Origin of the sequence: Bacillus sp. NEAU-CP5 (assembly GCF_026420705.1) — a bacterium.
Lineage (GTDB): Bacteria > Bacillota > Bacilli > Bacillales > Bacillaceae > Bacillus > Bacillus velezensis.
This window is the reverse complement of record NZ_JAPMOV010000004.1, coordinates 1-57,671: the sequence shown is the minus strand read 5'-3', so window position 1 is coordinate 57,671 and position 57,671 is coordinate 1. Positions and strand designations below refer to the sequence as shown.

59 protein-coding genes, 1 rRNA gene and 3 pseudogenes (1 of these 63 running past the window's edge) are annotated in these 57,671 nt (G+C 42.8%); 18 read left to right on the top strand and 45 right to left on the bottom strand.

All coding sequences use genetic code 11. The features are described from left to right. Nucleotides 1-1,220 carry the 5' portion of a PLP-dependent aminotransferase family protein gene (locus OTK50_RS13050; RefSeq protein ID WP_224223946.1) on the bottom strand. 223 nt of this gene lie to the left of the window's left edge, so the window shows 1,220 of its 1,443 coding nt (coding positions 1-1,220); it begins with the start codon at nucleotides 1,218-1,220; its stop codon lies beyond the left edge, outside the window. Nucleotides 1,221-1,348: 128 nt separating this feature from the next. On the opposite strand from OTK50_RS13050, the gene OTK50_RS13045 reads away from it, so the two are divergent. The 3 genes and pseudogenes from OTK50_RS13045 to OTK50_RS13035 all read left to right on the top strand — a co-directional run bounded on the left by OTK50_RS13045 (nucleotide 1,349) and on the right by OTK50_RS13035 (nucleotide 4,175). Then, a complete protein-coding gene (locus OTK50_RS13045) occupies nucleotides 1,349-2,260 on the top strand; it encodes a DMT family transporter (RefSeq protein WP_224223947.1) in 912 nt (303 codons plus the stop codon). A gap of 149 nt (nucleotides 2,261-2,409) precedes the next feature. Then, nucleotides 2,410-2,589: pseudogene (locus tag OTK50_RS13040) on the top strand (DUF255 domain-containing protein); the annotation flags it as partial. A 77-nt stretch (nucleotides 2,590-2,666) separates the two neighbouring features. Beyond that, nucleotides 2,667-4,175, top strand: a complete 1,509-nt coding sequence (locus tag OTK50_RS13035; protein ID WP_099320015.1) for a recombinase family protein — start codon at nucleotides 2,667-2,669, stop codon at nucleotides 4,173-4,175. A gap of 106 nt (nucleotides 4,176-4,281) precedes the next feature. Here the strand turns inward: OTK50_RS13035 and OTK50_RS13030 are convergent, their stop codons facing one another. The 21 genes and pseudogenes from OTK50_RS13030 to OTK50_RS12935 form a co-directional block, all read right to left on the bottom strand. Beyond that, a complete protein-coding gene (locus OTK50_RS13030) occupies nucleotides 4,282-5,475 on the bottom strand; it encodes a Rap family tetratricopeptide repeat protein (RefSeq protein WP_099320016.1) in 1,194 nt (397 codons plus the stop codon). A 436-nt stretch (nucleotides 5,476-5,911) separates the two neighbouring features. Continuing rightward, on the bottom strand, nucleotides 5,912-6,739 hold the full coding sequence (locus OTK50_RS13025) for a hypothetical protein (RefSeq protein ID WP_099320017.1): 828 nt from the start codon (nucleotides 6,737-6,739) through the stop codon (nucleotides 5,912-5,914). A gap of 246 nt (nucleotides 6,740-6,985) precedes the next feature. Further along, complete coding sequence (locus OTK50_RS13020; protein ID WP_099320018.1) at nucleotides 6,986-7,372, bottom strand: cystatin-like fold lipoprotein; 387 nt, start codon at nucleotides 7,370-7,372, stop codon at nucleotides 6,986-6,988. A gap of 62 nt (nucleotides 7,373-7,434) precedes the next feature. After that, a complete protein-coding gene (locus tag OTK50_RS13015) occupies nucleotides 7,435-7,941 on the bottom strand; it encodes a hypothetical protein (RefSeq protein WP_099320019.1) in 507 nt (168 codons plus the stop codon). Between the two features lie 11 nt (nucleotides 7,942-7,952). Continuing rightward, the gene (locus tag OTK50_RS13010) at nucleotides 7,953-8,963 is read right to left on the bottom strand and encodes a bifunctional lytic transglycosylase/C40 family peptidase (RefSeq protein ID WP_099320020.1); all 1,011 of its coding nucleotides are present in this window, start codon (nucleotides 8,961-8,963) and stop codon (nucleotides 7,953-7,955) included. Beyond that, on the bottom strand, nucleotides 8,960-11,329 hold the full coding sequence (locus tag OTK50_RS13005; RefSeq protein ID WP_099320021.1) for a CD3337/EF1877 family mobilome membrane protein: 2,370 nt from the start codon (nucleotides 11,327-11,329) through the stop codon (nucleotides 8,960-8,962). The genes OTK50_RS13010 and OTK50_RS13005 overlap by 4 nt, the downstream gene beginning before the upstream one ends. A gap of 10 nt (nucleotides 11,330-11,339) precedes the next feature. After that, a complete protein-coding gene (locus OTK50_RS13000; protein WP_017418466.1) occupies nucleotides 11,340-11,666 on the bottom strand; it encodes a YddF family protein in 327 nt (108 codons plus the stop codon). Nucleotides 11,667-11,679: 13 nt separating this feature from the next. Continuing rightward, nucleotides 11,680-14,175 carry an ATP-binding protein gene (locus OTK50_RS12995; RefSeq protein ID WP_124737108.1) on the bottom strand — a complete coding sequence of 832 codons (2,496 nt, stop codon included), beginning with the start codon at nucleotides 14,173-14,175 and terminating at the stop codon, nucleotides 11,680-11,682. Next, on the bottom strand, nucleotides 14,063-14,587 hold the full coding sequence (locus tag OTK50_RS12990) for a conjugal transfer protein (RefSeq protein ID WP_039062660.1): 525 nt from the start codon (nucleotides 14,585-14,587) through the stop codon (nucleotides 14,063-14,065). Before OTK50_RS12990 ends, OTK50_RS12995 begins: the two co-directional genes overlap by 113 nt. Before the next feature lie 11 nt (nucleotides 14,588-14,598). Next, nucleotides 14,599-14,847: a hypothetical protein gene (locus OTK50_RS12985; RefSeq protein WP_025649948.1), complete on the bottom strand. Its 249-nt coding sequence runs from the start codon at nucleotides 14,845-14,847 to the stop codon at nucleotides 14,599-14,601. Nucleotides 14,848-14,862: 15 nt separating this feature from the next. Beyond that, nucleotides 14,863-15,927, bottom strand: a complete 1,065-nt coding sequence (locus tag OTK50_RS12980) for a conjugal transfer protein (protein ID WP_099320022.1) — start codon at nucleotides 15,925-15,927, stop codon at nucleotides 14,863-14,865. Nucleotides 15,928-16,085: 158 nt separating this feature from the next. After that, a complete protein-coding gene (locus OTK50_RS12975; RefSeq protein ID WP_099320108.1) occupies nucleotides 16,086-16,382 on the bottom strand; it encodes a hypothetical protein in 297 nt (98 codons plus the stop codon). Between the two features lie 67 nt (nucleotides 16,383-16,449). Beyond that, entirely contained in the window at nucleotides 16,450-16,737 is a 288-nt protein-coding gene (locus tag OTK50_RS12970; RefSeq protein WP_039062656.1) for a hypothetical protein, read from the bottom strand. Between the two features lie 21 nt (nucleotides 16,738-16,758). Further along, nucleotides 16,759-17,013, bottom strand: a complete 255-nt coding sequence (locus OTK50_RS12965; protein WP_025649953.1) for a DUF3850 domain-containing protein — start codon at nucleotides 17,011-17,013, stop codon at nucleotides 16,759-16,761. Between the two features lie 275 nt (nucleotides 17,014-17,288). Then, nucleotides 17,289-18,347, bottom strand: a complete 1,059-nt coding sequence (locus OTK50_RS12960; protein ID WP_099320023.1) for a replication initiation factor domain-containing protein — start codon at nucleotides 18,345-18,347, stop codon at nucleotides 17,289-17,291. Next, a complete protein-coding gene (locus tag OTK50_RS12955; protein WP_099320109.1) occupies nucleotides 18,340-19,761 on the bottom strand; it encodes a DNA translocase FtsK in 1,422 nt (473 codons plus the stop codon). Before OTK50_RS12955 ends, OTK50_RS12960 begins: the two co-directional genes overlap by 8 nt. Nucleotides 19,762-19,946: 185 nt before the next feature. Next, the gene (locus OTK50_RS12950; protein ID WP_099320024.1) at nucleotides 19,947-20,321 is read right to left on the bottom strand and encodes a YdcP family protein; all 375 of its coding nucleotides are present in this window, start codon (nucleotides 20,319-20,321) and stop codon (nucleotides 19,947-19,949) included. A gap of 64 nt (nucleotides 20,322-20,385) precedes the next feature. Beyond that, nucleotides 20,386-20,477 (bottom strand): annotated as a pseudogene (locus OTK50_RS19955) (hypothetical protein); the annotation flags it as partial. A 205-nt stretch (nucleotides 20,478-20,682) separates the two neighbouring features. After that, nucleotides 20,683-20,943, bottom strand: coding sequence for a hypothetical protein (locus OTK50_RS12945; protein WP_099320025.1), 261 nt, complete (start codon nucleotides 20,941-20,943; stop codon nucleotides 20,683-20,685). A gap of 50 nt (nucleotides 20,944-20,993) precedes the next feature. Then, on the bottom strand, nucleotides 20,994-21,254 hold the full coding sequence (locus OTK50_RS12940; protein WP_099320026.1) for a hypothetical protein: 261 nt from the start codon (nucleotides 21,252-21,254) through the stop codon (nucleotides 20,994-20,996). Continuing rightward, nucleotides 21,251-21,421 carry an ICEBs1 excisionase gene (locus OTK50_RS12935; RefSeq protein WP_394810743.1) on the bottom strand — a complete coding sequence of 57 codons (171 nt, stop codon included), beginning with the start codon at nucleotides 21,419-21,421 and terminating at the stop codon, nucleotides 21,251-21,253. Before OTK50_RS12935 ends, OTK50_RS12940 begins: the two co-directional genes overlap by 4 nt. Before the next feature lie 295 nt (nucleotides 21,422-21,716). On the opposite strand from OTK50_RS12935, the gene OTK50_RS12930 reads away from it, so the two are divergent. The 4 genes and pseudogenes from OTK50_RS12930 to OTK50_RS12915 all read left to right on the top strand — a co-directional run bounded on the left by OTK50_RS12930 (nucleotide 21,717) and on the right by OTK50_RS12915 (nucleotide 24,720). Then, nucleotides 21,717-22,097, top strand: a complete 381-nt coding sequence (locus tag OTK50_RS12930; RefSeq protein ID WP_099320028.1) for a helix-turn-helix domain-containing protein — start codon at nucleotides 21,717-21,719, stop codon at nucleotides 22,095-22,097. Further along, complete coding sequence (locus OTK50_RS12925; protein ID WP_099320029.1) at nucleotides 22,094-22,603, top strand: ImmA/IrrE family metallo-endopeptidase; 510 nt, start codon at nucleotides 22,094-22,096, stop codon at nucleotides 22,601-22,603. The genes OTK50_RS12930 and OTK50_RS12925 overlap by 4 nt, the downstream gene beginning before the upstream one ends. Before the next feature lie 36 nt (nucleotides 22,604-22,639). Then, nucleotides 22,640-22,795: pseudogene (locus OTK50_RS12920) on the top strand (DUF255 domain-containing protein); the annotation flags it as partial. Nucleotides 22,796-22,869: 74 nt separating this feature from the next. Next, nucleotides 22,870-24,720: a thioredoxin domain-containing protein gene (locus OTK50_RS12915; protein ID WP_266121897.1), complete on the top strand. Its 1,851-nt coding sequence runs from the start codon at nucleotides 22,870-22,872 to the stop codon at nucleotides 24,718-24,720. Here OTK50_RS12915 and OTK50_RS12910 read toward each other — a convergent pair. Beyond that, on the bottom strand, nucleotides 24,717-25,613 hold the full coding sequence (locus tag OTK50_RS12910) for a CPBP family intramembrane glutamic endopeptidase (protein ID WP_266121896.1): 897 nt from the start codon (nucleotides 25,611-25,613) through the stop codon (nucleotides 24,717-24,719). The genes OTK50_RS12915 and OTK50_RS12910 overlap by 4 nt on opposite strands. 214 nt (nucleotides 25,614-25,827) lie before the next feature. On the opposite strand from OTK50_RS12910, the gene OTK50_RS12905 reads away from it, so the two are divergent. Then, a complete protein-coding gene (locus OTK50_RS12905; protein WP_007615061.1) occupies nucleotides 25,828-27,159 on the top strand; it encodes an MFS transporter in 1,332 nt (443 codons plus the stop codon). Between the two features lie 31 nt (nucleotides 27,160-27,190). Here OTK50_RS12905 and OTK50_RS12900 read toward each other — a convergent pair whose 3' ends face one another. From OTK50_RS12900 to OTK50_RS12845, 12 genes are all read right to left on the bottom strand, one after another. Continuing rightward, on the bottom strand, nucleotides 27,191-27,571 hold the full coding sequence (locus OTK50_RS12900) for a VOC family protein (protein ID WP_032875338.1): 381 nt from the start codon (nucleotides 27,569-27,571) through the stop codon (nucleotides 27,191-27,193). 56 nt (nucleotides 27,572-27,627) lie between these two features. Next, a complete protein-coding gene (locus tag OTK50_RS12895) occupies nucleotides 27,628-28,566 on the bottom strand; it encodes a LacI family DNA-binding transcriptional regulator (protein ID WP_224223950.1) in 939 nt (312 codons plus the stop codon). 62 nt (nucleotides 28,567-28,628) lie between these two features. Further along, nucleotides 28,629-29,387 (bottom strand): exodeoxyribonuclease III, encoded by a 759-nt coding sequence (gene xth / locus OTK50_RS12890; protein ID WP_224223951.1) that lies wholly within the window; start codon nucleotides 29,385-29,387, stop codon nucleotides 28,629-28,631. Further along, nucleotides 29,384-29,941 carry a methylated-DNA--[protein]-cysteine S-methyltransferase gene (locus OTK50_RS12885; protein ID WP_224223952.1) on the bottom strand — a complete coding sequence of 186 codons (558 nt, stop codon included), beginning with the start codon at nucleotides 29,939-29,941 and terminating at the stop codon, nucleotides 29,384-29,386. Before OTK50_RS12885 ends, xth begins: the two co-directional genes overlap by 4 nt. Continuing rightward, nucleotides 29,938-30,519 (bottom strand): bifunctional transcriptional activator/DNA repair enzyme AdaA, encoded by a 582-nt coding sequence (locus tag OTK50_RS12880; protein WP_224223953.1) that lies wholly within the window; start codon nucleotides 30,517-30,519, stop codon nucleotides 29,938-29,940. The genes OTK50_RS12885 and OTK50_RS12880 overlap by 4 nt, the downstream gene beginning before the upstream one ends. Before the next feature lie 187 nt (nucleotides 30,520-30,706). Next, nucleotides 30,707-30,946: a 30S ribosomal protein S18 gene (gene rpsR / locus OTK50_RS12875; RefSeq protein ID WP_029325793.1), complete on the bottom strand. Its 240-nt coding sequence runs from the start codon at nucleotides 30,944-30,946 to the stop codon at nucleotides 30,707-30,709. A 43-nt stretch (nucleotides 30,947-30,989) separates the two neighbouring features. After that, nucleotides 30,990-31,508: a single-stranded DNA-binding protein SsbA gene (ssbA, locus tag OTK50_RS12870; RefSeq protein ID WP_007615071.1), complete on the bottom strand. Its 519-nt coding sequence runs from the start codon at nucleotides 31,506-31,508 to the stop codon at nucleotides 30,990-30,992. A gap of 39 nt (nucleotides 31,509-31,547) precedes the next feature. Then, nucleotides 31,548-31,835, bottom strand: coding sequence for a 30S ribosomal protein S6 (gene rpsF, locus OTK50_RS12865; protein WP_004392977.1), 288 nt, complete (start codon nucleotides 31,833-31,835; stop codon nucleotides 31,548-31,550). A 111-nt stretch (nucleotides 31,836-31,946) separates the two neighbouring features. Next, the gene (gene ychF, locus OTK50_RS12860; RefSeq protein ID WP_004392975.1) at nucleotides 31,947-33,047 is read right to left on the bottom strand and encodes a redox-regulated ATPase YchF; all 1,101 of its coding nucleotides are present in this window, start codon (nucleotides 33,045-33,047) and stop codon (nucleotides 31,947-31,949) included. A 126-nt stretch (nucleotides 33,048-33,173) separates the two neighbouring features. Beyond that, nucleotides 33,174-35,177 carry a molybdopterin-dependent oxidoreductase gene (locus OTK50_RS12855; RefSeq protein WP_224223954.1) on the bottom strand — a complete coding sequence of 668 codons (2,004 nt, stop codon included), beginning with the start codon at nucleotides 35,175-35,177 and terminating at the stop codon, nucleotides 33,174-33,176. A gap of 46 nt (nucleotides 35,178-35,223) precedes the next feature. Beyond that, nucleotides 35,224-35,430 carry a DUF951 domain-containing protein gene (locus OTK50_RS12850; RefSeq protein ID WP_012118942.1) on the bottom strand — a complete coding sequence of 69 codons (207 nt, stop codon included), beginning with the start codon at nucleotides 35,428-35,430 and terminating at the stop codon, nucleotides 35,224-35,226. Nucleotides 35,431-35,515: 85 nt separating this feature from the next. Continuing rightward, on the bottom strand, nucleotides 35,516-36,541 hold the full coding sequence (locus OTK50_RS12845) for a hypothetical protein (protein ID WP_088005468.1): 1,026 nt from the start codon (nucleotides 36,539-36,541) through the stop codon (nucleotides 35,516-35,518). 101 nt (nucleotides 36,542-36,642) lie between these two features. Between OTK50_RS12845 and OTK50_RS12840 the strand changes: the two genes are divergently transcribed. Together OTK50_RS12840 and yyaC are read left to right on the top strand one after the other, a co-directional pair. Beyond that, nucleotides 36,643-37,188 (top strand): GNAT family N-acetyltransferase, encoded by a 546-nt coding sequence (locus tag OTK50_RS12840; RefSeq protein WP_227749581.1) that lies wholly within the window; start codon nucleotides 36,643-36,645, stop codon nucleotides 37,186-37,188. A 174-nt stretch (nucleotides 37,189-37,362) separates the two neighbouring features. Further along, nucleotides 37,363-37,977: a spore protease YyaC gene (gene yyaC / locus OTK50_RS12835; protein ID WP_004392969.1), complete on the top strand. Its 615-nt coding sequence runs from the start codon at nucleotides 37,363-37,365 to the stop codon at nucleotides 37,975-37,977. A 29-nt stretch (nucleotides 37,978-38,006) separates the two neighbouring features. On the opposite strand, the gene OTK50_RS12830 is transcribed toward yyaC, so the two are convergent. From OTK50_RS12830 to rpmH, 10 genes are all read right to left on the bottom strand, one after another. Next, the gene (locus OTK50_RS12830; protein WP_012118944.1) at nucleotides 38,007-38,858 is read right to left on the bottom strand and encodes a ParB/RepB/Spo0J family partition protein; all 852 of its coding nucleotides are present in this window, start codon (nucleotides 38,856-38,858) and stop codon (nucleotides 38,007-38,009) included. After that, a complete protein-coding gene (gene soj, locus OTK50_RS12825; protein ID WP_007409899.1) occupies nucleotides 38,851-39,612 on the bottom strand; it encodes a sporulation initiation inhibitor protein Soj in 762 nt (253 codons plus the stop codon). Before soj ends, OTK50_RS12830 begins: the two co-directional genes overlap by 8 nt. A gap of 298 nt (nucleotides 39,613-39,910) precedes the next feature. Beyond that, nucleotides 39,911-40,762: a nucleoid occlusion protein gene (gene noc / locus OTK50_RS12820; RefSeq protein ID WP_007409900.1), complete on the bottom strand. Its 852-nt coding sequence runs from the start codon at nucleotides 40,760-40,762 to the stop codon at nucleotides 39,911-39,913. Between the two features lie 121 nt (nucleotides 40,763-40,883). Beyond that, complete coding sequence (gene rsmG, locus OTK50_RS12815; protein ID WP_007409901.1) at nucleotides 40,884-41,603, bottom strand: 16S rRNA (guanine(527)-N(7))-methyltransferase RsmG; 720 nt, start codon at nucleotides 41,601-41,603, stop codon at nucleotides 40,884-40,886. A gap of 13 nt (nucleotides 41,604-41,616) precedes the next feature. Next, nucleotides 41,617-43,503, bottom strand: coding sequence for a tRNA uridine-5-carboxymethylaminomethyl(34) synthesis enzyme MnmG (gene mnmG, locus OTK50_RS12810; protein ID WP_007615086.1), 1,887 nt, complete (start codon nucleotides 43,501-43,503; stop codon nucleotides 41,617-41,619). Nucleotides 43,504-43,519: 16 nt separating this feature from the next. Beyond that, the gene (gene mnmE, locus OTK50_RS12805) at nucleotides 43,520-44,899 is read right to left on the bottom strand and encodes a tRNA uridine-5-carboxymethylaminomethyl(34) synthesis GTPase MnmE (protein ID WP_007409903.1); all 1,380 of its coding nucleotides are present in this window, start codon (nucleotides 44,897-44,899) and stop codon (nucleotides 43,520-43,522) included. A gap of 289 nt (nucleotides 44,900-45,188) precedes the next feature. After that, the gene (gene jag, locus OTK50_RS12800; protein WP_020958121.1) at nucleotides 45,189-45,830 is read right to left on the bottom strand and encodes an RNA-binding cell elongation regulator Jag/EloR; all 642 of its coding nucleotides are present in this window, start codon (nucleotides 45,828-45,830) and stop codon (nucleotides 45,189-45,191) included. Beyond that, nucleotides 45,827-46,576 (bottom strand): YidC family membrane integrase SpoIIIJ, encoded by a 750-nt coding sequence (gene spoIIIJ, locus OTK50_RS12795; RefSeq protein ID WP_007409906.1) that lies wholly within the window; start codon nucleotides 46,574-46,576, stop codon nucleotides 45,827-45,829. The genes jag and spoIIIJ overlap by 4 nt, the downstream gene beginning before the upstream one ends. 160 nt (nucleotides 46,577-46,736) lie before the next feature. Beyond that, nucleotides 46,737-47,087, bottom strand: coding sequence for a ribonuclease P protein component (gene rnpA, locus OTK50_RS12790; RefSeq protein WP_004392944.1), 351 nt, complete (start codon nucleotides 47,085-47,087; stop codon nucleotides 46,737-46,739). A 154-nt stretch (nucleotides 47,088-47,241) separates the two neighbouring features. Then, a complete protein-coding gene (rpmH, locus tag OTK50_RS12785; protein WP_003178075.1) occupies nucleotides 47,242-47,376 on the bottom strand; it encodes a 50S ribosomal protein L34 in 135 nt (44 codons plus the stop codon). A gap of 620 nt (nucleotides 47,377-47,996) precedes the next feature. On the opposite strand from rpmH, the gene dnaA reads away from it, so the two are divergent. The 8 genes from dnaA to OTK50_RS12745 all read left to right on the top strand — a co-directional run. Further along, nucleotides 47,997-49,337, top strand: a complete 1,341-nt coding sequence (dnaA, locus tag OTK50_RS12780; protein ID WP_007409908.1) for a chromosomal replication initiator protein DnaA — start codon at nucleotides 47,997-47,999, stop codon at nucleotides 49,335-49,337. A gap of 184 nt (nucleotides 49,338-49,521) precedes the next feature. Beyond that, on the top strand, nucleotides 49,522-50,658 hold the full coding sequence (dnaN, locus tag OTK50_RS12775) for a DNA polymerase III subunit beta (protein WP_044802262.1): 1,137 nt from the start codon (nucleotides 49,522-49,524) through the stop codon (nucleotides 50,656-50,658). 134 nt (nucleotides 50,659-50,792) lie between these two features. Next, entirely contained in the window at nucleotides 50,793-51,008 is a 216-nt protein-coding gene (gene rlbA / locus OTK50_RS12770; protein ID WP_004392910.1) for a ribosome maturation protein RlbA, read from the top strand. Nucleotides 51,009-51,023: 15 nt separating this feature from the next. Continuing rightward, nucleotides 51,024-52,136, top strand: coding sequence for a DNA replication/repair protein RecF (gene recF / locus OTK50_RS12765; RefSeq protein WP_007409910.1), 1,113 nt, complete (start codon nucleotides 51,024-51,026; stop codon nucleotides 52,134-52,136). Nucleotides 52,137-52,153: 17 nt separating this feature from the next. Next, nucleotides 52,154-52,399 (top strand): extracellular matrix regulator RemB, encoded by a 246-nt coding sequence (remB, locus tag OTK50_RS12760; protein ID WP_004392908.1) that lies wholly within the window; start codon nucleotides 52,154-52,156, stop codon nucleotides 52,397-52,399. A gap of 56 nt (nucleotides 52,400-52,455) precedes the next feature. Beyond that, nucleotides 52,456-54,372: a DNA topoisomerase (ATP-hydrolyzing) subunit B gene (gene gyrB / locus OTK50_RS12755; RefSeq protein WP_224224367.1), complete on the top strand. Its 1,917-nt coding sequence runs from the start codon at nucleotides 52,456-52,458 to the stop codon at nucleotides 54,370-54,372. A gap of 215 nt (nucleotides 54,373-54,587) precedes the next feature. Further along, the gene (gyrA, locus tag OTK50_RS12750) at nucleotides 54,588-57,047 is read left to right on the top strand and encodes a DNA gyrase subunit A (RefSeq protein WP_224223958.1); all 2,460 of its coding nucleotides are present in this window, start codon (nucleotides 54,588-54,590) and stop codon (nucleotides 57,045-57,047) included. A 299-nt stretch (nucleotides 57,048-57,346) separates the two neighbouring features. Then, nucleotides 57,347-57,671: ribosomal RNA gene (locus OTK50_RS12745) — 16S ribosomal RNA — on the top strand; the annotation flags it as partial.

Sequence of the window (57,671 nt, the reverse complement as noted above, 5' to 3'; positions counted from 1 at the left end):
GGCATATTCCATGCAGCGACATTCTTCAAATTGGTTTCTAAAAGACTCATGACCAATTGTCTTCTCACCTTTAATTGACTTCTCACCTGTTCTAGATGCTGCTGGTATTCACCGGATGTAAACCACTCTGCCGCTACTCTCTGGGATAACGAACTGGAGCCGTAATCTGTTTGCATTTTTATGTCGGATAAACGTTCAATCACTGGTTCCGGACCGACGATCCATCCAATCCTCAAACCCGGACTTAATGTTTTCGATAAACTGCCTATGTAAAGCACATGCCCATTTTTATCTATTGTTTTAATAGGATCTGGAGGAATCTCATCTATCCATAACTCACGATAAATGTCATCTTCAATAATGGGAAGCTGTGCATTCTCACTTGCCGCAAGGATTTCTTCTCGTCGCCGTTCTGACATTAAAATACCTGTCGGGTTATGAAAACAGGGATTTGTATATAAGATAGCCCTCCCCCGCTCCCCCCTTACCATGTGGATATGTTCCGGCAAAAGTCCATCATTATCCATAGGAACTCCAGTCAGCTTCATCCCGGCTGACTGAAATACATGCAGCGAATAAAGATAAGACGGCTGATCGAGAAATACGGTTGATCCCCTTTGCAAAAGCCCCATTGATATCAGCTGTAAGGCTTGCAGTGCGCCCGAAACAATAAGAATGGAAGAAGGAGAAGCTTGAATGCCGATTGTTCTTAAATAGCCGCTTAATGCCTCTCTCAAAGGCAAATATCCTTTTGGTTCCTCATATCCGAATGCCTCTATGTTTTGAGAGACCTTTCCCATTATCTCTTTCATAACAGCTAAAGGAAAAATCTCCTTTGAAAGTTCTCCTTTACTGAGCTGTATAAGATCGGAGTTTGATTCTGATTTATTGATCTCTTGAACGATTTTTTGGCTTGGCTGCTGGATTCCAGAGGTTACATACTGATCCCAATCAGGGGCGGAATTCTTAGCCAAAAGTGTCCATGTATTGTTCGTAACAACTGTCCCTTTGCCCATTCTGCCTTCGATTAATCCATCCGCCATCAATTCCTCTAAAGCTGTAATGACTGTGCTCCTGTTCACCTCAAAGTGTTTGGCAAGCGTGCGCTGGCTTGGAATCTTACTTCCAATCGGCCATTCTCCATTTCCTATTTTCTCTTTTATAAATTGAATGATTTGTATGTACTTAGGAAGCTTTCTCATCTTTTCTGGAGCGCTCATAAAAAGTATCCTCCTTAAAGTGGTTGGGTCAAAATCTATTTAACTGGTTGAAGTCATATCATCAAATCTTTATTAATATAGAAACACATTAAATAACTGGTTGGTTTTTGTAAAGAGGAGTGAGAAAGATGCGAAAGAAAACAGTTCGAATCGGCATATCTTACAGTCTGATGATTGGGTTGTGGGCATCAGCTTTCCCGGGAATTCGCGCGGGTTTGGAGAGTTACACACCGGAACACCTCGCTTTGTTTCGCTTGTTGATTGGGTCAATGGCACTGGTGGTTTTTGCTGTTTTGACTCATATGCGTTTACCTGACATGAAGGATATCCCTGCTATTTTATCTTTAGGATTTTTAGGTTTTGCACTATATCACATTTTGCTGAATATCGGAGAAAAAACAGTCAGCGCAGGGGTAGCAAGCTTACTCGTGACCATGACACCTATTTTTTCTGCAATGTTATCTCGTCTGTTTTTTGGTGAACATTTTGGGCTTTATAAATGGATTGGCTCTATCATAAGTTTATTGGGTGTGTCGATCATTTCATTTGGGGCAGGAAACTATACAAATTCAGTGAACGGCATCTTGTTAATCCTGCTGGCAGCTTTTTCGGAGAGTATTTATTTTGTCTTTCAAACTCGCTATATAAAAAAGTATGGTTTTATTCCATTTGTGACATTCACCATTTGGGGTGCAACATTGCCTATGCTGATGTTTCTTCCGGGATTATGGGGAGAAGTTGTTCACGCATCTATGAATTCCACATTGTCTATCGTTTACTTAGGTTTATTACCAACGGTTGTGCCTTACTTTGCACTTGCATACGTCACTTCACTCGTCGGTGCTTCAGAAGCAGCCATTTCACTTTACCTAACACCCGCTATAACCTTGGTCATTTCTTGGGTGTGGTTAGGTGAGGTACCTGCGTTTATTGCACTGACAGGCGGGATGGTTACAGTCGCCGGGGTGTGTTTCACTTATCTAACAGCAAATAAAATGATAAAGATTTTAAATCCTTATTTCTTATCTAAAAAGCAATAAGATAGATGAAGTTTAACCCTGAAAATAGAGTCATAAGCAGTTCTCCTTTTTAATGACTTGGGTGTGGTTCACAAAGTTGAGTGTCTGAATTTTTTTAGAAGATTGTGGTATGTTAAACGTACAAATATGAATAGAAAGCAGGTGAGCCCATGCCAAACAATAGTAAACCCAACAGCTTAATCACGGAGAAGTCCCCCTATCTGCTCCAACACGCCCACAACCCCGTAAACTGGCACCCTTGGGGAGAAGAGGCCTTCGAAAAAGCGAAACGCTTAAACAAGCCGGTTCTTGTCAGCATCGGCTATTCGACTTGTCACTGGTGCCATGTCCACTAAACTAACCACTCAAAATATGTTATATTATGAATAAATTGCTTATACCTTTTTCTATATGGAGTGATTAAACGGTGGAACTGCAAAACAGAATTCAACGTGTGGCTATCTACCTCAGGAAATCTCGTAACAAGGAAGGCGAAGAAACCGAAGAAACATTGAGGAAACACAGAAAACGACTAATTGACATAGCAAATAAAAACAAATGGGACTACGAGCTATTCCAAGAGGTTGGAAACTCTATGAATGAAAACCGACCCGAATACCAAAAGTTATTATCAAAACTTTCTGAAGGTATTTTTGATGCAGTCCTTTCTGTCAATCTAGCTCGTGTTACAAGGGACGATGCTGAGACACCAAAATTCATGAGCCTTCTCAGGCAAGAAGATATCCTTTTCATAACGGACAGTGAACGAATATACGACTTAGAAGTCCAAGAAGATTGGCAGGCCTTGAAGTTTACTGGCTTCGTTAACAACTGGGAATATGAAAATATCAAAGCACAGCTAAGAAAAGGAAAAAAAGATAGCGCAAAAATGGGAAGGTGGTCTAACGGTGTTCCAAATTATGGACTAGTTTACAACCGTTTTGATCGCTCTCTTGAAATTGACCAACAAAAAGCCGATGCTGTAAAACTTGCTTTTCAACTTGTCATAGATGGGTTAGGAGTTGATAGAGTCGCTAAAGAATTGAACAGACTAGGCTATAAAACAAATAGAGGCCGCTACTTCTCTGGAAATGCAATAAACAGAATGATACGTGCGGAGATATATAAAAGCGTGTTAATATCAAATCGTTTAAAGGGACGAAATTTACATGAAGGAAAATTACGCCCAAAAGATCAGTGGATAATAGCTGAAAATGCAGCTCCCCCAATTATTGATGAAGAGACTTGGAAAATGGCTAATGAGGCTTTAGATCAAAGGAAACTTCTTTCTCCTAGAGGTAAACAAAAAAAACATCCTCTATCTAACTTAATCAAATGCGGTTTATGCGGCAGAACACAAACCGTTTCTCGAAGAAGAGACAGAAATGACGCACTTGCCATTCAGCCATGCAATAAAACAGACCCTTTAGGGAAAAGCAAATGTAATAATAGAGGAATCAAACATGATACTATGATAAGCCTCGTAATTGAAGCTATAAATGAAAAGTATCAAGAAATCTCATCAGAATTAATAAAATTCGAAGAAGACACAGAAGCTAATGATATTAAGTCAATTAAAATAAACAAATTACAAGAACAAATCAACAAATCTAAAAAGGCTCTCAATATCTTACAAATTCAATTAGAAGAGGAACTCATCAATATCTCATCCTTTAAGGAAAGACGAAAAATACGTCAGGTGGAATTAAACAACTTGGAAAAAGAATTGACTGAATTATTAGAGGAAACGAAAGAAGACGCATTAAAGTCAAAAAAGTCCTTTGCTAACAAATTAGATTTCTTTCTGGAAAATTGGCATACAATAGATGGAGCAGACTTAAATCATGAACTTATGTCATTCATAAATAAAATTATCTGGTATGCCCCAAGAGATAGTGAATTGCCCCCACAATTAAAATTTGAGTGGAGAGTGTAACCTGAAAAAAGTGAGCAGCCCCCTAAGGGAAAGCTCACTTTCATTTGATTATGTCTCAACTCTATCGGCTACTTGGTACACTTTAGCATTTGAAATTTCTCCAACTTTATTTACTCCCGCTATACTCAATCCCAACACTACCACTAGTGACAAGGCTATCAACTTGCGTTTCACTAATCATCTCTCCTTTTTGGATTTCATTTTTGGCTAAAATCACTTGCCTGTAGTACTTCGATGACCTTTCCGCATCTCCCTTTTTTCTGAATACTTCCGCAACTTCAAACCCAAATTCCTCAATGTCACCATACATCTTATGTGTACTAAAGAAACAAAATGAATTATCAATTAGATTATAACACCCATCAGTCAGGTAAATTGCTTTCAACAGATCAAATTTCGCTTTATATTCTGAATTATCCCTCTCTTTAGCAACCGAATATCCCTTTTCATAAAAATACCCAGCGGACTTTAAATCGCCCCTTCTCGCTTGAACATGAGCCAAATTAAAAAGGGTCTTCTCAATACATGCATGATTTTCTTTTTCAAAATAATTGTAGGCATCAATTAAACACTCATAAGCTCTCTGAAAATCTCCTATCTGATTATATACAATCCCCATATTCAACAGGGAAGTATATACGTGAAGCTGTCTGTTTATCTTCCTCGATATTTCTAATGTCTCTTTAAATATTTCTAGCGCCCCATTATAATCTAAAGAATCAATCAAGTTTCCGGCAGTTATATATTTACACCTTAATATTCGATCTTCATAATTTTTATACTTTCCATAAATACGCATGGCTCTCTTAACATAATTCAATGAAAAATATGTTTGTTTCATATAGTAATAAATCTCAGCCATTTTATAATAGAACTCCGCATGTTCGATCTCATCATCAACATAATTTAGTGACTGTTCAGCTCTTCTATAAGAGCTTATAGCAGAAACCAATTCCTTTCTTTTGAAATCGTACATTCCCATAAAGAAAAAGAAGTAATAATCCAACATCCCTTTAATCTGGCCTTGATGTTCTTGGAGTGCTTCATAAGCATTTTTTAACTCTTGTTCGTTTTTAGATTGAAGGTAGCTAATCATCATTTCGTGTCGGAAGTCTAATAGCTGGTGGTATAATATCACATCTGGATTCTTCTCCATCCGCCCCATTAATTCCTCAACTTCATTTTTTAACCTAATAGCCTCCATATCAAGATTATTCTTTATCGCTGTATACCAGTCATTTAGTTTCTTCGTAACAATTTCATATGGAATTTTACCTTTGTTCAAGAAAACTTGTTGCAAGCAAATTCCCCCACTCCCGTAAAGATTTTTGAAAATTTACATTAATTGTATTATGTCAGATTGAACATTTCTTGACAAAGTTAAAATGTAAAAAGGTACGAATTGTCTATTGAAGAAATTATTCTTTTCGTCTTTATTGCGGTTATTGTAAGTCTTTTGTTTCTTGACAGATTTTAAGCACAAAAAAAAGAGCAGACATAAAGTCCACTCATATTCAAAGAGTTATGCGGTTTTAGTTTTATTTCTAAACAGTCTTGTTATCAAGGTAACTAAGGAAGAGGACACTAGGCTTACTAAGATAAGATTCAGAATCGTTACCGCTTGTATCCCATCTTTGTTTAATTGTAAGCTAAACAAAAGAAGAATTATCAGTGATGAAAAGATATAGGTTTTGGACAGAAAAAATTTTTTCAAATTTATGTCACCACCTTTCATTTTATTTTATGCTATGGTGCTTCCAAACACTACCCTTTTTATTCCCCGTTAAATAAACTTTTATATATTGATCTTGAACAACCAAGCCATAGCCAGCGATTTCAAGTCCAAAATGAAAATTTCCCCTTCCATAAACCTCAGCGTAATTAGAACCTTTTTTGTATGTGCCTGCTTTCCAATTAGATACTTGCCAAATAGATAAGACACCTCTGGTATACCAAGCATCATTTAGCTTTGGTTTAACGTCTGATCCATTATACTGGAAGTACCCTTTAGCATTGACGGTAAACAATTTCATATTAAGAAAGTTTTTTGCTGTATAACTGTGTTTGTATGTTTTTGTATTTTTATATTTAGCCGCGGCAGTTTCAAAGTCAATTGGATCTTCCGGAGTGTCTTCTTCTGTTGTGGATTCAATAAAGTATACGGGGGTGTCAGTGAGAGTAATTGTTAGATCATTATTGATATTATATTCCGAGAATTTTCCCTGATCAATATTTGAATCAATGTATTCTTCAATATCAAGATCACTTTTTGGATTTTCAACATTAGGAAGGATGGTCTTACTATTAGAGTCTATATAGTAGTCATTTAAAGCTTGTTGACTGAATTTATTTAGATTATTAAACTCATCAATTGTTGCATTTAACTGATCTTCTGTTTGTGGTTTTTTCAACTTAACAAAAGCTAAAAGTTTTTCTTGATATTCACTAATCGACTTTATTTCATTATTTTCAGCAGCCTTAACGGGATTTGAGACAAACAGAAAAGAGGAGGTTATTAGCAACACACTCAATAAAGTTAAAATTGTCTTTCTGAATCTTTTCATAGTAACAGCTCCTTTAATAAAGTAGCATGCCTCTATGTTAGTTGACTCGATGAATGGCATGTAAAGCATAAAACCATTATTTCAAAACAAAAAAAATAGAACTTCCGTCACCAAAGAAAGCTTCTCCCCCTCCTCCTTCCATACCACTAATTGAAAATCATTACATTAATTGAAATGATTTCTATGTAAATTTTACCACTTTGATGTGACGTTTTCAAGGCACAAAAAAAAGAGCAGATATATAGTCTACTCCTTAGTTTTTGTTTCCTTACCTTTAACTTCTTCATAATCCGGTGTTTTCTTATACAATCCTAAACGGTCTCGTCCCTCAGTCCCGGGCATGTCTGACATTGCTTCATAAGAATCTCCAAGCTTTTCATAATACGAATAAGTAGTAAGCTTTCGTGATTTATCTTTCGGCTGATAAAATGCAAGCTGAATATACTTTCCATTATCATATACTCGAATTACGGCGTTATCTCTCTTATACTCATCTGAATCAGCTCTCATTTCTTGTCTGGCTTTCTTCTCCTGCTTAATCACTTTATTAATTGCATTATCATATTTACTACCGCCGCACGCACTCAGTAGAAGTACGGCGAATATATTAAGGAAAATAAAAAGGTTCTTCAAAATACTCACACCCTCCTTTTTCAATATTCATTATACTCAAAATATGAGTGTTTTTCCACTTTTTATCCATTTCCTTTCACCTGTACATCATCAACCAGCCACTTGTTTTTTTCCTTCTTCATTTTCGTTTGGACAATCAGCACTTGCTGACTGGTTACTGAATTTGCAGTAGTTGATACCTCTACAATGTTCAAAAACAATTCAGTCGAATCATCAATCGGCTTTGAATAGCTTTCCAGTGAGCGTAACTTGCTTTGTACACTGATAGAATGCTTTTTGTCAGATCGGGAAGGGAAGGCATAATCAAAGCCTTTTTCCGTGGTGTATTTTTTTACCGCATCGTATCGCTTATCAAAATCACTGTAATTCAAAAACGCTTCAAAAAATTCCTTGTTCTTTTTTGCGCTGCCCTCATACTGAATCTGACTCAATTCTTTGTTTTTCTCTATTAACACATCATTTTTCTTATTGAGTTGGTCGATCTTAGAATGCTGTGCCCCATGAAACCAATACGCTGTCACCAAACCTACAAAGAAACAAACACAAATCCATGAAATATGTGTTTTCATGCTTCCACTCCTTAAAATTTTATTCTCCCAAATGAAACTAGATGACTGCGCCAGTAGCCGGATTTTAGATCAGAATACTGAATACCGCTGTCATTTGAATTAAACATCCGACCTTCACCAACATAAATGCCGACATGAGTAATTGCCTTTCCTTCATATGTGCCGCCAAAGAACACAAGGTCACCCGGCACGGCCTGTTTTTCACTGATCTTTTTCGTTGCTCCATGCTGTTCCTGCGCTGTTCTCGGAAGAGTAATGCCAGCCTTCGCATAAGACCATTGAACAAGTCCTGAACAGTCGAATCCACTTTTCGGGTTTGAGCCGCCCCACACATACGGCTGTCCTTCATATTTCAGAGCTTCTTTCATAATGTTTTCATAGCCATCTATTGCGCCGTCAACAGGCTTCACATCCTTACTAGAGCCTTTGAGATAGCGCATCACATGATCAACATAGTTCGGATCACCGTAGCTTCTCCAACCCATCTTAATGGCTTGAAGTCGGCTGAAGTCTAATGCTAGTTTTTTCGTGTATTTGCCGCCATGCTCTTTTACATATCCGATAAAACCAGAGCCAAAGTTATAAGATTGTAAAGCCAGCCGGACGTCCCCTCCAGCTTCCTTAAACACTTTTTTAAAATGTTTGATACCGACTTCAATAGAATATTCCGGGTCTGTAATGGTATTTGGTGGCAATCCTATACTTTCAGAACTTTGCATAATATCTAAAGAACGCCCACCACTTTCTTGCATGGTGAGCGCCATAATCACATTTACTTGATCATATACGCCCTCTTGACGAGCGTATCTTTCAAACGCAAATCGGAAACGTTCAACCTCCGGGGCAATGCCGATCGTTTCAAATTCCCCATCTCCGCCCCCGATTTCATCGTTTCCAATGTCATGCTCTCCCGAAATCAACATGACGACAGCCACCGCCAAAAGAAAGAAGAGGATGACAGGGGTTGAACATATGAATATCCAAAGGTATGTTTTCGGCTTCGGCTTACTTAAAACTGTCATGTCCTTTCATCCTCTCTTAATCTATCTATGCCTTTTGCTGATGAGCGACCGACAATATCTTGCAGGGGAAGAGTTTCCACTTTATTCACGATTTTTGGACTGTTACGCTTCAGTACCATAGGCTTTCCGGTGACTTTATTAGGAACTTCACGATTTACGAATCGGCTTTCACTGCTAGAAGAAACAGATTGTTTTTTCTCCACAGAAAAACCATCTGTTCGAACTTTTGAAGGTGTCTCAGATGGTCTTATAATTGGTTGATTCGGCTGTTTATTTTCCTGCTTAACAGTTGAATACGGAGTATGTTGTGTTTCTTTCTGAGCCTCTTGATAAGCCGGAGGAATGTTCTCCCGTTGCACTGCTGCTACCTGATGCTCATAACCCTTTGCCCGGTGCTCTCTTTCACTAAATTGTTGTTGGTCTGTTCGTTCTTCTTCCGTCATCGTTTCTTGATGTAAAGGTGCTCTTTTTATTTTATCTTCTTCCTGCTGATGAAGATTTCCGTTCGTCTCATGAGAAGCAGCATCGTAATTCTCAACAAATTGCCTTTGGTCAGACCGGTCTTTTTCGTCCATCTTTTCTTGAAGCATTGGTGCACGTTTATAAGCGCCTTCCTGTTCTTCTTTCAAAACATCATCCATCATAGGGGCTGTAACACCTTCTCGCCGCCAGTCTCTTACAGAAGAGTTAAGCTGTTGTTTTTTCTGTAATTCACTCGGCGTTAATCTAGGCTGTTCTTTCCTCATGTTTTGCGGCTTTCTTTCAAGTGCCTTTCTCTCTTGATCAGAAGGCGGAGCTACAGATGCTTTTTCATTTTGTTGCGGCGTCCTCGAAATAGCTCCCTTGTTGAATCCAGTCACCATCCCCGGACTGCTTCCGCTTGCACTCGCTCCCTCAGAAGATGGCGATTCTTGATCTTCGAATCCGCCTTTTCCTTTTCTGTTGCCAAATACCTTTCCAATTTGTCCAATTGCCCCAGATAGTCTGCCTGCACCTTTTTTTGCGGCTTCCCAAGAAGGCTGTACATATTCCTTTCTCATGTTGTCTACCATGTTATTATCAACAGATACAACTTTTCCAGCGGTCACAAATTGAACAATCGAATCTCTCTTCTTAATTGCAATCCACATTACAGCCGCCAATACAACCGTATTTAACAGATACATCCCAAAACCGCTAGGAGGGATGAGTGTATCAACCATAAAACAGAGGACATATACAAACAGTATTAAAATGCTCAACATTGCTTTTAGAAGATAAATGCTTAGCAAACGTCCTAAAGCAACAAAACCTGACATAGCAAGTTGCGGGACATAAGCAATAATAAAAGCGAACGGAATAAAAAATACAATCGCTAAAGCGATAATCTGTAATAAGAAACTAAGAAACGCTAAAGCAAGAAAAGGGATTCCAATTGCTATTGCCGAAACAACAGCTATAAACGATTCCCCCAACTGATTAAACACATTCCCCGAAGTCATTGTGTCATTACTATACTTATCTATTTCAGTATCCTTTATATATTTTTTCTTTTCTTTTTGTCCTTCATCAGACAATTTATAAGACAACAACTTATCAACACGACTTAATTCTTCTTTGCTGTCTCCTTTCTCATTAATTTTAGCCGCACTTGTTTGATCATAGTTTACAATCAGGTACGGTTTTTTTAAGGCAATGTCAAAATACACATTACGCATTACAGCAACCGTACCTTCCATTTCCTTACCTTTTTCTATTTTTGATGCGTCAGCATAAACACCCTCATTTTCTACTATTCCAATCAGCCCGTTTCCTGCTTTCAACAGCTTCCCTTGCAACTCAACAGAAAGAGCATTCAATCCCTTCATGTAATAACCGGAGTTTGCTACCCATAAGCCCCCAATGACCATTACAACGATAAAAAGAATGCTACGTCTCATAGCATCCTTTGCGCTTCCTCTTACAAAGAAAAGGTACACAATATAACCGCCCACAAAGATAAAAAGTGCTTCCCCAAAATTCTTTTTCAGCGACTTATATACCGTTTTTGATACATTCGTGATGCTGTCTGCAAATTTATCTATCGGCTTAAGGTTATACATGATATCCATACCAGCATCGACCACACGAACGATATTCCCTGCAAAAGAAAACGTCACATTTGTCATCCCTACAAATGGACCTTTGAGCATTTCATCAGATGCTTCATTATTCGCTTGATAGCGAGAAATTGGAAATCGTTTCGACTCTAGTTCAACGCCTCCTGACTTTTCGATTTTGGGCTGTGTGGTTGTATCTCCATCCGCCGCAATGGTAGACACTGCTGTGAGGATGGTGAGAAACAGCAAAATGACAGCTGACACTATAAGAATTTTTTTCTTTTTCATGTCGCTCCTCCTAATCTAGCCTTGTCAGTAAATAAAACTGATAATTTGCGTTCGCTAAATCCCTTTCGGTCAGCACCTTCCACTCAGGAAAACGATCATACAATTTAAAACAAATCGCTTTTTGATACCTCATGTGCCTGAATATTTTGCGATTATGCTCCACTCTAATTCCTAGCAGCGCTTGCATAAATAGAGCCGTTGACCTATGCCCGATAAAGCTTTTATAGCGCCAACCGTAACACCTTAGTACATCATGAACTTCCTGTATCGTGATTTTGTCAGCCTTATAACAGCCCGGGCTGGTCAGAACCAAAGAATTTAAGAGCGCAACCTCCATTTTTCCATCCCCTTTATAAATATTTTTCCTCGGCGTATGCGACAGCTTTTTTCTCAACTGTTTTCAATGCACCTTCCCATTCTTCAAACAGGCATTCAATTGATATTTTGGCAGTACGGCCATAATAATCTTTAAAGAGACATTGCCCTTGGAACATGGATTCCATCATTTTCAGATTTTCTTTTGTGACCTCCATGTTCATCCATTTCAACACGTCTTCACGTTCATTCGGTTCATCAAAAGCAAAAGCAACACCAAAATTTCCGTTATCCTCTTCTTTCAAAGCGTCTTTTGTAGACTGTGAGATAAAATACTCAGCGTTATTATAAGAGCGACCTATACGCCGCATTTGACGTTCGACTTTTTTCCCTTGCTGGGAAGTGGTGAATATCCACGCTTCATCTATAAACTCAACTGTCTGTTCATCTTGATTCATCCCAAACAGCTCACAGAATTTACCGAGCGCAAACATAACCGCACTTGATTTTAATTGTGTGGTTGTATAATTCTCAAATCGCTCCGAGTGCTCCGGTAAATCCATATTTTCCACTTCTAAAATCGTGATTCTTTCTTCAAGTGATAGAGCCGGATTTGATCCATCATGAATACATAATTTCAGGATGGAGTCCGCCACAACTTCATTTAAATAATCGCCTGCTTTTCGCACGGCTTCTTCCGGATGATTCTGCATTTCCTTCACGATATGGAGGGAGCCAACTTGTTCCCCTTTTTGTTTCATCTCAATGACATTTGATGTCGCACGTAGAAACGCTGTATTCACATCGTCTTTTCCTTTAAAGTCATAGACTTGCTCAAAGATGACTTGAACGAGGTCTTTCGCTTTCATAGGCGGGAGGAAGGAAATCGGGTCTAATGCGCCCCAGTTTCCTTTGTCCTCATGATCTAACGTAATATAGTTGTATTTTTCTAAATGAGCGATATACAGAGGGAACTTTTCTCTGATCTCTTGATCGTTTAAAACCCGGCGTATCCATTTCCTCATTTCTTTTTTCGGGTCAATATAAAGCGCCTTAACGTTCAGCATGCTGATATAGTTAAAAATCAATTTTGCGAGATATGACTTCCCGTTCCCTGTGTCTCCTGTAATCAGACAATGAGGTGAACGTGTCTTCGACCCCTTTAACTGTTGGTTCGCTAAGAAAGGGTGAAACAAGACAAAATCACGACTTGATAAAATGGCGCTTTCCAAATCGGTATGCTCTATGAAACGATCAACCCAAGCAAGAAAGAATCCTATTTTTGAACCTATATCAGAGTTAACAGCAAACAAACCTTCAGCCAGCCCATCTTGTGTTGTTTTTTGAATCCAGTTTTTATCCGTTATATCTAACTTTTCGCCGGGCAGCATCTTATAAAACAGTTTCAATTGATCCGCCACAGGAAGCCTGCATGTGATGCCTGCCCCTTTTAAATGACGTCTAACAATCGTAGCCTTTCGGGTACAGTCCTTTTTATCTTTGCCATGAACCACAATGACGGCCAGCCAGTTCATCAAGTACACTTCTTCTTTTTTTATTTCATCTTGCAGATGCCGCACCATCGTCGCACTGGTCACAGTTGAAACGTCACTGCGGTCACCTGTGCTATGCTGTTCACGCTGTTCCTCTTTCAATTGTTGCTTCTTGATATTTAAGGCTGGTTTAGTGATAGACTTCGATTCTGTCTGTGCCTTGATCTGTACTTCTACTGGAAACGGAAGAGCCTGCGCTTCATAAAACAAATCACTTTCAGACATGTTGTGCAAAAATTCATCAACGACAACAAAAGAAGTGAAGCCTTCATCTTGATCACTATGGAGATGTAATACAGAAGGATTTGTAGGGTCAATAAGTGTATTCGTGATTGATCTGACGTTTCTAATCTCGCTTTCCTCTTCGATTCGATGCTTTAAGCCACGCACAAAATGATAACGATTCATGTACGTCATTTCCTGCTTCGTCAGCCGTTCGCCCCGAATGGACGCCATTACATTGGCTAATGTCTCTTCAACTTCTTCATACTTATAAAAAAAGGAGGTCGGAACATTTTGTTCCCACCCCAACATTTTGACGACTGTATCAGTCGCCGTATTGAACAATGACAATACATTGTCTTTCATTTCAACGCTGATGTTAACAAGGCTGTTTTTCAATTTAATGCCGAAGATAAAATCATACTTGGTAAGCCGCCCTAAACGTTGCTCCAAGAGTCTTACTGTTTCCTCATTGTAATAACGAGCCACATCCAAAGCATCTTCGGCAAGATCAGATTCTAAATCCTCAAATCGTTTTTCCAACTCATATTCACTTGGATACATCATTAAATGAAAATCATCATATGAAGTAATTTCTTCGAATAAGTGTTTCCATTTTTGTTTGTAATTCTCGACTTTTTCTTTATTCTGCATTGGGATGGAACTGCTTTTTATGCGGTAATACGCCCAAACGTCTCCCGTTCTTGTCAACAACAGGTTGTTGTATATGGCTTTCATCGGTGTTCTTAATTTCATTCGATTTTCCCACCACCTCTACTAATTTTCGGAACTCAATTTGCTTTTCATTACTTAAATCCACCTTGCGGTCATTACAAAACTTCTTTTCAGGAAGCTTAATCAGAAAATAGTATTTTGCAAAGTCAAAGAAATACAGATAGATGTTTTTTCCTTCCGGTTTAATTTTCGTTACAAGCATGGTTAACAATACCGGGGTACCAAAAATCACGATAAAGAATGTATTTTCAAAAGCGTGAGGGAAAATCATCCTCACGCCGTACCAAAAACCGAAGCATAGAGCCACAAAAATAAAGTAGTTGATTGCAGGTATCAACTCAATAGCAAACGGCAATGAAAAATTCTCGGTAAGCTGTTGAATTTTTTTCGGCTCCCGCATTGCCTTCCGATAATTAAAAACTAGACGCCCCACAATATCACTCCTTACAATTTGTTCATGAGTGCGTCAACCCAGCCGGAGAACTGCGACCAGTGACGAATAGTCCATGTAACAGCACTTCCGAGAACACAAGCCGCCACAATTCCGCCTATTTTCAATTTCACAAAGTGCTTAGCAGCCAAAGCCACGACAACAATCACAATAAACTGCGAGACAATGTCCAAAACCCAGCCTTTAACCCCGCTAAGAGTAGGGAGGCCAGCCCCCATAATCAAATGGTTGAATAAATCCATTTTGTTTTCCCCTTTCTAATTGTGTTTTAATTCATTCACATAAAATTGACCGCTGTTCTCTGTTAATCCGAGCGTAAAACTTTCATTGACAGGTATCTCGTTTTCTTTTTCTTTAAATTGGACAACACAAATAACCTCGAAACCTTTTTTCGTCCCGAAGATTTTAGCGCTTTTCACTTCACCGAATACAAGGCTTCCTTGAAGCGCTTCCGGCTTTTTCATCATATACACCATTTCCTCTTGTTTTTCAGAAGCATATTTTTCAAAGAAAGATGTAAGAAATGACTCAATTGCTTCCTTTTTATCTCCTGCGTATTCATCCCTCGTTTCTTCCTTCTCTGAAGCTGATACACTGCCCTTTAAGTCGTATATCTCAGTGAAGTAGGGGACAGCAGAGACAGCGAACGCATCGCCTTTATTGACTACAGGAATATTTAACAGCACTTGTTTTTCAGCTTTTTCATTTTCTGTGACTTTCTCCTTCACTTTCTTTTCCTTTTTTCCATCCTTTACTTTTTTCTCAACTTCTTTTTCTACCGGAAAGAGATTCGTATATGTCACTTTGTACTGAAAAAGCTTCCCTTTATCACCTTCTTTCACGTTATACAAGCTGTAATCATTTAGCTGACGATCTCCCTTAAAGCCATCCATATCGAAGCGATCGCCTTCATCAAAGCTTGTTTGTGTCTGTTTCACCATGTAACTCTCAAGATTCTTTTTTCTTTCGTCGATGGCGTCTTGATTGTTTTTCACGTTGATATATTCATTGATGAAGCCTGACAAGAAATTTTCAGCCGCCGTTGTAGACATATTCTGTTTTTCACTATCAGCAGGCTTACTGGATTGATTCCTTAAATCATTTACAGTAGATCGAGTGTTAACAGACAACAAAACAGACAGGAGACAAAAGAGAAGTAACGCTCCTACACACGTCCACAACGTCCCTGCGACCAGTCGGGTATGATCTCGCGGCACTTTTACATTTGTTTTCTCAGGCCGACGGACTTGCTTTATTTTTTGGATAGCAGCCTTAAAAAATGATTCTTCTTTTTTCTCGTTTTCATTTTCCTTTTGAAGCATCTTTTCACCCCTTTAAGCTGTGCCTTTCTCACTTTCAGGCTGTTTTATTTTTCGGGATAGCCTTAATATAGAACGAGCGATTTTTTCATAATTCGGCTCATTTACATCCCCCACAAGGAACTTTACAGGCTTACCATTAATACTTTTCAAAACTTCCCTCATCTTAAAACCTCGCTTTCTATTTGCCTTGTACTCTCAAGGAAAGATAAAAAGGATGCTACACGAAGTAACACCCTTTTTATGGCTTGATTCTCTATATAAACTTTTACACTTGTCATACGTCCATCTGGCAGATACCTTGTTTTATAAAAGGTGTATCTGTACTCAGAAAAACCTTTGATCCTTTCACCTTCCACAATCAACATACAATCTCTGCTTAGACTTCTTACAAAAACCAGCGACGGGATGCCTACATTAAACCCCAAGCTCCTGAATTGATCGTCAACAGCAGACACACAACCACTCCTTCTATCATCGTCCTCCATTCTTCAAGTAGGTTGCTTCATATTCATAAAATCCTCCTCATTTTGGAGAGCTATCATACGACCTCAATATTTCAAACTCAACATCAACTTCCTCTATTTCTTCCTCTTCATCTTCACTTTCAGGAATGAAGAAGACAGCAGACACAAAACGTTTAAAATCATCCTTTAAGGGATACTCAGATTCAAGCAAAATCCTTTGACCCTTCTCATAATAAGGGACTAATTCATTCAATCTTTCAATGAATTCCTCAGCCAATTTCAATAAACCGATCTTTTCTAACTCACTTTCTAAATATGCTCGATTGAGAAGATTAAAGCTATTCATCTTTATTCCTCCTTATTGAAATTATTTAAATAGATCGCTGTTATTTTCTCCTTCCTTCATTTTTTCGATCTTTAATACTATAAGACCAGGTGTCAATGACTGACGCCTATCTAAAACAAGGACTTCTATGACTCGCTTCGTACACTCGCCCTTCCATTCATGAAGGCACAAAACATCTTTAGCCTTATAAATATTTTCGCTGACTGTAACCTCAGCAGCCCCTTTAGAAATAGCTTCAAACTCTTCCGGAAGTATCTTTAGATGATGCACTATCATGACAGCACACCTTTCTTGTTTAATATCTTGGGTTTCACCCAAACCCACCAACGGTAGCCCGTTGGATCGCTAATAATCTATCCCCCTATTCCCCCGAATCATCGGGGGACTCCCTCGCCGGTAGGCAGGAACAAACGGTTGTTTGTTCAATGCCAAGAGGGTTTTGGTGGCGCTGAATATGTCAACTCCTTATCCTCACTCCGTTCCGGTACCGTTGACACATACGTTTAATCGCATCACCCGTGTTTAAGAGCGATAGCAGTCTATTTAAACCTTTAAACGACCATGTCCGCCACCTCAGAAAGAAACACATCAAGCATCTTTTCTTGTTTCTCTGACAGCTCGGCTTCCATAATCATGTCCGAGAGGTCATTGCGTCCCAAATGTTGGTCAGCTTCCAGTACCATTTTCATGGTGGGGGAACATGAGTTTTTCAGCCAGTTCCTTGTTTTTTGATAAAAGTCTCTTTGCGGCTTCATGTACAATTGCAGTTTCCCTACATCGCCAATAAATTCAGACCAAAAAAGGCTCGTTTTCCAATGCTCCCGAGTGACTTCCTCGTCAGCATCAACGAACCTTACATAATTGTTAATGATCTGCATGGCGACTAATGTTAAGTCTTTCGTTTTCATCAAAGCATCAATTGCGGCTTGCGCTCGTTCACTTTTTAAGCGCAATTCATAGCGATTCCAATCGCCTAATTCTTCTAACGGGATATTGTATTTTTCAGCTTGTTCATAATTTTTCTCATAAAAGCAGAGGTACGCTTCTGATTTTTTTGAGCCGAAATAAATTGTCGTTCCGCCTGTTACACCATCCGATAAATCGAATGAGCCATTGAAATCAGATTTCCTAAACCGTGAAATACATTCGCCCTTTTGGGCTTTTTTCAACAATTCCGGGATTGAAAAGTATGTTTTTTTATCGTCAATTGCCAGATCAAGACGAGTAAATGACCCGCCATGCTGTATACAGTCTTGAAAGAAATCAAACCATGTTTTCTTCCGGCAATCTAAGAACGACTCAAATTGTCGACAGCCTTGACCCGATAACTCGACCAGAATACCTCTATTATCTCCGGGCGGAGAGTAAAAAACCTTTATGAAGTCCAGTTCAAACGTTCCGACATATCCGTAAAAGCCGTTTGGCTTTTCTGTCATGAAATCTTTGTTCAAGTGAAGAATGTTCTCGATAATGTGATCAACATCATGCGTTTTGAAAGTCACACGAATGTAGTCAACCATTGATGTTAAAGGCTTTTCAGCGTTTTCTTCTTTTTCTTTTACGATTACTACCCCCCTGTTAGCGTGGGGGGGTTTTTGTAGTTCACTCACTCGCTTCGCTCCTTCGTTCACCGCTGGCCGTCTGGTCGCTTACGCTGCCGCTGGCGACTGCCGTCGCCTGCGCTCCCTCGACTCCAACCAGCGATTCCTTAATAGATGACATGAAATCATACCCTTTCGGCACAATTGGACTGTAAAACTCTAAAACCGAACCTGTGCCGACATTGGCATATCCTCGCCCTGTCACTTTTTTATTCACAAATGCTTTGTCAACATCACCAAACATCATTCCGTAACCTGTATCAGACATCAAGCCTAACGATACACGGAAATTAAACTGATCTCGTATTCCGTCCGCTAGATATTTCGCATCTGGACGTTGTGCGCCTAAAACAAGAAAGTAACCCGCCTGTCTCCCCTTCATGACTAACTGTTTCATATAAGAAAGGGCTTCATTTCTTTCTTTCATATCTAAAAAATCCATAAACGCCACATATTCATCAAAGAAGATAAAAACAGGTTTCAACCCTAAATAGGCATAGTTTTCACCCGTCTTGTAATTTGGCATTTTCTTCATTTCATCCATTCGCTCCATCATGCCATCAACCGACTTTCTCAGACACATAAGGATGCCATTTTTCTGCGAATAGACTCTTTTCGGAAGCACCTCTTCCAAGTCGGCTAAATCGGCATTTTTCGGGTCTAAGATTTTCACATCTGCCCCAAACCCCACACATGCTTTTATGATCGTTAACATGAAATAGGTTTTCCCTCCCCCTGTACCACCGGAAATAAGCATATGCGGCAACTTGTCAAACTTCCATGACACATGTTTCATCAACGGCAAAACACCATCTTTCGCCACTGCGTCATCTATTGAAATTCGATTTTTCTTCACGTCATAAAGCAATTTGAAGCAGACAAAGCCTTCTTCCATTTCTTTATCCACTAGGTCACAAAATAAGCCGTTTTCCAAATCCTTTCCCAATTCTAGGAAGCGATTCTGAAAACGGCTCATATCCATAGCTATACGGATATAAATATAATTGTTTTTAACTTGATAATACATCCTTGGAAAGTAAGTGATTTTTTCTTTTGAAGCTGTTTCATTCGAAAACAGCTTTTTCACCTGAACACTTTCCTTTTCATAAAACTTATTCGAAAAGATCATCCTTGCAATTTTTTGCCTGTGGTACAGCTTTTTATACGCATCATAAAACAGAAAATAAGCTAGGATGACAGCCCCCGCCGCGACTAAAAGAGAACACAACACACTTTTAATAAGCAATGGGACATTCCATTCAAAATGCTTTACGGTTTTCATAACATCCAAGTGGAGCAAATGATCTTCCCAGAAGAAAAACATAGATAACAAAAAAACAGGTACAAATATGATTGCACCTGTCATTATTACATTGTTTCTCATTCTAGGCCGGATTCGAACCCCCCTATACTTCCAAAGCATTGTCTTAAGCCTAGAAATGATAACCCCCCCCGTCACTTTACAAATACGCTTTACAACGACATGTGGGACATTCAAAGGTTTGATATATATATACTTCTCCCGTTTCAAGCGTTGCATAATCAACGTGTTCGATCACTTGCATATCCACATCACAGTTAGGACACACGACTAGTGCCGCACTCTCCTTATTTTTTGTCATTTGCAGACTGAGAAGGAGTCGAATTTGTCTTTGCCGCCCCTGCACCTTTAGGCACAATATCTTCTACCCTTACTGTCCAATTCAGATTGGCGAAATTTCCAGCAGCCATTGCCATTGCACTGATTTGCGGATTCACTAGCTCTACATCAGCAAACGCTTCAAACTCTTTAAGGTCTACATAATCAGGAACAGTCACCTCAATTTGACCTTGCTGAACACTTGAAGCCAAGTTATAGACCCTTGCTTCTAATTTATCCGTTCTTTTCCCGTCCACATAAGCATATTTTTCACGATTCAGCCCCATAAATTTCAGTTTTCCAAAAGTCATTTCAGTATTCGGCACGATAAAATTGAATTTCATTATTTTCACGTCTCCATTCCGTTATTTTTATTCGGTTATTTAAATTTCAATTTTATATTCACAGATTCGCTCCGGTACTGTCTCCATCGTGGCGCTTGTCAGTCGCTAACGGAAAATTCCTTCATGGCGACCTAGTAGGCTATTTATAGCCATCAGGCTGATTACAGCCATGCCGCACGCTTATTCTAGCCTGCTACAGCATTTAAAGTGATTGCTGTTCATCACTCAAATACTCACGCATGACTTTTCATCAAAAATGCCCTATAATAAAAGTGTCGAGTTTTTATTGCGGGCGTTCTTGATGGTAATCATCAAGGCGCTTTCTTTGTCTGTATGTAATTTTCAAAGAGCACAATCCTTTCTAATGACATTTTTCGTACAATTCATCATTGTACAAGACGAACACTCGGCTATCTTTCTTACCTGTCGGTTCAACCGACCATATGCACCACCAATGCCATCCTTTAAGCTGTTTTGACACTTCTACATTGGCTAAATCATAAGTTGGTGCTTCCACTACATAAGATTCAGAAATTGCATAATCAGCAAAATGTTCAAAATTCTTATCAGCTTCTAAGGCTTCAATATCCATAACAATAGTTGCATTCACTTCTACTTTCATCGCATCCCCCCTTTCAATTTTTCCAACAATACTGATAGTGGTATATGACTTCACACTATACGTTTTTGTTGAAGTGCAGAAAGGTCTTTTCTGCCGATACCGTAATTTTTACAAATCCGGCGATATGAAACGCCTTTTTTAAGCAGCACCTGAATATTATTTAGTGAAAGTGGCTTATTCAAAAGATGCTTTATAATAACTTGATTTAGTGCCAGTTTCATTCTCACCGACCAATTACCCTCCATCTGTCTGGCTAATGGTACAGCATCCTTCATAAATGAATTTGTTTGCTCCAAATCCAAATGAATCACCCAATCTCTTGAATGTTTTTATAAAGGTAAGAACTTTCAAATTTGCTCTTGATAACTCTCCCCTTAAGAGTTGTATAGCCCTCTTCTTCTAATTCTTTATTTAATTCGCGAATGATCTCATAAGCTTTTGCTCTTTTCACATTAAGAATTTCTTGTACATCATTCACTGTATATACTCCTTTCATTTGACCATCCTTCCTTTTAAAGATCATCAACTCTTTATGTTGATTTAATTATAACACTCCGATTCGGAGATGTAAATAAAAAATAGAACATTTCGGAGAATTTTTCATGAGATCATGGACGAGACAACAAAATGGATAACACTACAGATTAAGTTTATATACTCCGATTCGGAGAATCAAACCTTAATGTTCGCCTTTTCGTTCTAATTTATGAAAGGGTCAGCAATTGCTGATATTATAATAATTAATCAACTCTTTGTGGAATGGATGATAACAAATGACACTAGGCCAAAGATTAAAATGGGCTCGAAAAAAATCCGGTTACTCAAATCAGGACGTACCAGCCGAAAAAATTGGGCTAACAGGGAAAACATTATCCAATTATGAAAGGGATTATAGATCACCCGATCCGGAGACATTAAAAAAACTTGCTGAATTATATGATGTATCCACCGATTTTTTGGTCGGCAAAGAAGAAAAAGACAAACCTAAATCTAAATTGGATCAAACAGTTAATGAAGCAATTGAGCAACTTAAAAACGAAGAGACTTTACTTTTCATGAAAGATGATGACATTGACGAGGAAACAGCTAAATTAATTAAACAAGCTTTAATTAATGGTATTAAATATGTAGATGCTATGAAAAAGAAAGAGTGATTCTTATCTATACCTCCAAAAACATCAAACATAAGGCTGAGAGCGTTATCCATGAACATGGTACAAATAATGTTTATCAAATTTGTGAAAATTTAAGAATTGTTTTACTAAAAGAAGACCTTGGTTGTATCAACGGTTTCCTTCAATACTACAAAGAAAGGGAAACATATCTGATACACGTTAATAAAAATTCTGTTCACCCCGACCTTATAATCGCTCATGAATTAGGGCACTACTATCTGCATAAGAATCTAAATTCCTTTCAAATGGAAAACTGCTCCCTAGTACTCGGAAATAAATTGGAAATTCAAGCAAATGCCTTTGCAACTGAATTACTTTTACCCGATCACATCATTTCCAATGAATTACCAAACTTGCAAAATTGGACATTAAAACAAATCGCCTCATTCTTTCAGCTCCCCTTATTTGTAGTAGAGTATAAAATGGAGCACATGAACCTTTTATCACACCAAGGACAACAGGAATTCAGAAAGTTTGCTTGGTGAATCAAGTCAAAATCTAAAAAGAAAGAAGGTGATCCCATGCCAAATAAAAAAGTACCCAATAGATTAATCACTGAGAAGTCACCGTACTTACTCCAACATGCTTATAATCCCGTGGATTGGTATCCTTGGTGCGATGAAGCATTTGAAAAAGCGAAAAGAGAGAATAAGCCTGTTCTCTTATCTATTGGGTACGGGTAGCTTAGCGAACATGTCACTGGTGCCACGTAATGGCCCACGAGTCCTTTGAGGACGAAGAGATCGCCGGTATGTTAAACGATAAATTCATAGCCATCAAGGTTGATCGTGAGGAGCGCCCTGATGTGGATTCCGTGTATATGAGAATCTGCCAGCTGATGACGGGGCAAGGCGGGTGGCCGCTGAACGTGTTCGTCACACCAGATCAGAAGCCGTTTTATGCGGGGACGTATTTTCCGAAGACGAGCAAATTTAACCGCCCGGGTTTTATCGATGTGCTTGAACATCTGTCCGAAACGTTTGCGAATGACCGGCAGCATGTCGAGGATATCGCCGAAAACGCCGCCGCTCATCTTGAAGTCAAGGTTCACCCGGCTGAGGGCATGCTTGGCGAACAGGCGGTTCATGACACGTATCGCCAGCTGGCCGGCGGGTTTGACACGGTGTACGGCGGATTCGGCCAGGCTCCGAAATTTCCGATGCCGCATATGCTCATGTTTCTGCTTCGCTACTACAGCTATACGGGCAAGGAACAGGCTTTGGCCGGCGTAACCAAGACACTCGACGGCATGGCGAACGGCGGAATTTTTGATCACATCGGGTTCGGATTCGCCCGCTACTCGACTGATAATGAATGGCTCGTGCCGCATTTTGAGAAAATGCTGTATGACAACGCCCTTCTCCTGACCGCCTATACGGAAGCCTATCAAGTCACGGGTAATGAGCGCTACAAACAGATTGCGATGCAGATCGTAACGTTTATTCAGCGGGAAATGATGCATGAAGACGGCAGCTTTTTCTCAGCTTTAGACGCTGATACCGAAGGCCGTGAGGGGAAATATTACATATGGTCCAAAAAAGAAATCATGAATCTTCTCGGTGATGAACTCGGCCCGCTTTATTGCAAGGTGTATAACATCACAGATCAAGGCAATTTTGAAGGCGAAAACATCCCGCACCTCATTTTCACGCGGCGTGAGGCCATCCTCGAAGAGACCGGCCTCACCGGACATGAGCTGGGCGAACGCCTTGAAGAGGCAAGAACAAAATTGCTGGAAGCGCGTGAAAACAGAAGCTATCCGCATACAGATGACAAAGTGCTGACCTCATGGAACGCGCTCATGATTGCCGGGCTGGCAAAAGCCGCAAAGGTCTTTCACGAGCCTGACTATCTCAGCATGGCGGAAACAGCGATCCGCTTTCTCGAACGGCACCTCATGCCGGACGGGCGCGTCATGGTCCGCTATCGCGAGGGCGAAGTGAAAAACAAAGGGTTTATCGATGATTACGCTTTTCTCATCTGGGCTTATCTTGAACTGTATGAAGCGGGTTTTCATCCGTCTTATCTGCAGAAAGCGAAAACGTTATGTACAAGCATGCTGGAGCTGTTCTGGGATGAACGGCACGGGGGTTTCTTCTTTACGGGGAATGATGCTGAGACCCTTCTTGTCAGGGAAAAAGAGGTTTATGACGGGGCCGTGCCTTCCGGAAACAGCGCGGCTGCCGTACAGCTGCTTCGTCTCGGCCGCCTGACGGGTGATGTATCACTGATTGAAAAAGCCGAAGTGATGTTTTCCGTGTTCAAACGGGAAATAGAGGCCTATCCGAGCAGCAACGCTTTCTTCATGCAAAGCGTACTGGCACACACAATGCCCCAAAAAGAAATCGTTGTGTTCGGAAGGAAAGATGACCCGGACAGAAAACGTTTCATTGAGGCGCTTCAGGAGCATTTCACTCCCGCCTATACGATTCTCGCCGCAGAACATCCGGATGAGCTTGCTGGCATTTCTGACTTTGCCGCGGGTTATCAAATGATCGACGGAAAGACAACAGTCTACATTTGTGAGAATTTCGCCTGCCGGAGGCCGACGACGGATATTGATGAAGCGATGAACACCTTACAAATCAGCAGCAGAGCCTAGGCGGCCTGCTGCTTTTCTTTTTTCACAAAACGGAACGCGAGCCATGCGAAGATGATGTTGATCACCAGAGTCGATATGCAATCGTATATTTCATAGCCCCCGGCTGCTGTTGTAAATACCGACGGAATGCCGCCGTACACCGAATGATCCTCTGTGAGAAAGATAAATAAAAACATATTATTGGCAGCGTGACCGCCAAGAGACATCTCCAGACTGCCCGTTTTAATCGTGATAAAGGTCCAGATCATGCCGATGGTGACATATCCGATTCCCGCCCAGAGAGCTCCATTTTCCATCTCCGGATTTCCGAAATGAAGCGCGCCGAATAATCCGCCGATAATGACTGTCAGAACCACCGCGTTTGCCGTCAATTTTCCGGCGAACTGAAGCAGAAGACCGCGAAAGAGAAATTCCTCCGCAGAGGTTTGAATCGGCACCAACAAGACGGCCGCCGCTAACAGCAGCAGAAAACGTGAAGCATGGAATTCCTGAAGCGAGAAACGATCCGGATGAATTGTAAAATCAATCAGCCCCGCGATAAACATCAGCACAACATATGTGCCAAATCCAAAGAAAATCCTCTTCCAGTTCAGCGACTGATTCGGTGTGATGATGGATAAAAACCGCCGTTTCATAATGAAACGAACCGCTATCCAAATGCCCGGAATCGCTATGAAATAGACGATATGCTGTAAATAAATATCCGCCAGCGGGTCACTTAATGCCCCCTCATCCCAATTTATCGTCAGTGAAGGATTGAAAGCGGACGTGAGAAACATATAAAACACGGTCAGTATGCTTCCGAAAAAGAACAAACCCACAATGACCAACAGAGAAAGAAGATATCTCCATACGCTATTTCTTCCCTCTGCTGGGCGTACAAACGTATTCATATTTATGCATCAACTTCCTTTCCTTCAACATTTTACAATATAAACAAAAACAGATATAGGAAATGTTATATATTTTAAGAAGAAAGCGCTATGCCGTTTCCTTTGGCTCTGGTTATTTACACTCTGTTTTTGCCAAAAAAAGACCTTTATAATATATTCGTCAGATAAATTTACAGTATTTTCTGATTACAATTGCAAAGTCAGGGGGTTTTTTATGAAACATCAGACATTCTCAAATGTAGCGAACCGATTAGACCGTCTCCCCATTTCACGTGTGCACTATCAAGTATTAACCGCTCTCGGAATCATCTATTTTTTTGATCTAGCTGATCTGTTTACGCTCAGCAACGTGGCTCCGGCGCTGATTGAGCATTGGGGCGTGAAGCTGTCCACCATTGCCGACATCACGGCCGCATCCTTCCTGGGCATGTTTTTAGGCGCCTCCATCGGCGGAAGGCTGTCCGATCGGATCGGCAGGAAAAAAGCGCTGAATTGTTTTGTCCTTGTCTTTTCGATCTCATCTTTTCTGAATGCGCTGGCATGGGACATTCCGTCCTTAATGATTTTCCGATTCTTGACCGGACTCGGCGTCGCGGCCGCCATGATTGTAACGAACAGCTATTTGGCGGAATTTTTTCCATCCTCCGTACGGGGAAAATACATCTCCCTTTGCGCCATGATCGGACTGATCGGCGTTCCCGTCACAAACGTTGTTTCCGCTTTTGTCATCCCTTTAGGCTCATGGGGGTGGCGGCTCGTATTCGTATGGGGGGCGGCCGGGCTCATTTATTTCTTTTTTATCCGCCGGCTTGAGGAATCGCCGCGCTGGCACGAAAATCGGGGCGCATATGATCAGGCAAACGCCATTATGAACCGTCTTGAAGCACGTGCAGAGAAAGAAAAAGGCCCGCTTCCCGCGCCAAAAGAGGCGGCAGAAGTACATACAGTGAAGCACGCAGGCTACTTAGGGCTGTTTCAGGGCAGGAATTTAAAGATCACCATCATCCTGTCAGCGGTATGGATTCTGGAAACCTTTGGCTTTTACGGCTTTGCTTCATGGGTGCCCAGCCTGCTGAAAAGCAACGGCATCACCATGGAAAAAACGCTGTGGTATAATGTGCTTCACTCTGTCGGCGCACCGCTTGGCGCATTGCTCGGTTCCATGATATCCGAGACGTTCCAAAGGAAATGGATTCTGGCCGCAAGTGCTTTTCTGACTGCCATTGCCGGACTGTTATACGGCATGACGTTTATTCCCGTCATGATTATTGTGTTTGGATTTGTCGTTAACGTCACGGAACGGATCTTCACCTCAAATCTATACGCATATACATCGGAGCCGTATCCTACGGAATATCGCTCGGCAGGGAGCGGGCTGGCGTACGGGCTCGGCCGTTTTTCCAATATATTCGGTTCCCTGCTCGTCGGATTTATTGCCGTTAAGCTCGGCTACATCAGCGTCTTTTTGTTCATCGGCGGCTGCTGGCTTTTATGTTCCGTTTTGTTAATCCTCTTCGGTCCGAAAACAAATGCACAGCAAATTTAATCAATAAAACAGTGCGGGTTCCCCCGCACTGTTACACCGTGATTTCTATCAAATTGCCTTCCCCATCCTCTATCACGCTCTCATAATATCCGTCACCCGTCACGCGCGGGCCGCTTACAACCTGAAATCCATCGTTTTTAAACGTTTCCGTCAATTCATTCACCCGCTCCTTGCTGCCTGTAGAAAATGCGAGATGCGCCCATCCGGTCATATTCTGTGACGGAACTTCATCAATGCCGCCTTTTTTCATAAGTTCCAGCCTGCATCCGGAGTCAAATGTCAGAAAATACGATTTGAAATCTTTTTTCTCATTATGATAAAGGTCATTGGCCTTGGCGCCGAAGTATTTCTCATAAAATTCTTTCATTCGTTCTAAATCTTTCACCCATATCGCTGCATGTTCAATTCGCATATGTCCGCCTCCCTTTTTTTCTCAATCTATTTATAAAGCATGAAACCCATTTCAGCTCAAGACTTTTTCCGCTGAAATTGATGCATAATTTGTTTTTTAGCCGTTTCTTCGTGAAAAAACAATAAAAATGCTTCCTTTCCGACCCGTTCCAAATGAAGTTCCAGGGATGGAATATTCAATGCCCGGCTGACGCTCAGATTTCCCTCGCCGATGATCTCCGCGTCCCATTTCTGTTCTTTCGCAAACTGGTACAAGCCGGCAGCCACATCATCACTGTGCGTATAGATGGCCGTCGGCGCCTTGTCGAAACCCCAGAAGTGCTCACCCGCCCGCTTTCCGTCGTCCATATCATGGCATCCGACCAGAATGCGGGTTTCATCAAGAGAGCCGAAAACGGCCTTATATGCAGTTACCTTGTCGGCCGTACTCGGGCTTTTCTCCGCTTCCCGTACACATGTAAAAGCAACGTCCTGATGCCCCCGGTTTTTCAAATACAAAAAGCTTTCTCTGTATGCTTCCTGCCTGTCATTATAAGCGCAGGGAATCTCTTGATGCTGTGTATATTCACAAGCGACAATGGGGCCATATTCCAGGTAAGGCACGGCGGTTTCCCATTCATTCGCACGGGACGTGACAATCAGTCCGTCAACTTTTTTCATTTTCAGCAGTTCGAAATAGGTCATCTCTATAGCGGGGTCATAGTTGGTGGGGAGAAGGGTTGTCACGTAATCATGGGCAAACGCTTCCTTCGTGATACCGTTTACAATTTTGTCAAAGCAGGGATGGTCGCTGTACGGCAAAATCACGCCGATTGTATTGGTCTTTCCGCGAATCAGATCAATGGCGGTTCGATTAGGGGTATAATCCAGCTCCTTCATCACTTGATTCACAAGACGCCTTTTCTCTTCAGATACGTACGGGTGTCGGTTTAATACGCGTGATACGGTAGCCACCGACACATTCGCCAGTTTCGCAATCTCTTTTATATTTGCCATGTGCTCCTCCATTTTCGGTGATAAAAAAGCAGCAAGAGTGGATTTCTCTTACTGCTATCTCATCATAAATCCACTGTCATTTCAACAGGGCAATGGTCAGAACCCATGATATCGGCACAAATGGCCGCTTCGCTGATCCGCGGCTTCAGTCTGTCTGAAACAATGACGTAATCAAGCCGCCAGCCGATGTTTTTCTCACGTGCGTTCGTCCTGTAAGACCACCAGGAATAAGCGCCTTCCCGATCAGGATATAAATAGCGGAATGAGTCAGTAAATCCCGCGTTCAGCAGGGCGCTGAACGCTTCCCGCTCCTGCTCTGAGAAGCCGGCGTTCTTCCGGTTGGCTTTCGGCTTTTTTAAGTCTATCTCCCTGTGTGCGACATTCAGATCGCCGCATAAGATCACGGGCTTCTTCCGGTCAAGCTTCTGCAGATAATCCTTAAAATCGGCTTCCCATTGAAGACGGTAATCAATTCGCTCTAATCCGCGTTTGGCATTCGGCGTGTAACAGTTGACGACAAACACGTTCTCAAATTCAAGCGTGATCACCCGTCCTTCTTGATCATGATCGTCAATCCCCAGTCCATAGAACACGTGCAGCGGCTTTTCTTTCGAAAAAACAGCCGTGCCTGAGTAGCCTTTTTTCACCGCATAGTTCCAATAGGCGTGATATCCTTCAGGCTGTAATGATACTTGTCCGTCCTGTACTTTTGTTTCTTGCAGACATAGAATATCGGCTTCCGTTTCCTGAACGTAAGTATTGATATCTATCTTTTTCATCACGGCACGCAAGCCGTTTACATTCCAAGAAATCAGTTTCATGTGATCCCTCCTGTCCGGCTCAGCCGGTATTCCAGTGTTTCAATGTTTCCGCCCTCTAATGCCAGCAGCTGCTTTTTCATTTCTAAACCGCCTCTGAATCCGGTCAGTTTCCCGTTTTTTCCGATGACGCGATGGCACGGAACCGTAATCAATACCGGATTTTTTCCAATCGCGGCGCCCACGGCTCTTACGGCTGCCGGTTTCTGAATCATTTCTGCTATATCCGAATAGGAGTATGTCTCGCCGTACGGTATGTCCATAAGCGCTTTCCATACAGCAAGCTGAAATTCTGTCCCGTAAAGATCTACCGGCACTGAAAAAGCTGATCTGCCATTTTCAATGTACTCGGACAGCTCTGCCGTGTAAGGCGCCAGCTTTTCATCATCACGTGCCAATCGGTATTGCGGCAGTGATTTTTTTGCCCACTGCTCAAGCTCTTCAAAGCTTCCATGATTTGAGCCTATAAAGCAAAGCCCCTTAGATGTGGCGGCTGTATAAAGGCTCCAATCATTCCGTGTGAAGAGTGTCCAATAGATCATAGGCTCTTTACTCATATTGAACCTCCCTGTCCCATTTTGACGGTTTTTCGGTATTCTGTGGGCGAACTCCCGGTTCTCTTTTTAAAAAGAGTCGCGAAATGCGCTGTGTTTGGAATTCCGACAGTCAGAGCGATCTCCATGACTGTCATATCAGTATGCTTTAAAAGGTGTTCCGCCTTCGAAAATCTTATTTTCTGTATATACTCAATCGGGGATATTCCCCTGATTTTTTTAAATGTCCGCTGTAAATGATAGGGGCTGCCGTGACACATTTCGGCCAGTACACTCAGAGTCAGGGATTCGTGATAATGGCGTTCAATGTATTCAATGATTTGAGCAATCCATTCTTCATCAGGAAGACGAAGACCGTTCGGCCGGCACCTTTTACAGGGACGAAAATGTTTATCGAGCGCTGCATCAGCCGTATCAAACACCAGTACGTTTTCTTTATTCGGAACTCTCGATTTACAAGAAGGCCGGCAGAAAATCCCCGTCGTTTTTACTGCATAATAAAATACTCCGTCATAAGAAGCATCATTGCGTATGATTGCGCTCCACTTTTCATCAGTCAGGATATTTCTGTCTGTCTCCATCTCAGCCCCCCCTGTTTTTCAGTATAAACAAATTCATTGCATAAGTACGCGTTTTTGAATAGAGGAGCAAGATAACAAAGGTGTAAGAAGCACTTCCATGTTTCATGTGAAACATTTCGGCAGGATGGAGGGAGACTGATATAAAAAAAGAGCAGGAGCCCGCAGGCTCTTGCTCTTTTCTTTCGGCTTACTCGCCAGTTACGTATGGAAGTAAAGCCATTTGACGTGCGCGTTTGATCGCGATAGTCAATTTACGTTGGTATTTCGCGTGTGTTCCAGTTACACGGCGAGGTAAGATTTTACCACGCTCAGAAACAAACTTTCTAAGAAGATCTACATCTTTGTAATCGATGTGCGTAATGCCGTTAGAAGTGAAGTAACAAACCTTACGGCGTTTCGCACGACCGCCTCTGCGTCCTCCTGCCATTGTCATTTCCCACCTTTCTCGTTATGAATATAGCGATAATCTATTAGAACGGAAGATCATCATCCGAGATGTCAATCGGCTTGCCGTCGTTGGCAAATGGATCATCATTAAAGCTGTTCCCTTGATTTCGTCTCTGGTTGTTCTGATTTCCGCCGAACGGATTATCATTTTGGCCTCCGCCAAAGTATTGGCCTCCGCCGCTGTTTCCTTCGTTGTATCCGCCTGATCCAGAACCGCCGTTGTTTTTAGGCTCAAGAAATTGAACACTTTCAGCTTGGACTTCTGTCACGAAGACACGCTGTCCCTGCTGGTTTTCATAATTTCTTGTCTGGAGTCGGCCGTCTACGCCGGCAAGGCTTCCTTTTTTAAGAAAGTTTGCAACGTTTTCGGCTTGTCTTCTCCAAGTGACACAATTAATGAAATCGGCTTCACGTTCTCCGGACTGGTTCGTGAATGTACGATTCACAGCAAGAGTAAACGTGGCGACAGCCGCACCGCTTGGCGTATAACGAAGCTCTGGGTCTTTTGTCAGTCTTCCGACTAATACAACTCGGTTAAGCATATGAAAGACCACCTTTTAACATTATATATTTCAAATTGCTTATTCTTCTTCTTTAACAACGATGTGGCGAATGATATCGTCACTGATCTTAGCTAAACGGTCGAATTCAGCAACCGCTGCAGCTTCAGACTGAACGTTTAAGATTTGGTAGAAACCGTCACGGAAATCGTTGATTTCGTAAGCAAGACGACGTTTACCCCAATCTTTTGTTCCAGTGATCTCCGCTCCGTTAGAAGTTAATACGTTGTTGAAACGCTCGATAACTGCCTTCTTTGACTCTTCGTCAATGTTCGGACGGATAATGTACATAACTTCGTACTTTTTCATCTGTTTGCACCTCCTTTTGGTCTAAGCGGCCCTATAATGGGCAAGGAGCAATAATTCTATTACTCACAAGTTTATATTATACCAAAGCTCTTGTCCCTTTACAACTGTGTCCTATACATTAAATCGGAAATGAATGACATCTCCGTCTTGGACTACATATTCCTTACCTTCCAGACGCACTTTTCCGGCTTCTTTCGCTCCGGACATTCCGCCGCCTGCCAAAAGGTCTTCATAAGCAACCGTTTCAGCGCGGATAAAGCCGCGTTCAAAGTCAGTGTGGATGATACCCGCACACTCAGGAGCTTTCATGCCTTTTCTGAATGTCCATGCGCGCACTTCCTGTTCGCCCGCCGTAAAGTATGTCGCAAGGCCGAGAAGAGAGTATGACGCTTTAATCAGCTGATCAAGACCTGATTCTTCGATGCCGAGCTCCTCAAGGAACATTTGTTTTTCTTCGCCTTCCAATTCAGCAATTTCAGACTCAATTTTCGCGCAGACGACGATAACTTCGGCGTTTTCACCCGCGGCGTACTCCCGGATTTTCGCAACATATTCATTATCTGAAGGATCAGCCACTTCATCCTCGCTTACATTTGCCACATAAAGCACGGGTTTTGACGTAAGCAAATGAAGCTGCTTCACAAGCTTTTGCTGTTCTTCCGTAAATTCAACGGAACGGGCAGGCTTTTCTTGTTCGAAAGCTTCTTTTAATTTAGACAGAATGTCAAATTCAAAAACCGCTTCTTTGTCTTTTTGCTTAGCAAGCTTGCTTACACGCGTGATGCGTTTTTCGACTGTCTCCATGTCGGCAAGAATCAATTCAAGATTGATCGTTTCAATATCGTCAATCGGATCGACTTTCCCTGACACGTGCGTAATATTGTCATCAGCGAATGCGCGTACAACGTGACAGATCGCATCAACCTGACGGATATGAGAAAGAAACTTATTTCCGAGTCCTTCACCTTTAGATGCGCCTTTTACGATCCCCGCGATATCAGTGAATTCAAACGCAGTCGGCACCGTTTTTTTCGGGTTCACCAATTCAGTCAGCTTTTGCAGACGTTCATCCGGCACTTCCACGATCCCCACGTTCGGGTCAATTGTACAGAACGGGTAGTTGGCTGATTCGGCACCAGCCTGGGTAATTGCATTAAATAACGTCGATTTTCCGACATTCGGCAAACCGACAATTCCAGCAGTTAAAGCCATTCTTTCATCTCCTCTATATCAAACCATCATCGTATAAACGTATTGTAAACCTAGAGCAATTATAAGGAGGTTCATAGGAAAAGACAAGCTGAGAAAAAAGCATTTCCCGCCCTCTCTCTCCTTAGATTATCCTTTTTTAACCGCTACCAGACAGTCAAAAAGCGTACTTCCCATTCCATTATCGGAATTTGAATCCTTTGTGAGCATGTTGACGGAGCCTCCGAATGCCGCCCACATGCCTTCATCTATATTCACCGTCTTCGGGTGAGCCTGCTTCATGATTTTCACCCTGCCGCGCAGACGGCCGCGGTCATTGTATACCTCTGCCGTATCTCCGTCTTGAAGTGAAAGCTCCTCGGCGATATCCGGCGACAGATCCACCTGAATCTGCTGAAGCTTTTCAATAAACGGCACGTGCTGTGAATGATTGGAGCGCTGCGGGTGAATGGACAGCAGCGTATACGGATATTTCCCGGCCAGTCCGGCGTCATGATAAACAGACTCCTCCGGTACTTCCAATTGAGGGAGGCCGCTGTATCCTTTCTCTTCTGCCAGTGACGAGACGAATTCAAATTTTCCGCTCGGGGTTAAAAATTGAAAATCACTCCACGGAACCTGTTTGACCGGAAGCGGCATATGTCCTTTTTCCTTTAATTGCTCAAGGGTGATTCCTTCTTTCTCCAAAGAAGAGAGCCCCATTTTTAAGAAATCTTCCGTACTGTAATCAAAGAGCTCCCCGAATCCGAGACGCTTTGCGAGCTCCGTCCAGATCCAGCGGTCTGATTTTGCCTCTCCCTGCGGTTCCGCAAGCTTCTTGCCATATTGAACATAGTGATGATACATGCTGGAATAATAAATATCTTCCTCTTCGAAAACAACGGCCGTCGGCAGCACATAGTCACAGAGCTTCGCCGTATCGGTCATGACCGAATCAATGGCCACTGTGACCGGTGTTTTTTCAAACGCTTCCTTCACTTTTTTTGTATTCGGCACCTGTGTCAGCGGATTGCCGCACGTCACGATAATCATCTCAATCGGCGGATCGGCTGCATTCAGCGCCTCTTCGGCTTGAGTCATCATCGAAAACGTTCTCGAACTTTTCTTCAAATCAGGACGGGTGAGCTCGGCCTTTGCAAAGCTTTCACCGACTTGCACATTTCCGAAGTTTGCGCCGCCGCCTTTGATACCGACATTTCCGCTCGCCGCAGCTAAAGCGTCAATCCACCGTATCGTCCCGCCCCCGTTTTTATATCTCTGCATCCCAAGACCCATAAAAGTGGAGGCGGGACCGTCAGCATATAAATCAGCAAGATATTCTAGCACTTCTAAAGACGTTTCTGTTTTCTCAACGATCTCTTCAAAAGAAATCGTCTGCAGAAGCTTTTCTATTTCTTCAAAACCGACCGAATGCCTTTGAATGAAATCAGAATCGGTTCTGCCGGTTTGGCATAATATTTTTAAAACACCCGCCGCAAGCCAGCCATCCATGCCGGGTTTGACGGATATATACCGATCGGCAAGCTTTGCAGTCGGGTTAAAAATAGGATCAATGACCGTCAGTGTCGCTCCTTTTTTCTTCACCTGCTGCAGATGATGATAGAGGTGCATATTCGTCCGGGACACGTTTCTGCCCCATACGATCACATGCTTGCTGTGATAAATATCAAGCGGTCCATGTCCGTAAGAACGCCCGAAATCCCAGCGCTGCGCTTCAATGCCGGAACCCCAGCAAATGCTGCCTGCAATCTCCGTCACACCGCCGTATCCATTGAAAAAACGCTGGTCGAGCGCCTTCAAAAGACCGTTATTGGCGTAATCATGACTGTGCAGCACTGCGGCAGTGCCCAACGTCTCCTTAATCACCGCCATTTTTTCAGCAATTTCATCTAACGCCTGCTCCCAGGAAATGCGGACAAATTCGCCGTCTTTCTTTTTTAAAGGAAAACGAAGCCGTTCCGGCGCATTCGTTTTCGTCTCCAGCATTCTGCCACGGCCGCAAATTTTCCCTTCTGTAATGGGATGATTCGGGTCTCCGTCTACTTTCGTCACTTTTCCATCCTCAACTGTCACCAAAAAGCCGCAGCTGTCCCAGCAATTCAGCGGGCACGCTGACTGATGCACTTTGCTCATCGGGCCTCTTCCTCTCCTCTATATGAAAAAGCATGAGCGCCAGCCCTTATGATGCAGGCTCCTCATGCTTGACGAGTACTTTTTTCAGCTTTCTCTCAAAATCTCTTCTCGGAATCATGACACTGTGGGAACAACCCGTGCATTTAATCCGAATATCCATTCCCATCCGAATGATTTTCCACCTGTTTTCACCGCAAGGATGCGGTTTCTTCATTTCAACAATATCATTCAGGCCAAAGTCTTTATCCGCCAAGACCCTTCACCTCTCTCCATAGACTGCTTTATTTATTGTACAAAAAAAAACAGGATAAGAGCAACGGCCGCACTCAAAATGAGCATTATACTTTTTTCCATCTCCCTAAAATAGGGTAAAGAAGAAGACATACCAGCAAATAAAGACTTAAAAGCCCGTAAATGGGATATAAAATCGCGATCAAATCTGAAAAACCGATTGTCGTAAAAGGCACCATCACAGCTAACAGAAGAGATACGAGCGTCCATCTCGGCAATTTCACAAATGCAAGCATGCGGCTGGACAGCCCGAACAGACCGGTCACGGTTGTCGTATAGATGGCTAAAAAAAGCACGGCGGCCATACAAAGAAATAACGGATAAGGAGCGCCTTCAAGGACGGCGAAAAGAGGAATCTCATATTGTGTAAGACTGCCTGAAAGCTGTACAAGCGTTTCATTGTAAACAAATGAAATCATACCGAAAATCAGCCCGCTTGCAACGCTTGCGATTTTCGCTTCTCCCAGTCCCTTCATATCTTTTCCGATTGAAGAAAGAACAGCGACAACAGAAAGGATGTTTAAGGACGTGAAGGTAATGCTTGCCGGCCAATTATACTGGCGGGTCAAATCTATCGTCCACGTGTAATGATGGGTTGTCTGAAAAAAGACCAATGCATATAACAGCCCCGCTACAAGAATCGGTATCAAAATACTATTCAGAGATAGTATTCCTTTTATATCCCAAAAGAATAAACCGACAGTCACAATGCAAAGAAGAAAAATACCGATCCAAAATGGCAGCTTGTACATTTGCAGCGTCACACCGCCGCCGGCAATCATAACCATCGTCATTGAAAACAAATAAAACATAATAAGCACATCATAGACTTTAGCAAGAGCCGGCCCCATCAGATGCTCAAGCACAGGTAAAAAGTGCGTTGATTGAACCCGATAGCTGATCTTCAACACAATATAAGCCGAAATCGTAAACATGACTGTAAACAATACAATAGCCAGTCCGCTTTCGACACCGAAAAACTGCCATATTTCCTGCCCGCTTGCATATCCAGCCCCAATCTGGCTGCTTAATATGAGCAGCATCCACTTCATCCCGGCTCTCCACACCCTCATCACCTCATAAAATTTCAGATAATCTCCGCATATTGCTACTATATTGAGTGACAGCGGCAATCATTCATACAAAAGGGACAAATATGGTATGATAACGACGATTGACTATTCAGAAAAATTCACTTATGCAAGGAGCTCAAACCATGTACATCAGGCGTTTAACCGCAAATGATACCCAGCCTTATTCCGATATCAGGCTCAAAGCTTTAAAAGATCACCCGGACGCATTTGCCGTCAGCTACGATGAGGAGAAAGAATGGCCGTCCGAAAAATTTAAAGCCAGGCTTGAAGCCGACAATGCCATCGTGCTTGGCGCCTTTGAAAAAGACAGACTGATAGGAATCCTCAAGATCTCCAAGCATCCGCTGTTTAAACTAAGACACATTGCGGTTATCGGTTCTATGTATATTTCCCCCAAACACCGAGGGTCAGGCGCGGGAAAAGCTTTAATGACGGAAGCCATCAGCCGAGCAAAAAAGATGAAGGACACAGAACAGCTCCATCTCTCTGTTGCCTCAACAAATGAACCCGCAATAAAACTCTACGCTCAGTTAGGATTTATCCTCTTCTCTACAGAAAAAAGAGCGCTGAAATTAGATCATCAGCGATATGTTGATGTAGATCAAATGGTCTTATTTCTTTCATGAACTTAGAGAATAACTGCTCTGGGTTCTTTTTTCTATCCCGCTCTTTTCAAACAACCGGCATGCTGATCATGGCATAAGCATAAAAAAAGGCAGCGCTGGATATACTGTAAACAACCATACATCACCAAAAACAACAATGTAATACTCGTATGACATGACAAGGAAGTGAACCTTATGAATCGAAAAGGCGGGCTTTTTTCTCAAGAACGGGCAAAACAATATGTATCTCATACGGATTCTTCTGCTGCGAATCAAATACAAGCGATCCTTACTTCATCTTTACGTAAAGCAGCCGGCAGACCGTTAGTCACCGTGTGTATCGGCACAGATCGGTCGACCGGAGATTCATTAGGTCCGCTCGTAGGAACAAAGTTAGAAAAAATGAATTTAGGCAGATTGCACGTTTACGGCACGCTGTCAGATCCTGTTCACGCCGTCAATATGAAAGACAAGCTGAAAGATATTCAACATCTACATAAAAATCCGTTTATTATAGCGGTTGATGCTTGTTTAGGCCGCGTCAAAAGCGTAGGGTCATTTCAAATCGGCGATGGGCCGCTGAAGCCCGGAGCAGGTGTTCAAAAAGATCTTCCTGAAATCGGTGACGTCCATATCAATGGAATCGTCAATGTCAGCGGGTTTATGGAGTATTTTGTCCTGCAGAATACGAGGCTTCATCTTGTTATGAGCATGGCAAATGTTTTAGCAGAGGGGTTACAGCTGACAGATAAATCAGAAGGCCGGCAGGAACGGCTCAGTCCGTTTCATAAGTTGACAAGACGTATATAAAAAACCATCTTTTTTTAAAAAGATGGTTTTTACGCTTCTCTTTCAGACAATAGTTCTAGGATGCGTTCAAGATCTTCATTTGAGAAAAACTCAATCTCAATCTTCCCTTTTTTCTTTTGTCTCTTAATATTTACTGTTGTTCCGAAGTAATTTTGCAAATACGATTCCCGCTCTTTTAACACAACATCTTGAACAGGTTCTTTTTTCTTTGTTTCACGTGGAACATTGTTGTTTAACTGCTGAATCAGCTGCTCAAGCTGACGGACGTTCAGCTGTTCTTCAACCACTTTCTTCACAAGCGGCTCAAGCTTGTCTTTATTTTTCAAACCAAGCAAGGTTCTGCCGTGTCCCATGGATAACGTACCTTCTGCAATGAGGTTCTGGATGCTTTCCGGCAGCGTCAGCAGTCTTAAATGGTTGGCAATATGAGGCCTGCTTTTTCCGAGCCGTTTAGCGAGCTGTTCCTGGGTTAAATCCAAATGCTTCAGCAGTGAGTCATATGCCAGAGCTTCTTCAAGCGGTGATAAGTCTTCACGCTGAAGGTTTTCCAAAAGAGCGATTTCTCGCATCAGCGATTCAGATAAATCCCGCACGATAGCCGGCACTGTCTCTTTACCGGCAAGTTTTGCGGCGCGGTAACGGCGTTCGCCGGCTACAATATCATAGCCCTTCAATGATTTTCTCACGATAATGGGCTGAAGAATGCCATGCTGAATGATAGATTCCTTCAGTTCAGCTAATGACTCATCGTCAAATTGTTTTCTTGGCTGATAAGGATTGGGGCGCAAATCACTGATTTTAATCTCTTCCACTGTCTCTTCAGACAAATCAACCTGATTAAACAACGCGTTAATCCCTTTTCCGAGCCCGCCTTTAGCCATTCGCTGCCACTTCCTTTGCTAAATCTAAATATACTTCCGCACCTCTCGAACGCGGATCGTATAATATGATCGGCTTGCCGTGACTCGGCGCCTCACTTAAACGGACATTTCGAGGGATAATGGTTTGATACACTTTATCTCTAAAGTATTTCTTTACCTCTTCTATCACTTGAATGCCGAGATTCGTTCTGGCATCAAGCATCGTCAGAAGCACTCCTTCTATCATTAAGTCGGTATTTAAATGTTTTTGCACAAGCCGAACTGTATTTAATAATTGACTCAATCCTTCAAGAGCGTAGTATTCGCACTGAACCGGGATAACGACTGAATCTGAAGCGGTAAGCGCATTAATCGTTAATAACCCGAGAGACGGAGGACAATCAATAATCATGTAATCGTAATTTTGTTTCACTGATTCTAATGCTCTTTTCAGCCTGACCTCCCGTGAGATCGTCGGAACCAATTCGATTTCCGCTCCCGCAAGCTGGATCGTGGCCGGAATGACATCTAAGTTCTCTACTGAAGTCGGTTTAATAATATCTGTAACATCTGCATCATCTACTAAAATGTCGTACACACAATGATCCACATCGGCTTTTTCAATCCCTAATCCGCTCGTTGCATTGCCCTGCGGATCAATATCAACAAGAAGAACCCTTTTACCTATGTAAGCCAAGCAAGCCCCCAGATTAACAGAAGTCGTCGTCTTCCCGACTCCGCCTTTTTGGTTCGTAATTGCTATGATTTTTCCCACGATGTCACCTACCTTCACATGAACATGTACTGTCTTGTTTCTATCTTATCAAAAAAAGAGTAAAGCGTTTTATTTTTTTCATAATTTGTTTATCAGCAAGTGAAAAAAATGTAAACGGAAAAGACACTTTCTAATATAAGTTCTCCGATAAAGTGACTTTTTTGACTGTAAAAAGACAATTCACGACACAAAAAGATAAAATTTTACATATATAATGTATAGTGCACAATAAATCTATCATTATCTCAAAATAGTTTTTTGATTAAAATAAAAACTCCCCTGCTGATCAGGAGAGTTTTTATTTAGGTATCCGAATGGTAAGCTGGATGTACTCTTCGAATTCTTCTTCTTCAGTATTCAGTCTGACGCCGCTGTCTTCTACCATAGACAGTGACTGACGAATCGTATTCATCGCAATTCTTGTATCCCTGCTGAACGCTTTGCGTCTCGGCTTTGGTTTCTGCTTATTCTGTTCAAGCATTTTCACCACTCTGTCTTCCGTCTGCTTGACGTTCAAGCTTTTCTCAATGATTTCCGCAAGCAATGTGACCTGAAACTCCGGCTGTTTGAGCGGAATCAGTGCTCTTGCATGACGTTCCGTAATTTTTTTCTCCATAATCGCATCCTGGACGGGTTCCGGGAGCTTTAACAATCGGAGCTTGTTCGCAATCGTTGACTGGCCTTTTCCTAAGCGCTGCGCCAAGGCTTCCTGTGTTAAATCATGAAGTTCTAACAGCCTTGCGTACGCATGAGCTTCCTCAATGGAGGACAATTCTTCCCTTTGCAGGTTTTCAATCAAAGCGACAGATGCTGTTTCCGTATCAGAAAAATCTTTAATAATTGCGGGAATCTTCTCCCATTCAAGCGTCTGTACCGCTCTCCAGCGCCTTTCACCCGCAATGAGCTCATATTGTCCTTCATCTTCTGTATGTCTGACAACAATCGGCTGAATGATGCCGTGTGTATGGATAGTCATTGCTAACTCTTTGATTTTTTCATCTGAGAAAATGGTGCGTGGCTGAAAACGGTTGGGAACGATAGCATGTACCGGTATTTCGAGTATCTCTTCTTTGTTTGTATCATGCTCAGCTATCTCCGGTTCCTCTTCCTTCTCACCAAACCCGAAGAAACGAGAGAATGAATGCTTCATGTACCTACACCACCTTTAAAAACTGCCATTTTTATAATTCTATTTTCTCATGGTTTTTCCTGCTGTATCTTCATCAATTTTGCAGAAAATATGATGGAATTGTCACATCAGGCTGTCTAAATTACCCTTCAATTGGCGATTTATTTGGAGTACCCGGTTTTCTCGGATATTTTTTCGGAGTGCTTTTCGTCTTGCGAATGATCATGATGTTCCGTTCACTTTCTTCAACAGGAAGTGTAAAGGAATGAACTTGTTCAAGCTCTCCTCCCAATACTTTAATCGCCTTTTGCCCCGCTTTCAGCTCTTCATCAGCTGCTGCTGCTTTTAGTGCCGCAAATACGCCGTTTTTCTTGGCCAGCGGCAGACAAAGCTCACTCAGGACCGACAAACGCGCCACCGCACGGGCCGTCACGAGATCGAAGCTTTCCCGTACGTCTTTCCGCTGTCCGAATGTCTCCGCTCTGTCATGGACAAATGTCGTATGCTCTAATTGTAAAGCATCAGAGAGAGTTTCCAAAAACGTAATCCGCTTATTCAGTGAATCGACGATGGTGACATGCAGATGCGGGAAGCAGATTTTGATGGGCAGGCTTGGAAAACCGGCGCCGGCGCCGACATCACAAAGAGTGGTGACCTTTTCAAAATCAATATAAAATGCCGCCGTTATCGAATCATAAAAATGCTTGAGATAAACTTCCTTTTTCTCAGTGATGGATGTCAGATTCATTTTTTCGTTCCATTCCACGAGCATCCGGTAATACAACTCGAATTGCTCCAGCTGGCGGTCAGAAAGGGAAATCCCTTTCTCCGCTAAACTGGATGTAAATTCCTCTATATTCATGCCGTCATCCTTTCTATTCAGCTACCTTGGCAATACGGCCCTGCTCCAGGTATACCAGCAGGATTGAAATGTCTGCCGGATTGACGCCGGAAATACGGGACGCTTGAGCAACTGATAAAGGACGCACTTCTTTCAGCTTTTGACGGGCTTCAGTAGCAATTCCTTTAATGGCGTCATAATCAATCCGATCAGGGATTTTTTTGTTTTCCATTTTCTTCAGCTTTTCCACTTGCTGCAAGGATTTTTCGATATATCCTTCATATTTCACCTGAATTTCCACTTGTTCCGCCACATCTTGCGGAACCGGAGAATCTGCAGGCGCAAGTTTTGTCACTGTTTCATAGTTCATTTCCGGACGTTTCATTAAATCTGTGCCGCGCACTCCGTCTTTCAGCTCGCTTCCGCCGAGTGAACGGATATATTCCTGATTCTCAGGAGACGGCTTGATAATAACAGACCAGAGACGTTTTTTCTCTGCCTCGATCGCCGCTTTTTTCTTCTCAAACGCTTCATAGCGCTCATCAGAAATTAAGCCGATATCGTGGCCGATTTCCGTCAGACGAAGATCCGCGTTGTCGTGACGGAGCAGCAGTCTGTATTCCGCCCGTGAAGTCAGCAGACGGTACGGTTCATTGGTTCCTTTCGTTACCAAATCATCAATCAATACACCGATATAAGCATCGGAACGGCTGAGGATCACTTCTTCTTTTCCAAGCGCTTTGCGGCCTGCGTTGATCCCTGCCATAATTCCTTGCCCGGCTGCTTCCTCATAACCTGATGTACCGTTAATTTGACCGGCTGTGTACAGGTTAGGGATTTTTTTCGTCTCCAGTGTAGGCCAGAGCTGCGTCGGTACAATCGCGTCATACTCAATCGCGTAACCGGCTCTCATCATCTGCACCTTTTCCAGTCCCGGAATGGTCGCCAGCATCCGCTGCTGCACGTCCTCAGGAAGACTCGTGGATAAACCTTGAACGTATACTTCCTGCGTATTTCTGCCTTCCGGCTCAAGGAAAATCTGATGACGCGGTTTATCATTAAACCGAACGACTTTATCTTCAATCGAAGGGCAGTATCTCGGTCCCGTTCCTTTAATCATACCGGAATACATTGGCGAACGATGCAGGTTGCTGTCGATGATCTCATGAGTCTCAGGACTCGTGTAAGTCAGCCAGCAAGGCAGCTGATCGGTAATGTATTCAACCGTTTCATATGAGAAAGCGCGCGGAACCGGGTCCCCCGGCTGGATTTCTGTTTTGCTGTAATCAATGGAATCGCTTGAGACACGAGGAGGCGTACCCGTTTTAAAACGGACGAGATCAAAACCGAGCTCCTCTAAGTGCTCAGAAAGTTTAATAGACGGCTGCTGGTTATTCGGACCGCTTGAGTAAGACAAATCACCGAGAATGATCCGCCCTCTTAAATACGTTCCGGTTGTCAGCACGACCGTTTTTGCCTTATATTCAGCACCGGTTTGCGTAATGACACCGCGGCACTCCCCGTCTTCAATGATTAAACGCTCGGCAATCCCTTGAAGAAGTGTCAAATTCGGTGTTTTTTCCAGCGTATGCTTCATTTCGTGCTGATATTGGAATTTATCCGCCTGCGCACGCAGCGCCCGTACGGCCGGACCTTTTCCTGTATTCAGCATTCTCATTTGAATATGAGTTTTATCTATATTTCTAGCCATTTCTCCGCCGAGCGCGTCAATTTCGCGGACGACAATCCCTTTCGCGGGGCCGCCGACAGACGGATTACATGGCATAAACGCAACCATATCAAGATTGATCGTCAAAACAAGCGTTTTGGCTCCCTGGCGCGCGGATGCGAGGGCAGCCTCAACACCGGCATGCCCGGCGCCGATGACAATCACGTCGTATTGGCCTGCTTCATACCCCATGGTTTTTTCCTCCCTTTTATTTACCTAAACAAAATTGTGAAAAGAGCTGATCAATTAAGCTTTCGTGGACGGCATCACCGATGATTTCGCCCAGCAGCTCCCAGCACCTTGTCAAATCAATTTGGACCATATCAATCGGAACATCCTGTTCAATTCCGTTCAGCGCATCATCAATCGCTTGCTTTGCCTGATGCAGAATCGAGATATGACGGGTGTTGCTGACATAGGTGAGATCTCCGCTTTCGATCGCTCCTGTATAAAATAGCGACTGAATCGCTTCCTCTAAATCTTGAATGCCTTCTTCTTTCAGCAATGAGGTCGTGACGACAGGCCGGCCTTTCGCCAGTTCCTTGACGCGCTCAGCGTCAATCTTAGCCTCAAGGTCCGTCTTATTCATAATGACAATGACGTCCATTCCCTCAACCGCTTCAAACAATTTCACATCTTCTTCAGAAAGCTCTTCGCTGTGGTTCAGCACAAGCAAAATGAGATCCGCTTCCTTCAGAACCTGCCGTGACCGTTCCACACCGATTCTTTCGACGATGTCTTCTGTCTCACGGATTCCGGCGGTATCGACAAGCCGAAGCGGCACGCCTCGGACATTGACATATTCCTCAATCACATCACGCGTCGTTCCCGGAATATCGGTTACGATCGCCTTCGTTTCATGGACAAGGCTGTTAAGCAGAGAGGATTTTCCGACGTTCGGACGGCCGATGATCACGGTAGACAGTCCCTCACGCAAAATTTTTCCCTGCTCAGACGTACGGAGCAGCGCCTCGATTTCTTTCTTCACGCCGCTTGCCTTCTCCACTAAAAGCTGATGCGTCATTTCTTCGACGTCATCATATTCCGGATAATCTATATTAACCTCAACATGGGCAAGTGTTTCTAACAACTCATCACGCAGACGGCGGACAAGCGCGGAAAGCCGTCCTTCCATCTGGTTCATGGCGACATTCATGGCACGGTCCGTTTTGGCCCTGATCAGATCCATCACCGCTTCCGCCTGTGATAGGTCAATCCGTCCGTTTAAAAATGCGCGCTTCGTAAACTCACCGGGTTCTGCCAGTCTCGCACCTTCTCTTAAAGCAAGCTGGAGCACCTGATTAACCGTCACAATACCCCCGTGACAGTTGATTTCAATGACATCTTCCCTTGTGAATGTTCTGGGCGCTCTTAAAACAGACACCATGACTTCCTCAATAATCCGTCCCGTCGTGCTGTCCGCGATATGCCCGTAATGAATGGTATGCGATTCTGCCGAACTGAGCGTTTTGCCTTTCGGACCCTTGTACATTTTGTCGGCGATCTTTACGGCTTCCGGGCCGCTCAGCCGAACGATCGCGATCGCGCCTTCACCCATCGGAGTTGAAATCGCTGCAATTGTATCCATGCTGTTCACCTCTCTTTATCTCTGTTTCCATCTATATAAAAAATTTTATTTACGCCAAAATTAAAAGATAACATAGTTTGGTTTGAAGTGGAAGATACGTTATCCACAAAGGCAGAAATTCATCCCTTATTACTTTAACTTATCCACATGTGAATAACAATTAATTTTATTTCCTAAAACCTTTTTTATCAACAGCATAGACCGAAAAAGAAAAAACTTAAACGCGAAAAGTGCGATTCTGCTTAGGAATAGAGCCATTTTTACCAATAAAAAAACCGAAGTTCCGATTTTACCCGGACTTCGGTTTTCTGCTATCTTTATGGGAAATAACGAGATGGCGGTACCGGCCTTCACCGGTAGAAAACGTTTTGATATTTGGATGCTTTGACAGCGCGTCATGGATGATTTTTCTTTCACCTGACGGCATCGGTTCTAAATGCACATCTTTTTTCGTTTTCGACACTTGCTTGGCCAGCCTGTTTGCCAGCTGCTCCAGAATTTCTCTTCTTTTCCGCCGATAATTCTCAGCGTCGACAACGGCTTGGCGATACTGGCCGGAGCCGCGGTTCAAAACAAGCTGCGTCAATGTTTCCAGGGCATTGAGTGTTTGTCCTCTTTTGCCAATAAGCAGCGCCGCTTTTTCACCTTTAATGTGAAAACAGACTGTTTTCTTGTTTTCTTCCGTAACAATCTCAGAAGGTCCGGCAATGGAATGGATGATTTCTTCCAAATACGCTTTCGCTTCATGAACAGGATTTTTTTTCTCTTCCAGTTCTACGATCGCATTCTTTTTTCCAAAAATACCCAAAAACCCTTTGTATCCTTCTTGCACCACCGTTATTTCTACTTGATCTTTCGTCAGTTGAAGTTCCTGAAGGCCTGATTGAACTGCTTCTTCGACATTCCGTCCCGCAGCAGTCACCTTCTTCACTTTTTCTTTCCTCCCGCTTTCTGCGTTTCCGGATCGTGTTTAATGTCAGGTCCTTTAATAAGGAATGTCTGAGCAATCATAAACAGGTTTCCGACTACCCAATACAGAGAAAGCGCGCTCGGGAAGTTGATCGCAAATACGATAATCATAATCGGCATAATCCATACCATCATTGCCATTTGAGGATTCTGAGTCGGATTTCCGGCCATCATCAGCTTCTGCTGAACAAAAGTGGCCACACCGGCAACGATAGGAAGAATATAGTAAGGATCCTTCTCTCCTAGGTCAAACCATAAAAAGCTGTGCTGTGAAATGGCTTGCGTACGCATAATGGCGTGGTAGAATCCGATCAAAATCGGCATTTGAATCAGGATCGGGAAACATCCCGCCAGCGGGTTTACCCCGTGCTTTGAAAACAGGGCCATCGTTTCCTGCTGAAGCTTCTGCTGCGTTTTTTGATCTTTAGAGCTGTATTTTTCTCTGAGCTTCTGCATTTCAGGCTGCAGCGCCTGCATTGCTTTTGAGCTTCGTAGCTGCTTGATCATCAGCGGCAGAATCAGCAGACGAATTAAAATCGTAACGATGATGATCGATAAACCATAGTTATCGCCCGTCAGTTTCGCTACGTACGTAATGACTTCTGACAATGGATACACAACATATTTGTCCCAGAAATGCGGACTATTCGCCGTAATCGGCTCTTTCACACTCGAGCACCCGGCCAGCAGCACGAGCATACCGACCATACTCAGTAGTAACCATATTCTCCTTTTCAAGAACGTTTCCTCCTATACCAATCTTTATGAACCTTGTATGTATTTTAGCATCTTTCAGTTTCAAATGGCGTTCATTTTTCGCCAAATAAAAGGAAGCGCTTTTAAAAACGTGAAGAAAACAAAATATGAGCTATTTTGACGAAGATTTCTTATATAATGAGGTTTTTCTGAATAAGTGCTGCAGACTCTTTTTCGTTTCTTCAAAACTGAGGTCGCCGGCGGGTTTTCTTGCGATAATAATAAAATCTTTCGGCTTGAGCAGCTCTTTTTCCTCCTGAACAGCCTGTCTGATTAACCGCTTCACCCGATTGCGCACGACGGCATTGCCGATTTTTTTACTGACAGAAAGCCCTACCCGGAGCTCTTCCTGTTTCGGCTGATCAAGCGTATACAGCACGAACTGGCGGTTTGCCATAGACGTTCCGCGTTTAAACACTTTTTGAAAATCTTCATTTTTCTTTAACCGATTTCGCTTCTTCACTTTAATTCACTCCGATATTCACTCGCAGAAACTTTTATTTCTATCTAAAAAAAACGGGCCGCCGGAATACTGAAGAAATTTCTCCAGTACCGGGCGACGCATGACATCACTTTTCTCTTAATGTGAAAAAAGACCACTGACATTATTCAGTGGCCTAAGCTGATAATACTTTTCTGCCTTTGCGGCGACGGCGTGCTAATACTAGACGACCGTTTTTTGAACTCATACGGCTTCTGAAGCCATGAACTTTACTGCGTTTACGGTTATTCGGTTGGAATGTTCTTTTCATTTATGACACCTCCCTCGAGGAATAGCTGTTAAAGACAGTCTTACTTATTATATTTGTGCTGCCTATTCATTGTCAACTTTAGCAGTGCTTTTATTTCTTACAACCATAATAGGATAACATACCTTAACCAGTTTAGAAACCTTATTTTTCATATTCCTTTTTTTAACGCAAAAAAAAGCCGCGCTCCCCCGAAAAAACGACATGTGGATAATTTTTTTGCCTTTTTTTAATATCCACAGTCGTTATCGACAACATTTTCACATTGCTAACTCCTGTGGACAAAGATTTTTCAACAAGTTGTCAGGTTTGTGGATAAGATTACGAGAACCATTGCAAGTCCTCGCTTAATTTGATATTATATTTGTGTTTTAACTCTTAATTACTTATCCAGCCCATTCTCTTTATCCACAAACTGTGGATAAGTTGTGGATTGTTTTCACACAGCTTGTGTAGATTGTTGTCCACAACTTGTGGAATTTGTCGAAAAGCTGTTTTTCTACTATACTATATGTTTTCAACATTTCGTGTGTACGAATGGTCAGAGCCATATGCTCTTTTTTTGTGTTCTATAACAGGGAAAGGGTGCTGATTTTTAAAGAAAAGGAGGGCTGTGCCGGATAATGGAGAATATATTAGATCTTTGGAATCAAGCTCTAGCTCAAATTGAGAAAAAGCTAAGCAAACCGAGTTTCGAAACTTGGATGAAGTCGACGAAAGCCCATTCGCTGCAAGGGGATACCTTAACCATCACCGCTCCCAATGAATTTGCCAGAGACTGGCTGGAGTCCAGGTACTTACATCTCATTGCAGATACCATATACGAATTAACCGGGGAAGAATTGAGCGTCAAATTTGTCATTCCTCAAAATCAGGACGAAGAAAACTTTTTACCGAAACCGCAAGTGAAAAAAGCGGCAAAAGAGGAACCGTCTGATTTTCCCCAAAGCATGCTCAACCCGAAATATACATTCGACACATTCGTCATCGGATCGGGAAACCGATTCGCCCATGCAGCATCACTGGCTGTGGCGGAAGCACCCGCTAAAGCGTACAACCCTTTATTTATATACGGGGGAGTCGGCTTAGGAAAAACCCACTTAATGCACGCGATCGGCCATTATGTCATTGATCATAATCCTTCAGCCAAAGTGGTGTACCTGTCTTCTGAAAAATTCACAAATGAATTCATCAACTCAATCCGCGATAATAAAGCCGTTGATTTCCGCAACCGCTACCGGAACGTTGATGTACTTTTGATAGATGATATTCAATTTTTAGCCGGAAAAGAACAAACACAGGAAGAGTTTTTCCATACATTCAACACGCTTCATGAAGAAAGCAAACAAATCGTGATTTCCAGCGACAGACCGCCGAAAGAGATCCCGACCCTTGAAGACCGCCTGCGTTCGCGGTTCGAATGGGGATTGATTACGGATATCACACCGCCGGATCTGGAAACGCGGATTGCCATCCTGAGAAAAAAAGCAAAGGCGGAAGGCCTTGATATTCCGAACGAGGTCATGCTTTACATCGCGAATCAGATTGACAGCAACATCCGCGAACTGGAAGGGGCATTAATCCGGGTTGTTGCCTATTCATCCTTAATCAATAAAGACATTAACGCAGACCTGGCTGCAGAAGCATTGAAAGATATTATTCCGTCTTCTAAACCGAAGGTCATTACGATAAAAGAGATTCAGCGGATTGTCGGACAGCAGTTCAACATTAAGCTTGAAGATTTCAAAGCGAAAAAGCGTACGAAATCCGTGGCGTTCCCAAGACAAATCGCGATGTATCTTTCAAGAGAAATGACAGATTCTTCTTTGCCTAAAATCGGGGAAGAATTTGGCGGCAGAGACCATACAACCGTCATTCACGCCCATGAAAAGATTTCAAAGCTGCTGATAGATGACGAGCAGCTTCAGCAGCAGGTGAAAGAAATAAAAGAACTGCTTAAATAATAGTGTCTTCGGATGAATCGGGAAAAGTGTGAATAACTTTTTCATAGCCATACACAGTCTGTCCACATGTGGATAGGCTGTGTTTCCTGTCTTTTTCACAACTTATCCACAAATCCACAGGCCCTACTATTACTACTGCTATTTTTAAAATATATTAATTATATTATCCGTTAGGAGGATAAACATGAAATTTACGATTCAAAAAGATCGTTTAGTCGAAAGTGTACAAGACGTTCTAAAAGCCGTTTCATCCAGAACCACAATTCCCATTCTCACTGGTATTAAGATCGTCGCCTCAGATGAAGGTGTATCTTTCACAGGAAGTGACTCTGATATTTCAATCGAGTCATTCATTCCGAAAGAAGATGGTGATAAAGAAATCGTGACGATCGATCAGCCGGGAAGTATCGTGCTGCAAGCGCGTTTCTTCAGTGAAATCGTTAAAAAACTGCCGATGGCGACTGTTGAAATCGAAGTTCAAAATCAATATTTAACGATTATCCGTTCCGGAAAAGCCGAATTTAATTTAAACGGCCTTGATGCAGATGAATATCCGCATCTACCGCAAATCGAAGAGCATCATGCCATTCAGATTCCGACGGATCTTTTAAAAAACCTGATCCGCCAAACCGTGTTCGCTGTGTCCGCCTCGGAAACACGCCCTATCTTGACAGGTGTAAACTGGAAAGTCGAAAACGGTGAATTATTATGCACTGCCACGGATAGCCACCGACTCGCTTTAAGAAAGGCGAAGCTTGATATTCCGGAAGACAGCTCTTATAACGTGGTCATTCCCGGGAAAAGCTTAACCGAGCTGAGCAAAATTCTTGATGACAACCAAGAACTGGTTGATATCGTCATTACAGAAACTCAAGTTCTGTTCAAAGCGAAAAACGTATTGTTCTTCTCAAGATTGCTTGACGGAAACTACCCGGACACGACCAGCTTAATTCCGCAGGAAAGCAAAACGGAAATCGTCGTGAACACGAAGGAATTTTTACAGGCGATAGACCGTGCTTCTTTATTGGCGAGAGAAGGCCGAAACAACGTTGTAAAGCTTTCTGCCAAACCGGCGGATTCGCTGGAGATTTCATCAAATTCTCCGGAAATCGGGAAAGTGGTCGAAGCTGTGCTGGCTGACCAGATTGACGGCGAGGAATTAAATATTTCATTCAGTCCAAAATATATGATGGACGCACTGAAAGTACTTGAAGGAGCGGACATCCGTATCAGCTTTACGGGAGCGATGAGACCGTTTCTTATCCGTACGCCGAATGATGAAACCATCGTTCAGCTCATCCTTCCGGTCAGAACGTATTAATCAAACAGAATGTGCTGCCGGCTTAGTTCGGCAGCTTTTCTATTCATCAGCCGCTCCCTCAAGTTTTCCCTTTCCTTATTTCAGGATTTTTTAGTACAATTAGATATTAGTGATATTTGAAAGAGGTCGATAATATGGCAAATCCGATTTCGATTGATACAGAAATGATTACGCTTGGCCAGTTTTTAAAATTAGCCGATGTGATTCAGTCCGGCGGCATGGCGAAGTGGTTTCTGAGCGAGCATGAGGTGACTGTCAACAATGAACCTGACAATCGCCGCGGCAGAAAGCTTTACGTTGGAGACGTGGTCGCGATTGAAGGATTTGGTTCATTTCAAGTCGTCAATTAAAGCGGGTGACAGCGGTTGTATATCCAAAATTTAGAATTAACATCCTACCGTAATTATGAGCGCGCTGAGCTTCAATTCGAAAACAAGGTGAATGTGATCATCGGGGAAAATGCCCAAGGCAAAACCAATCTGATGGAAGCCATCTATGTCCTTTCGATGGCAAAGTCACACCGCACCTCAAATGACAAAGAACTTATACGGTGGGACGAAGACTATGCTAAAATAGAAGGAAGAGTGATGAAGCGTAACGGGGACATCCCGATGCAGCTTGTCATCTCCAAAAAAGGTAAAAAGGGCAAGGTCAATCATATAGAGCAGCAAAAACTCAGTCAGTATGTCGGAGCGCTGAACACCATTATGTTTGCCCCTGAGGATTTAAATCTCGTCAAAGGAAGCCCTCAGGTGAGGAGGAGATTTCTCGATATGGAGATCGGGCAGGTTTCTGCCGTTTATCTGTATGATTTATCTCTTTATCAAAAAATCCTTTCACAGCGGAATCATTTTCTGAAACAGCTGCAAAGCCGGAAACAGACTGACCGGACTATGCTTGACGTTCTCACTGATCAGCTGATTGAAGCAGCCGCAAAAGTTGTCGCCAAACGTCTGCAGTTTACGGCGCAGCTTGAAAAATGGGCGCAGCCGATCCATTCCGGCATTTCCCGGGGACTTGAAGAACTGACGCTTAAGTATCACACGGCGCTTGATGTATCAGATCCCAAAGATTTGTCGAAAATAGGTAACAGCTACCAGGAGTCTTTTTCGAAATTAAAAGAAAAAGAAATAGAACGAGGCGTCACATTATTCGGACCGCATCGGGATGATGTCCTTTTTTATGTGAACGGACGCGATGTGCAGACGTACGGTTCACAGGGACAGCAGCGTACGACGGCTTTGTCTTTGAAGCTGGCCGAAATAGATTTGATTCATGAAGAAATCGGAGAATACCCCATTTTACTTTTGGATGATGTACTAAGCGAGCTGGATGATTACCGACAGTCCCATTTGCTTCATACGATCCAAGGCCGTGTGCAGACATTTGTCACCACGACGAGCGTGGATGGCATTGACCACGATACCTTACATCAAGCAGGAATGTTCCGTGTGGAAAACGGTACGTTAGTGAAGTGAAGAAATGAGGTGAGCGATTGTATATTCATTTAGGTGACGACTTTGTCGTTTCAACCCGCGATATTGTCGGCATTTTTGACTGCAAGGTCAATGTATCGCCGATCGTTGAAGAATTTCTGGACAGACAGAAAGAAAAAGTAGTGCCGTCCGTAAACGGCACGCCAAAGTCTATCGTAGTCACGACTGAGAATATATATTACTCTCCCTTATCTTCCGGCACACTGAAGAAACGTGCGCAATTTATGTTAGAAATAGATTCTTAGCGGATCTTTACAATGAATATATCGTTTAAGAAAAGTGTAGGTGAATGTGCATGGCTATGGAACAGCAGCAAAATAGTTATGATGAGAATCAGATACAGGTATTAGAAGGTTTGGAAGCTGTTCGAAAGAGACCGGGGATGTACATCGGATCAACTAACAGCAAAGGCCTTCACCACTTGGTGTGGGAAATCGTCGACAACAGTATTGACGAAGCCCTGGCCGGTTATTGTACAGATATTAACATCGAGATTGAAAAAGATAACAGCATTACCGTTAAGGACAACGGACGCGGAATTCCGGTCGGTATCCAGGAGAAGATGGGCCGCCCTGCGGTTGAAGTCATCATGACCGTTCTCCACGCCGGCGGTAAATTTGACGGAAGCGGATATAAAGTATCCGGCGGTCTTCACGGTGTAGGGGCGTCAGTCGTAAACGCCCTGTCGACTATTCTTGAAGTTACGGTTCATCGTGACGGAAAAATCCATTATCAGGCGTACGAGCGCGGTGTACCTGTGGCCGATCTTGAAGTGATCGGTGATACTGATAAGACCGGAACGATTACGCACTTCGTTCCGGATCCGGAAATTTTCAAAGAAACAACCGTATACGACTATGATCTGCTTTCAAACCGTGTCCGGGAATTGGCCTTCCTGACAAAAGGCGTAAACATCACGATTGAAGACAAACGTGAAGGACAAGAACGGAAAAACGAGTACCACTACGAAGGCGGAATCAAAAGCTACGTTGAGTACTTAAACCGTTCCAAAGAAGTCGTTCATGAAGAGCCGATTTATATCGAAGGCGAGAAAGACGGCATAACGGTTGAAGTTGCACTGCAATACAACGACAGCTATACAAGCAATATTTATTCTTTCACAAATAATATCAACACATACGAAGGCGGCACGCACGAAGCCGGATTTAAAACCGGTCTGACCCGTGTCATAAACGACTATGCAAGAAGAAAAGGGATTTTCAAAGAAAATGATCCGAATTTAAGCGGGGATGATGTGAGAGAAGGGCTGACTGCCATTATTTCAATTAAGCACCCTGATCCGCAATTCGAAGGGCAGACGAAAACGAAGCTCGGCAACTCCGAAGCGAGAACGATCACTGATACGCTGTTTTCTTCTGCGCTGGAAACATTCCTTCTTGAAAATCCGGACTCAGCCCGCAAAATCGTTGAAAAAGGTTTAATGGCCGCAAGAGCGCGGATGGCAGCGAAAAAAGCGCGGGAATTGACCCGCCGCAAAAGTGCGCTTGAGATTTCCAATCTGCCGGGCAAACTGGCGGACTGTTCTTCTAAAGATCCGAGCATTTCCGAGCTGTATATCGTAGAGGGTGACTCTGCGGGCGGATCAGCGAAACAGGGACGGGACCGTCATTTCCAAGCCATTCTGCCGCTGCGCGGTAAGATTCTGAACGTTGAGAAAGCCAGACTTGATAAGATTCTCTCAAACAATGAGGTCAGATCAATGATCACGGCCCTCGGAACAGGAATCGGAGAAGATTTTAATCTTGAAAAAGCGCGTTATCATAAAGTGGTCATCATGACGGATGCCGATGTTGACGGCGCCCACATCAGAACGCTTTTATTAACGTTCTTCTACAGATACATGCGGGAAATCATCGAAAACGGCTATGTCTACATTGCCCAGCCGCCGCTTTATAAAGTGCAGCAGGGAAAACGGGTGGAATACGCTTATAATGATAAGCAGCTTGATGAGCTGTTAAAAGAACTTCCGCAATCACCTAAGCCCGGCCTCCAGCGTTATAAAGGTCTTGGAGAAATGAACGCGACTCAGCTTTGGGAAACGACAATGGACCCTGCGACCAGAACGCTTCTGCAAGTTAATCTTGAAGATGCAATGGACGCTGACGAGACTTTTGAAATGCTGATGGGTGACAAAGTAGAACCGCGGAGAAACTTCATAGAAGCAAACGCCAGATACGTGAAAAATCTTGATATTTAACCAAGAAAGCCTTATTTTCGTTAAGAAATAAGGCTTTTTTCTCAAAGCGGCTTCTAAAGCCTCTGAAAACCCGCAAAACCCGTATATTCTACTAAATTAATGTGTATAAACACAAGTTTATTGATATAATGGAGAATAGTGAAATCGTATTGAAGATCATAATGGACAATCTACTCCCACATTATTTCATGTGATACTTCAGGGAGGTTTTTTTAATGAGTGAACAAAACACACCACAAGTACGTGAAGTCAATATCAGTCAGGAAATGCGGACATCCTTCCTGGACTATGCAATGAGCGTTATCGTATCCCGGGCGCTTCCGGATGTGCGTGACGGTCTGAAGCCGGTTCACAGGCGGATTCTGTACGCAATGAATGATTTAGGCATGACCAGTGACAAACCATATAAAAAATCTGCCCGTATCGTCGGTGAAGTTATCGGTAAGTACCACCCGCACGGTGACTCAGCGGTTTACGAATCGATGGTCAGAATGGCGCAGGATTTTAACTACCGCTACATGCTTGTTGACGGACACGGCAACTTCGGTTCGGTTGACGGCGACTCAGCGGCCGCGATGCGTTACACAGAAGCGAGAATGTCAAAAATCGCAATGGAAATCCTCCGGGACATTACGAAAGATACGATTGATTATCAAGATAACTATGACGGCGCAGAAAGAGAACCTGTCGTCATGCCTTCGAGATTTCCGAATCTGCTCGTAAACGGAGCTGCCGGTATTGCGGTCGGAATGGCGACAAATATTCCTCCGCATCAGCTTGGGGAAGTCATTGAAGGCGTGCTTGCCGTAAGTGAGAATCCTGAGATTACAAACCAGGAGCTGATGGAATACATCCCGGGCCCGGATTTTCCGACTGCAGGTCAGATTTTGGGCCGGAGCGGCATCCGCAAGGCATATGAATCCGGACGGGGATCCATCACAATCCGGGCTAAGGCTGAAATCGAAGAGACATCATCGGGAAAAGAAAGAATTATTGTCACAGAACTTCCTTATCAGGTGAACAAAGCGAGATTAATTGAAAAAATCGCAGATCTTGTCCGGGACAAAAAAATCGAAGGAATTACCGATCTGCGTGACGAATCCGACCGTAACGGAATGAGAATCGTCATTGAGATCCGCCGTGACGCCAATGCTCACGTCATTTTGAATAACCTGTACAAACAAACGGCCCTGCAGACGTCTTTCGGAATCAACCTGCTGGCGCTCGTTGACGGACAGCCGAAGGTACTGAGCCTGAAGCAATGTCTGGAGCATTATCTTGATCACCAAAAGATTGTGATCCGGCGCAGAACGGCTTACGAACTTCGCAAAGCGGAAGCGAGAGCTCACATTCTGGAAGGTTTAAGAATCGCTCTCGATCATTTAGATGCTGTTATTTCTCTTATCCGCAGTTCCCAGACGGCTGAAATTGCGAGAACAGGTTTGATCGAACAATTCTCACTGACTGAAAAACAAGCGCAAGCCATTCTGGATATGCGCCTTCAGCGATTAACCGGTCTGGAGCGCGAAAAGATTGAAGAGGAATATCAATCACTTGTTGCGCTTATCGCCGAGCTGAAAGATATTTTAGCCAATGAAGAAAGAGTTCTTGAGATCATCCGTGAAGAGCTCAATGAAATCAAAGAGCGTTTCAATGATGAGAGACGCACTGAAATCGTGACGTCCGGTCTTGAAACAATTGAAGATGAAGATCTTATCGAGAGAGAAAACATCGTCATCACACTGACCCATAACGGCTATGTTAAACGTCTCCCGGCGTCCACATACCGCAGCCAAAAACGGGGCGGAAAAGGTGTACAGGGAATGGGAACGAATGAAGATGACTTTGTGGAACACTTAATTTCCACATCAACGCACGATACGATCCTGTTCTTCTCTAATAAAGGGAAGGTATACCGTTCTAAAGGATATGAAATCCCTGAATACGGCCGTACGGCAAAAGGCATTCCGATTATTAACCTTCTGGAAGTTGAAAAAGGCGAATGGATTAATGCCATTATTCCTGTCAGCACGTTTGATGAGGAGCAATACCTCTTCTTTACGACCAAACAAGGGGTGTCGAAACGTACGGCACTGTCCCAGTTTGCGAATATACGGAATAACGGGCTGATCGCCCTAGGTCTCCGGGAAGACGATGAACTGATGGCCGTCCGCCTGACTGACGGCAAGAAACAAATCATCATCGGAACGAAGAACGGTTTGCTGATCCGTTTCCCTGAAGAAGATGTAAGACAAATGGGACGCTCAGCTGCGGGTGTTAAAGGCATCACGCTGACAGACGATGATGTCGTTGTAGGCATGGAGATTCTTGAAGAAGACTCCCACGTCCTCATAGTGACAGAAAACGGCTACGGCAAACGCACACCTGCTTCAGAATACAGAGTTCAAAGCCGGGGCGGAAAAGGCCTTAAAACATGTAAAATCACTGACAGCAACGGTCCGTTAGTAACCGTGAAAGCAACAAAAGGCGAAGAGGACTTAATGATTATTACGGCAAGCGGCGTGTTAATCAGAATGGATATTAATGATATCTCCACTACGGGACGCGTAACACAAGGCGTCCGTCTGATCCGCATGTCTGATCAAGAGCATGTAGCCACTGTGGCGCTTGTGGAAAAGAATGAAGAAGAGCCGGAAGAAACGGAAGAAGTATAAACGTAAAAGCGCAGCCTGTTACAGCTGCGCTTTTACTATATAAAGAAATGAAAAAAAGCTTTGACACATAGTGATGATGCTGATATAATCATTTTTGTTGTCTTTTTAATAGAAAGGCAAGCCTAGCGAAAATATTTTTTAAAAAAGTATTGACCTAGCAAACTGAAAATGTTATGATTAAGAGGTCGCTTCGAGAGAAGTGAGAAAAGTTCTTTGAAAACTAAACAAGACAAAACGTACCTGTTAATTCAAAGTTTTAAATAAATCGCACAGCGATGTGCGTAGTCAGTCAAACTACTTTATCGGAGAGTTTGATCCTGGCTCAGGACGAACGCTGGCGGCGTGCCTAATACATGCAAGTCGAGCGGACAGATGGGAGCTTGCTCCCTGATGTTAGCGGCGGACGGGTGAGTAACACGTGGGTAACCTGCCTGTAAGACTGGGATAACTCCGGGAAACCGGGGCTAATACCGGATGGTTGTTTGAACCGCATGGTTCAAACATGAAAGGTGGCTTCGGCTACCACTTACAGATGGACCCGCGGCGCATTAGCTAGTTGGTGAGGTAACGGCTCACCAAGGCGACGATGCGTAGCCGACCTGAGAGGGTGATCGGCCACACTGG

Bases quoted from the DNA above. Each gene is read 5' to 3' on its own strand.
- OTK50_RS12995 (WP_124737108.1), bottom strand. From the start codon at position 14,175: ATGAAATTAAGAACACCGATGAAAGCCATATACAACAACCTGTTGTTG.
- OTK50_RS12955 (WP_099320109.1), bottom strand. From the start codon at position 19,761: ATGCTTTGGAAGTATAGGGGGGTTCGAATCCGGCCTAGAATGAGAAAC.
- OTK50_RS12965 (WP_025649953.1), bottom strand. From the start codon at position 17,013: ATGATAGTGCATCATCTAAAGATACTTCCGGAAGAGTTTGAAGCTATT.
- OTK50_RS12985 (WP_025649948.1), bottom strand. From the start codon at position 14,847: ATGGATTTATTCAACCATTTGATTATGGGGGCTGGCCTCCCTACTCTT.
- OTK50_RS12930 (WP_099320028.1), top strand. From the start codon at position 21,717: ATGACACTAGGCCAAAGATTAAAATGGGCTCGAAAAAAATCCGGTTAC.
- OTK50_RS12905 (WP_007615061.1), top strand. From the start codon at position 25,828: ATGAAACATCAGACATTCTCAAATGTAGCGAACCGATTAGACCGTCTC.
- OTK50_RS12845 (WP_088005468.1), bottom strand. From the start codon at position 36,541: ATGAGGGTGTGGAGAGCCGGGATGAAGTGGATGCTGCTCATATTAAGC.
- OTK50_RS13045 (WP_224223947.1), top strand. From the start codon at position 1,349: ATGCGAAAGAAAACAGTTCGAATCGGCATATCTTACAGTCTGATGATT.
- rsmG (WP_007409901.1), bottom strand. From the start codon at position 41,603: ATGAATATAGAGGAATTTACATCCAGTTTAGCGGAGAAAGGGATTTCC.
- gyrA (WP_224223958.1), top strand. From the start codon at position 54,588: ATGAGTGAACAAAACACACCACAAGTACGTGAAGTCAATATCAGTCAG.
- yyaC (WP_004392969.1), top strand. From the start codon at position 37,363: ATGAATCGAAAAGGCGGGCTTTTTTCTCAAGAACGGGCAAAACAATAT.
- OTK50_RS12910 (WP_266121896.1), bottom strand. From the start codon at position 25,613: ATGAATACGTTTGTACGCCCAGCAGAGGGAAGAAATAGCGTATGGAGA.
- noc (WP_007409900.1), bottom strand. From the start codon at position 40,762: ATGAAGCATTCATTCTCTCGTTTCTTCGGGTTTGGTGAGAAGGAAGAG.
- gyrB (WP_224224367.1), top strand. From the start codon at position 52,456: ATGGAACAGCAGCAAAATAGTTATGATGAGAATCAGATACAGGTATTA.
- rpsF (WP_004392977.1), bottom strand. From the start codon at position 31,835: ATGAAAAAGTACGAAGTTATGTACATTATCCGTCCGAACATTGACGAA.
- dnaA (WP_007409908.1), top strand. From the start codon at position 47,997: ATGGAGAATATATTAGATCTTTGGAATCAAGCTCTAGCTCAAATTGAG.
- rpsR (WP_029325793.1), bottom strand. From the start codon at position 30,946: ATGGCAGGAGGACGCAGAGGCGGTCGTGCGAAACGCCGTAAGGTTTGT.
- ssbA (WP_007615071.1), bottom strand. From the start codon at position 31,508: ATGCTTAACCGAGTTGTATTAGTCGGAAGACTGACAAAAGACCCAGAG.
- xth (WP_224223951.1), bottom strand. From the start codon at position 29,387: ATGAAACTGATTTCTTGGAATGTAAACGGCTTGCGTGCCGTGATGAAA.
- OTK50_RS12950 (WP_099320024.1), bottom strand. From the start codon at position 20,321: ATGAAATTCAATTTTATCGTGCCGAATACTGAAATGACTTTTGGAAAA.
- OTK50_RS13025 (WP_099320017.1), bottom strand. From the start codon at position 6,739: ATGAAAAGATTCAGAAAGACAATTTTAACTTTATTGAGTGTGTTGCTA.
- OTK50_RS13010 (WP_099320020.1), bottom strand. From the start codon at position 8,963: ATGACAGTTTTAAGTAAGCCGAAGCCGAAAACATACCTTTGGATATTC.
- OTK50_RS12915 (WP_266121897.1), top strand. From the start codon at position 22,870: ATGTTAAACGATAAATTCATAGCCATCAAGGTTGATCGTGAGGAGCGC.
- ychF (WP_004392975.1), bottom strand. From the start codon at position 33,047: ATGGCTTTAACTGCTGGAATTGTCGGTTTGCCGAATGTCGGAAAATCG.
- OTK50_RS13015 (WP_099320019.1), bottom strand. From the start codon at position 7,941: ATGAAAACACATATTTCATGGATTTGTGTTTGTTTCTTTGTAGGTTTG.
- OTK50_RS12895 (WP_224223950.1), bottom strand. From the start codon at position 28,566: ATGGCAAATATAAAAGAGATTGCGAAACTGGCGAATGTGTCGGTGGCT.
- OTK50_RS13005 (WP_099320021.1), bottom strand. From the start codon at position 11,329: ATGAAAAAGAAAAAAATTCTTATAGTGTCAGCTGTCATTTTGCTGTTT.
- rlbA (WP_004392910.1), top strand. From the start codon at position 50,793: ATGGCAAATCCGATTTCGATTGATACAGAAATGATTACGCTTGGCCAG.
- mnmG (WP_007615086.1), bottom strand. From the start codon at position 43,503: ATGGGGTATGAAGCAGGCCAATACGACGTGATTGTCATCGGCGCCGGG.
- OTK50_RS12885 (WP_224223952.1), bottom strand. From the start codon at position 29,941: ATGAGTAAAGAGCCTATGATCTATTGGACACTCTTCACACGGAATGAT.
- OTK50_RS12855 (WP_224223954.1), bottom strand. From the start codon at position 35,177: ATGAGCAAAGTGCATCAGTCAGCGTGCCCGCTGAATTGCTGGGACAGC.
- mnmE (WP_007409903.1), bottom strand. From the start codon at position 44,899: ATGGATACAATTGCAGCGATTTCAACTCCGATGGGTGAAGGCGCGATC.
- spoIIIJ (WP_007409906.1), bottom strand. From the start codon at position 46,576: ATGGTCGGTATGCTCGTGCTGCTGGCCGGGTGCTCGAGTGTGAAAGAG.
- OTK50_RS12970 (WP_039062656.1), bottom strand. From the start codon at position 16,737: ATGAATAGCTTTAATCTTCTCAATCGAGCATATTTAGAAAGTGAGTTA.
- OTK50_RS12900 (WP_032875338.1), bottom strand. From the start codon at position 27,571: ATGCGAATTGAACATGCAGCGATATGGGTGAAAGATTTAGAACGAATG.
- rpmH (WP_003178075.1), bottom strand. From the start codon at position 47,376: ATGAAAAGAACATTCCAACCGAATAACCGTAAACGCAGTAAAGTTCAT.
- OTK50_RS12880 (WP_224223953.1), bottom strand. From the start codon at position 30,519: ATGGAGACAGACAGAAATATCCTGACTGATGAAAAGTGGAGCGCAATC.
- OTK50_RS13000 (WP_017418466.1), bottom strand. From the start codon at position 11,666: ATGGAGGTTGCGCTCTTAAATTCTTTGGTTCTGACCAGCCCGGGCTGT.
- OTK50_RS12980 (WP_099320022.1), bottom strand. From the start codon at position 15,927: ATGCTTCAAAAGGAAAATGAAAACGAGAAAAAAGAAGAATCATTTTTT.
- OTK50_RS12945 (WP_099320025.1), bottom strand. From the start codon at position 20,943: ATGAAAGTAGAAGTGAATGCAACTATTGTTATGGATATTGAAGCCTTA.
- OTK50_RS12830 (WP_012118944.1), bottom strand. From the start codon at position 38,858: ATGGCTAAAGGCGGGCTCGGAAAAGGGATTAACGCGTTGTTTAATCAG.
- dnaN (WP_044802262.1), top strand. From the start codon at position 49,522: ATGAAATTTACGATTCAAAAAGATCGTTTAGTCGAAAGTGTACAAGAC.